The sequence below is a fragment of the Parendozoicomonas callyspongiae genome (genome assembly GCF_023502345.1).
GTDB classification, from domain to species: Bacteria; Pseudomonadota; Gammaproteobacteria; order Pseudomonadales; family Endozoicomonadaceae; genus Sansalvadorimonas; species Sansalvadorimonas callyspongiae.
On sequence record NZ_JAMFLX010000016.1, the window covers coordinates 57,672 to 115,342 of the forward strand.

The window sequence follows — 57,671 nt, forward strand, 5'->3', positions numbered from 1 at the left end:
TAGCTTGATAAAAACCGAGGAAGACGCGCCCAGTATCGGTCTTTTGCTTTGTAAAGACCGAAACAAGGTTGTTGCTGAGTATGCTCTGAGGGATAACACAAAACCTATAGGTATTGCAGAATACCAGTTGGCACAAAGCCTGCCGGATGAGCTGGAGGGCAGCCTGCCCAGTATTGAGCAGCTTGAGAAAGAAGCTCTTTCCCTTCCTGCCGATGATGAGATGTAGCGTAGTTACGGACTCCCAGTTGGTTAAAAATAGAGAAACTGACCTCTGCATGTGGCCCAGCCACCGCCACATTCAAGAATCCCGTTGCAGACCTCTGTGGCGGGATTTTTTGCGTTTCTAGCTCCTGAAAAGCCCTGTTACTGCAGGCTTTCTGCCATTTAGGAAACGTACCTTTACTGTTCCATAGCGTCCCCTATTTGCCCCTTCAAAATGCCGTTTTTGGCGGTGTCCTCTGTTTTTAGCGTAAATAGAGAGAGAAGGTACGCTTCCTGAAAAAGACATTGAAATTAATCTGTTGCACGGTGCACTCACTGGGAAAAATTGTTCAGGGTTCGTGAAAATTATGTGGTAGGCAGATTGGTGCTTGAAAGGTCAATTTCTCAAGTTTGAACAATGAATAGGTGAATTGAAACAGGAGTACCACACTTCAGAATCATGACTCAGCTGATTGCAAATGTTTGAGTAGTTACTTATGTTTTGCTGCAATTTCTTGCTATGAAGTGATGTGTATTCACCCATGTCTGACCTGCATGATGCGATATCATTAGAGACTGTTGATACGCTGAAAAAAAACTACTCCACTTTCTTTGGTGTCAAACCAAAGCAAATCCGTAAGGCGTGGCTGGTTAAAGAGCTGTTTGAAGGGTTGTCTGACCGTTCGTTCTTGAGAGCTTACCTGAAAAAGCTACCAGACCTGGAGCTTACCTTTGTTCGAGAATGTGTTTTCAACTATCACGGGCTGGTGGATAGATCTCGTTTTAAGGCTAAATATGGGAAGTTTCCAGAGAAGCCAAGCCGTTACAGTTTTGTTTCTTATCATGAGCTTGCCGAATGTTTTGAACCATTTTTTTATCCGTTTGATCGGTATGGCCCGGCGCATATACCAGGCGAGCTGATCTTTACACTAAAACAGCTTGTTAATGAACCTGAGCCTTACATATTGAGTCCCTGTACTCTGCCAGAGCCTCTGCCTGAACACAATGTACTCTTTGAGCGTGAGCGGTCAGTGATGAGTGAACTCCATTCGCTGCTGGTTCTGTTTCAGGGGAAACAGGTAAAGGTCAGTGAAAAAACCGGAGCACCCTCTTCAGCGACTTTGAAAAAGGTGTCAAAAGAGATTCATGAATATTATCAAGAACCCTGTGACCAGGCTGATGGTATGGAGTTCATAGCTACTTATGGGTGGCTTCGGTTACTGGGTAACAGCAAGTACAGCAAGCAGTCAAAGTCCACATTGGTACCTGCCAGAAAAATCGATAAGAGTTCAGCGGACACGATAAAAGATATGTGGGATCAATGGGTGTGCAACAGCACCCATGATGAGTTCCGCCGTATAAACAAAATTAAAGGGCAAAACGGAAAGGGGAAGCGCTTCTTCACTGATGTGAGAGAAAGAAGGCACGTTATCATCGAGTCCCTGAAAGAGTGCAAAGGAAAATCATGGGTTTCTTTTGACGACTTCTCCCGCTATATGTTTATTACCGGAGCATGTCTGGAGGTCACAACGGAACCAGAATATCTTTATATTTATGGTTCCGATTATGGGGAGTTCTATAGTGGCTCCTGGGATAAGCTTGAAGCACGCTATTTGCGTTGTTTTTTAGTGGAATATGCCGCTACGCTGGGTCTGATTGATGTGGTCATGGCACCGCCGAACTCTGATGACAGTTACTATGATGATTATGGGGATATGGAATGTCTAAGCCGCTATGATGGTTTGCGATACTTCCGACTGACATCTCTTGGTGAATACGCATTAGGGCTGACAGGCCACTATAAATCACAAGAATCCTCTCCGTCCAAGACACCAATGTCCATACACCGCCAGGGGCGTATTGTTTTTGATAAGAACCCAACCTCATGGGAACAGCGATTTCTGTCGCTCTATGCTGATCAGGGTAAAGGAAATGTCTGGAATTTATCCCGCAAGAAAATTATGGAAGCTCTTCAGGTCGGAGGCAGTGTTGATGAGTTGCAAACATTTTTACAGGATCGGGAAGATCAGCCATTCCTGCCTGAAGATTGTGAAAGCATCTTAAAACAGACAAAAGCAAATCTTGATGGAGTGAAAATCCAGAGTGAAGCACTGGTTATCTCCTGTAAAAACCAGGAGATAGTTGAGTTGATTATCAATGATAAAGTGCTTTCGAAATGGTGTCAGCGATTAGGTAATCTTCAGATTGTTCTTCCCAAGAGCAAGGAAAAGCAGTTGAGAGAGAACCTGAATGCTATGGGAATCGGGTGCCATTGAACCTCTCCGGGGGAAGTGCCCGATTTACCTTTTTATTCTGTAAATATTTAATGAGCCGGCAACCGGCAACCGGCAACCGGCAACCGGCAACCGGCAACCGTTTTGAGGGAACGTCAGCTTATCGTAAACTGCGGTCCGCTTCGACTTTTCACAATTACCATAACTCTCTTCCCTCCGTATTATTGCGCCCTCTAAAAATGGTTCAAAGCATCATCGCTGTTTCTGCAATAGTGTGTTGTTTCTCGTGGATTGGTTTTTACTGGTATTCAATGAATGCCAGTGATGACATGTCTATGCAAGAAATGACAGAGCAGGCGGGCGGTAGCGTATCTTTTGACTAAAAAGGTATCGTGTTTACGATGCCTACCCCTATCTCAGAATTCTTATGCTCCAACGCACACCTCTTCAAATCCAGAAAGCCGTCATTTATTCACTGCTTGTTCGGGAAATGAAAACCCGCTTCGGCTCGTACAGAATGGGCTATGCCTGGGCTTTATTGGAACCATTGTTCCAGATAATGGTTTTTATGGCAATGTATTCATTTAGAGACAGAGCCACCGTAGGAGGTCTGGTTCTGCCAGTTTTTCTTGCCACCGGCATTGCTCCGTTTCTCTACTTCAAAAAAGTTGTTACCCAGTCACTGGGCGCTGTAGCTGCCAACAGAAACCTGTTTATCTATCGTCAGGTTCGGGTGTTTGACCCGTTTTTGGTTCGGTTTCTTCTGGAGATGATGGTTAACTTTGTTGTTCTGCTGGTGTTTATCGTGGGAGCTTGGCATATAGGCTACGAAGTGAAGGTTGTGAATTCTCTGGCATTTCTAAATGCCTATATTTTACTCAGCCTGTTTTCGTTTGGTCTGAGCCTGATATTTGGCGTGGTGAATACCCTATACCCGGAAGTTGGCAAGTTTATCCCTGTTATCCTGCGACCATTGATGTTTATTTCGGGCACCTTTTTCTCCATTAATGATATGCCCCGGGGCATTCAGGATATTTTGGCCTGGAACCCACTGATCCATGCCTTTGAGCTGATGCGCTCTGCTTTTGCCGATGGCTATAACACCTCCCTCGTCAGTTTTGAATACCTTGGCATGTGCACAATGGTTGCCTTGTTTGTCGGCATGCTGATGTTTCGTGCCAACTGGAGAAGAATGTTAGCAGTATGATCTCCCTGCAAAATGTGACCAAATACTTTCCTACCAAGCATGGGCCGCACTATGTTTTGCAGGATGTAACGCTGGACTTGCCTATGGATAAGAATATTGGTGTATTCGGCGTAAACGGCAGTGGCAAATCAACACTGATGAATCTGCTGGCTGGTGTTGATCAACCTAATAAAGGCAAGATTACGGTAAAAGGTAATGTCTCCTGGCCTTTGGGGCTGTCCGGTTACCAGGGCAGCATGAGTGGCCGGGAGAATGCCGAGTTTATCTGCCGCATCTACGGAAAAAGCAAAAGACAGATCAGGGACAAAGTTGAGTTTGTTAAAGAGTTCTCGGAGCTTGGTAAATTCTTTGAGATGCCACTGAAATCCTATTCTTCCGGTATGCGCTCCAAGTTCTCTTTTGCCATCAGTATGGCGTTTGATTTTGACTACTACCTGATTGATGAGCTTACTGCCGTAGGCGATAAGCGCTTTAAAGATAAGTGCAACAAGATATTTGATGAGAAAAAGGGCAAAGCCAATTTTCTCTTTGTTTCCCACAATATGAATGAGCTGAAAAGGCAGTGCGATGTTGGGCTATTTATACGTGATGGCGGCATTCATATTTACGACAGTGTTGATGAAGCTATTTCAGCTTATAACGCCGCCTGACGATGTGCCCAGGCTGCTCAACTTCCTTCCTTTCAGATTAAGATAACGATTATTACCTCTCCTTGCTTATGGAAAATGTACCCGTTTCGCCAACACCCACTATGACAAGTAGCCGGACAAGTAGCCGGGCTCTATCCCAAATACTGAAAAAAATCCGACTAAACAGCTGGATCAAGATCGCCCAGAAATACCTGCTGGAGAAAGAAGCCGGACGTTGGTTTACCGCTATTGTGGTTCTGCCCCTGCTGCTTGCCACTTTCTATCTTGGGCCCATCGCTTCCGACAGGTATGTGTCCAATGCCACCTTTATGATTGAAAGAAGTGATGGTGCATCTTCTGTTGTTGATGGCCTTAACCTGTTTGGTATGACGCCCCAGTCTGGCAATGACCAGAAAATCCTTGAGAATTTTATCAAATCACCGGATATGCTCTCCTTTCTTGATCAAGAGATGCAACTGAGAAAGCATTATGTGGACAGGGGCGACTGGTTCTCCAGCCTCTCGGCCGGTGCCAGTTATGACCAGTTTCTGCAGTACTACCAGGAGCATATCAATATTCGCCTGAATGACAGCAATGGCTTGCTGGAACTGGAAGTGCAGGGCTTTACCCCGGAATTTGCCCAGCAGCTGACTCTGTTGATTCTTCAGCGCAGCGAAGCTTTTGTAAACGAAATCAGCCACAATATGGCGACAGAGCAGCAGGCTTTTGTCCAGAAAGAGGTGGGTCTGAATGAAGACAAGTTGCGTGATGCCACTTCCCGCGTGATCCGGTTTCAGAACAAGTACGGTATTCTCAGTGCTTCCGAGGAAGGAGCAGCCTTAACTGGTGTTCTGAATGAACTGCAGGCTGAGCTGGTGCGGAACCGAACGGAACTGCAGACATTGTCATCCTATCTGAATGGCAGCTCCTCCCAGATTGTGACTCTGAAGCAGCGTATCCGCGCGCTGGAGAAACAGCTTTCGGTAGAAAAGAAACGCCTGACTGATGATGGCCGTACCAGTTTGAATGATCTGGCTGCCCGCCAGCAGGAATTGCAGCTGGAACTGGACCTGGCTACCAAGGCTTATTCCTCAGCATTGATTGCCCTGGAAACTACCCGCACCGAAGCGAGCCGTAAACTCAAGCAGTTGGTAGTGATCAGCAGCCCTTATATTGCGGAAGAGGCCAAATACCCCAAGGTTTTTTACAACCTGGTTAATCTGCTCCTGATTTTGTTAATGGTGTTTGGCCTGGCCCGCATGGGGTATGCCACGGTCAAAGAGCACCGGGATTAAACCGTACACCAGCCAAAAGCATTCCTTGTTATTTATCATGGAAATGCCCACTGCATTTTCATTTTTTTGGGTGGGCATTTCCCGCTCATGGCTGTTTGGTGTTGGAAAGCCAGCACCAGCCACAAACATCAAAGAAATTATTCCATCATGCATTCATTTACTTTTACCAGGAAATGTGGCGTTGCCGCATACCTGTTTGCAACAGTTCTGTCTGCCAGCGCAGCGCAGCCCCAGTCCCTGCAGCTGAGCGAAGCGGTCAACCCGGCACTGGCACAAATTACCACATCCGAAACAACAGCCGGCCCGGAATTGGTTGTACAGGCCGATACCGCCAAAGTTTTTGGTCAGAACCTGTTTGATGGTGGTTTCCGCCAGGTTGCCTTCAAAGGCTTTAACCAGAATTACCGCATAGCCATAGGCGACAAGATTACCCTGCAAATGTGGGGTGCTTATGAGGTAACCGCAGAATTAACCGTAGATGCCCAGGGCAATATCTTTATCCCACAGGTGGGGCCGGTAACACTCCAGGGCGTAGCCAATAAAGACCTGAATCGGGTTGTGGCCGAGAAGGTGAGCAGTGTGTACCAGAGTAACGTAAATCTCTATGCCAGCCTGAATGCCACCCAGCCGGTGAAACTGTTTGTGACCGGGTTTGTTGCCCGCCCCGGCCTGTATGGTGGTTTTGCTTCAGATTCCGCCCTTGCCTTTCTGGCCAATGCTGGCGGTATCCGCGCGGAATCTGGCAGTTACCTGAATGTTGAACTGAAACGCAATGGCCAGACTCGTGCGATATTTAATCTTTACGATTTCCTGCTGCGGGGAGAGATTGAACAGGTTCAGCTGCAGGATGGCGACACTCTGGTTGTCGGCTCACGCCAGTCCACAGCCGGATTTGATGGTTTGGTGGAAAACCCTGTGCAGATTGAATTTGCTGATGGCCAGATACCCCTGAAGCAGGCGCTGAATATTGTAGGCCTGTTGCCGGAAGCCACCCATGTGCGCATAACCCGCAACCAGACCAGCAAACGCAATGTTGAGTATCTGCCACTGACAAATATTGACGACGTTGTGCTGGCAAGCGGTGATGAAATCACTGTGGTTTCTGACAAAATGCCCGGCACCATCAGTGTTGCGGTGGAAGGTGAGCATAATGGCCAGGCCATTTATGTACTCCCCTATGGCAGCACCATTGAAACTCTGGAACAAAAACTCAAGCTAAACAGCCGTTCCAATTACCAGGCATTGCAGTTGTTTAGAAAAGAAGTAGCTGAGCGCCAGAAAGAGGTGCTGGAAGTCACCCTTCAGCAGCTGGAACAGGTGACCCTTTCTGCCCGCAGTTCAACCGATGGTGAAGCCAAGCTGCGCAAGGCTGATGCCGATTCCATCCTGAAATTTATTGACCGTGCCCGTAAACTGAAACCCCGTGGCCAGGTACTGCTGGGGCAGAGCGAACAGAAAAATGATGTATTGCTAAAAGACGGCGACCGACTGGTAATACCCGGTGAAACCGTACTGGTACAGGTACATGGTGAAGTGATGTTCCCCAATGCCATGGTATACCGTAAAGATGCCCGACTGCTTGACTATATCGAAAGTGCCGGTGGCTTTAACCAGAAGGCCGATCAGTCCCGCCTGCTGGTGATGCATCAGGATGGCACTATTACCCGTATTGAAAAGAAAGATGGCTGGTTCTCTGGTGGATATGCCAAGGCCGGAATTCAGCCGGGTGATGAAATCATGGTAATGCCTCAGGTTGATATCAAGAGCTTCCAGTATACGCGGGATGTGATTGATACGATTTATAAGGTGGCGTTGAGTACGGCGGTTGTGGCTGGGCTTTAATCTTTTTGCAGGTCAAAGTGCCACAATTTTGTTTTAGAGACTTCTAAATTTTTCTATTAAAATAATTTTTGATAACTAGCAATGAATAAAAAAATACGCAAATTGGTAAATAATCCTAATCGCTTCTTTTTTGATTATTTTGCAAAAAGATTAGGGAATGATACAAAAAGTAAAAAAATAGAAACTGTTCCAGGAAGGGCTAAGAGTAATTACATTTTGCCTGCATCTTTTCAAATAGACAAAAAAATCCATCCATTGATCCAGGTTGCAAAAACGTTTGAATTGAAAACTGGGGCATGTTCAGGACATCCTGATCAGTCTCTATTGGTGAGTTCTTTACAACATCTGATAGTGCTTCAATATGTATGCTGGCTTGCACATGGTTTTGGATGTGAAGTAAGGCTATACACTTTAGGTGGGGCAGTAGACATAAGTATTAAAGGAAGTGATCTATTAAATATAAATAAAATTGAAGGGGTATTTTCAGAATTCTATAAAAAGTCAGACTATGTTGTCGAAATAGTCGGCGAATTTGAAAATAACTTTGCTGCTCATTTGTTTATCTATGATGAGCAAGATGAATTGTTTATAGTTAGATCAAATAAAGCATATGTAAAAAAATGCCTTAAGAATAAATTTGCCAACATTTATCCTGATGTAATTAATAATTTTGGTGGATATGAATTTGGCACGCCCTGGCCGGTTGATATTATTTACACTTGGGTTAACAAAGATGATGAAGGATGGGTTGAAAAGTGGAATTCAAATTTTCCAGAAAAACCTTTTGATCCTGATAGGTTTTCTTCAAAAGATGAATTGAAGTATTCATTGCGGGCTTTGTGTAAATTTCTCCCATGGTTTCACAATGTATATATTGTTTCAAACTGTGATAGACCAACATGGCTTAAAGACCACCCTGGAGTAAAGTGGGTTAACCATGAAGAGATTTTTCCATCAAGTGATATGCTGCCGACTTTTAACTCTCATGCCATTGAAGCATGCTTGCATCGGATAGATGGCTTGAACGAACGGTTTATATATTTCAATGATGATATGTTTGTTAATAGACCATGCTACTATCATGATTTTTATGATGAGATGGGAAGGACAATATGCCATTTTGAACCCTATGGTATGATTATTGATGGCAATCATTTTGATCAGGAAAAAGATTATCTATCACCATCAATTAATTCGCAAAATATTATAAAGGCGCACTGCCCTGAATATTTGGCAACAAAACTGCATAAGCACTCTCCTTATGCTCTGAGGAAGAGTGTTGTAAATGAAATTGAGAACTTATGCCCTGATGAGTTCCAGGCTACTCGTTCAGCCAGGCTAAGAACACCCAATGATCTAAATATAACTTCGTTTTTGTATCATCATTATGCCATTGCAAAAGGTAAGGCGGTTGCAGGAGATTTTCCTTACCTGATAGTCAGGCCAAAAAATTTTGAACAAATTAAGGGTAAAAAGGTTAGAAAATACCAGTATATCTGTTTTAATGATGGCGATGGCAGTGCTACAGATAAAGACTATACGAAAAATTATTATGAGGTTGTTAATAAGTTATATACAAATAAGGGGGATTTTGAAATTGAGCATAAATCCTGGAGCTCAGTGCAAATTTCAAAAACCATAATGGCTTATGTCAAAAGAGAACATCGTATACCACTGATTAGAAAAAAAATTGGCGATGCCAAGGTTTCTCTTGATGACGGTAGCTGGGGGCTGTGGGGGAATGCGAAGAAATCTTGGTTAACTTTTGATATGGATGCTGATTATCATATGGTTATTCAGGATGATTCTGTTGTATGTGATAATTTTTATGTACGACTGGCAGAAGTTTTTTCTCGTCAACCATTCAAATCTGTCACCTCTTTATTTTATCGGTATAAAAGCAGAAAGACACATTTTGAACTTAACGAAGCAGCGCGTTCAAACCGTGTAAACAAAGGTTTTTATTTTCCTAGACTACAATGGGCTACAGGGGTTGTTGTACCAAAAGAGCTTGTAGCTAATATGGTTAGGTTTGCTGATAAATTACCAGAAAAAAAATTCAAAAATATAGATGACCTTAGATTTTCGAAGTTTTTCACTGAGTGTGAAAAAATTGAGGTGTATTATCCATTACCATCACTTGTAGATCAGTCTATTGATTGTGGTTCAACGATCGGGAATGGCGATAACATTGGAAGGCAGGCAACTTGGTTTATTGATAAAGTTGGCAATGATTTAACAGATGTGTAAGCCGTAAATCTATCTCTGTAATCTAGCATTTGTATGAATATAAACCTATGTGAGTTGAATCTACTGTTACGTATTTTCATGAGTAATTGTGAATCCAAAATTTGGACTGTTTATGGATGGTAAAGGAGTAAAACTTTCGGTTATTATTCCCTTTAAAGAAAGGGGTAATAGTTCTATTGAACGGCTGTATTGGGCTGTTAATTGTTTTTTTGATTTCTCAAAGATAGAAATCATTATTTTCGATGTTGGTGCTAATTCGATTGGGTATCAGTTGAATTTTGGTTTTCGAAGAAGTATCAAATACTACCATCATCCTGTCGATGGTACGTTCTCTCCAGGATTAATCAGAAATTTTGCTGCTAAAAAAGCTACTGGAGATTTTTTGTTTTTTTTTGATGCTGATTTGGTCGCCTTACCTGGTTTTATCAAAATGGTTAAAGCTCGTGCATTAGAGCTTAAGTTTATTGGAGAAACAGCTTTTGATATGTTTCCATGTCTGTATCTTTCCAAAAAGGCAACAAGAGCAGCATATCAACATGGTTTTGCAACTCAAAACGATTATTTGCGATCTTTTCTACAAGGCGATCTGGCAACCATAGAAGGAATATCAGTATCTGGCAGCTGCCTGCTGGTGAATAGAACTTGGTTTAATCTCATTGGTGGTTTCTGTGAAGAATATATTGGGCATGGATGCGAAGATTTTGATCTTATTCATCGGTTAAGTGCTTACTACCAGATAACTCAGTTGCCTGAAGATTACATTGAAAATATTAAAACTCCTTTCCCAGCTGAGTACCAAGGTTTCAGGAAGTATTTTTGTTACTACTCGCTCCCTCATCTATTTGAAGGGGATTTTCTTCTACATCAGTGGCATCATCGCCCTCTTTCAAAAACATACCATAAACGATATTCTATAAATGCCAAGATTTTAGCTGATAGAATGTCTTCTCCTCTTCCCGATATTACTATTCCAGGCACAGGGCAGGTGTCAAAAGCGTTTTCTCTCAAGGGTGAGATTACAGATTATAATGACTGGCTAATGAGGTTGTTACAAAAGCACAGCCTGAGTCGTAATGATTGCATTGGCCTGTTTGAATACAAGGGTGGAACCTCCCCTAATCAGAGAAGTATATTTAGAAAAGCCAGAAAACTGTTGATTAATCCAAAAGGATTTTTCAAGGATATCAAATTTTTTAAATCAAGAGTTCAATAATCTTTAGATGGATATAAGAAAAGCTGTTTTCCCCGTAGCAGGCATGGGAACCCGTTTCCTCCCCGCAACCAAAGCAACTCCCAAAGAGATGCTTCCCGTAGTTGATAAACCCCTGATTCAATACGCTGTAGAAGAAGCCATTGAAGTCGGTATAAAAGATCTTATCTTTGTCACCTCTTATACCAAAGTTCCGGTTATTAACCACTTTGATAAAAACTTTGAGCTGGAATATCGGCTGCAAGAGGCTGGTAAAAAAGAGCTGTTGGATATTGTCAAAAATATTCTTCCTGAAGGCGTGAACTGTTTTTATGTTCGCCAGCCAGAAGCCCTGGGCCTTGGCCATGCCGTTCTCTGTGCAAAAGATATTGTTGGCAATGAACCTTTTACGGTTTTGCTGGCAGACGATATGATTTACTGCGAAAAAACTCCCTGCCTCAATACCATGGTGGATATTGCCACAGAGAACCAAAGCTCTGTTGTTGCCGTTGAGCAGGTGCCTATGGAACGGGTCAGCAGTTATGGAGTTATTGACCCGGTCAAAATTTCTGACCGCTTTTACAGGCTCCAGGGGGTTGTTGAAAAGCCTCCTGTCGAGAAGGCTCCATCCAATCTTTCTATTGTTGGCCGTTATGTTCTTCAGCCCAGGATTTTTGAATTGCTGGAAACCACACCCCGTGGAGCCGGTGGAGAAATTCAGCTGACGGATGCTATTGCTGCATTGCTGCAGGAACAAGCCGTTCATGCCTATGAGTTCGATGGTATCCGTTACGACTGTGGCAGCAAAATGGGGCATATGAAAGCCAATGTGGAATATGCCCTGCGTCATCCGGAATTAAATGGTCAGTTCCGGGAATATCTGAAGCAGTTGTCTTTTTAGAACGATGGATTTTTACGAAGGAGCCGCCGTGTCATTGTAACCACACGGCTTCCTTCAGTTTTAACAATGAACAAGCTATTGAACCCGGAAGATGCTCTGCAGATTCTTCGTTTTCAGTTTAACAAAATCACATTACTTGATGTTGAGCTGTTTCTTGAGGTTTATCACTCCGAAGGTATCTGTTTTACTGAGCTTTGTAACCGTCTTCGTTTGCGTAGATGTGTTACCAGTGAGCAACTCTCATCTTCATTGAATAAACTGCTGGGAAATAGTCATGCCGCTAACTGGCTGAGATTTTCCCTGATCAAACGAAAAAGTTACTGCCAAAAGACCTATATGCTGTCTGAGCAAGGAAAAGATTGGATAAAAATATTGAGCAAGCCTTGTGTTGTTAGAAAGTATGAAAGTACCAGTTCACAGCGAATACGGTGATAATGGTAGTTATCAACCCGCCAAAGGTAATCCAGTACTGGCGGTGCATAGAACCCATTTCCGTTCGAATATCTGCCATTTCTGTGCGTACATCGGCGAAACCCTTTACCATTTCGGTTTTTAGTTCGTAATAACGCTCATCGCTTTTCTGCTCCAGATGACGGCATTCATCCATCATTTGCTTCTGATGCTGGAGTAAAGCCTCCTGCATGATCAGAACATCCCTTTTGGTTGCTATATGGTCAGGGTCAAGCGCAGAGCTGACCCGGGCCGCGAGTTCTTCTTTTATACCAATTCGTTTCAGGTCGGCAAACAGCGTTTCTGACATTTCTTACTCCTGTGCAGCAGGATCACAATAGCACACCCATAACAGCCTGCTTATGTTCTATACATCATCTAGTGGTATCTCTTCAGCACCAGAACTTTCCACTCTATTGGGGGGGGATGTTCACCGGCTTTCCTGGTTCAGGAAAAAATCACTCCAGCAGGGCACTGTTATTGGCTGGGGCATGAAAGAGAATACTCGCAAGGTCCGCGAACTGGCCTGTAATGCCGGATTGCCATTTTGGCATCTGGAAGATGGTTTTATCAGTTATCTAGGACATCCCTCTCTTGGTGACCGTCGCTTCTCTCTGATCGTTGATAAAGCCGGCATCTACTACGATGGCACCCGTCCATCAGATCTGGAAAACCTGCTTAATAACAAATTATGGCTGAACTGGGATTTGCTCCAGCGCTCCCGTAACCTGCTGGATACTATCTGCAGACACCAGATCAGCAAGTACAACCATGAACCTGTCGGCAGCTATAAATTACCCGTATCTGATAAGCCAAGGGTGCTGGTTGTTGACCAGACTTTTGGTGACTGCTCTATCCAGTACGGCATGGCCAATGAAAGCAGTTTCCAGGCAATGCTGGATGCGGCTTTAACAGAAAATCCTGATGCTGAAGTCTGGGTCAAGGTTCACCCTGATGTGGTTCTGGGAAAGAAGAAAGGGTATCTGGGGAATAACCTGCCGAACGACAATCCTCGTATTCATGTGCTGGCAGACAAGGTAAATGCCCAGTCTCTGTTTCCCTGGTTCAGCAAGGTTTACGTGGTCACCTCCCAGCTTGGTTTCGAGGCACTCTGGCACCGTAAGGATGTGGTTTGCTTTGGTCTGCCGTTTTACAGTGGTTGGGGCCTGACTGATGACCGCGTTCCATGCCCTCGCAGAAAACAGAAGCATACTATAGAGAGCCTGTTTGCTGCGGCCTGCCTGCACTATACCCGCTATATTCATCCAGAAACCGGGCAGCGCTGTGAACTGGAAGGTGTGCTGGATCTGATTGTTTTGCAGCGTCGCTACCAGCAGCCTCAGGTGAATACCCTTTATGCCATTGGCTTCAGCCTTTGGAAGCGGGCATTTGTCAGCCGCTTTGCACAGGGGCTTGGCAGGGATATTCAGTTTGTAAGCAGCAAACGAGCTTTGCGAAAGCGCATTCAGCCGGGGGATGGTGTTCTGGTCTGGGGGATGAAGGGTTTTAATGCCCGTAGTCTGGTGTCGAGTAATGGGCTGTCTGAGAGTGAATCAAACAAGCTGACGGTCTGGCGAATGGAAGATGGTTTTATCCGTTCATGCGGTCTTGGGGCAGAGTTGCGCAGGCCCGGTTCTCTGGTGATTGACCAGCAGGGTATTTATTACGATGCCACCCGGCCCAGCGTCTTGGAGCAGGCGCTGAATACTCTTCAGCTGTCAGATCAAGAGAAAGAGCGTGGTCAGAAGTTGCAATCTTTGCTGCTTTCCCGGCGGATCAGTAAATATAATCTCGCCGGACAGCCACAGGATGTCTTTGCGGGGGCAAAGCCTAACCAGCGTAAAGTGTTGATTACCGGGCAGGTGGACAGTGATGCCTCTCTGAAATACGGCAGCCCGGAAACTTTCAGCAATATTGATCTGCTTAAAAAAGTATCCTCTTACCTTAAAGGGCAGAATGTTTATATCGTCTATAAACCCCACCCTGATGTTGTACAGGCCGGGCGGGCTGGCCATATTGCTGAAAGTGAAGCTCTGCAGTTTGTTAACAGGGTTGTGACTGGTGTTGATATTTTCGATTGCCTCGAGCAGTGCGATGAACTCCATGTGATGAGTTCCCAGGCCGGGTTTGAGGCACTTCTACAAAACAAAGCCGTGCACTGTTGGGGTATGCCGTTTTATGCGGGTTGGGGTTTGACCACAGACCATCTCTCCTGTGAAAGGCGAACTGCCTGCCGAACTCTGGAAGAACTTGTTTATATCGCTCTGTGCCATTATCCACGATATATCAACTGGAACACTTGCCGGTTTACCTCGCCGGAAAACCAGATATTGCAACTCAGCCGTGAGCGGCAGGAAAAACAAGCAGCCAGGAAGGCTGGTAAAGAGGACAGCCCGTTTACCAAATGGCTGTCCCGCAAAAAACGCAAAGCGACCTTTTTAATGGAAGCCCTCGCTCAATAATTGATAAATAAAACGTCTAGGAAGACTGGTGTGAAGCAAGTTGTCTCAACCGATCTGCTGTTTCTGCAGGGGCCTCTTGGGCCTTTCTTTCGGGAACTGGCCGGATATTTAAGCCAGCAAGGGTTCTGTACTCACCGAATCAACTTTAACGCCGGAGATCGGTTTTACAGTGGTGCTGATATTGTCCATGACTATGCCGGTACACCGGAAGGCTGGTCTCAGTATCTTAAACAATATATTCAGCGACATGATATCCGTGCCATTTTTCTGATGGGTGATTGTCGTCTCTATCATCGAATGGCAAAGCAGGTTTGTGAGTCGCTGGACGTACGGGTTCTGGTGTTTGAAGAAGGTTATCTGCGCCCTGATACCATCACTCTGGAAGAGGGCGGCGTCAATGCCTTGACCGGGCTGGATCTCTCTCTTGAGCATTTAAAGAATATTCTGCCCCACAAGTGTCAGTCACCGGTTTCTGTTGGCCCAACCATGCGGTCTCGCACTGTTTATGCATCGGCCTATTATTGGGCCGCGCTGCTGGGGGAACGTGATTTTCCCGGTTACCAGCATCACCGGGCATTTCATCCTGTGGTAGAAGGGGCTAAGTGGATTAAAGGCTCACTGCGTAAGAACAGAACCCGTTTTCGGGATAGTGTGCTGGAACGTGAGCTGCAAACAGAACTGAGTGGACGCTTCTATATGGTTGCATTGCAGGTTCATGATGACAGCCAGATGCGCTATCACTCGGATTATGACTCCGTTGAGGCGTTTATTACCGAAACCGTGCACTCCTTTGCCCGCCATGCCCCCAAAGATACTGTGCTGGTACTGAAGCATCATCCTATGGACAGGGGCTACACCCATTACGGTCTGCATATCAAGGCACTGGAACTTGAGCTGAATCTTGCCGGGCGCCTGGTCTACTGCCATGATCTGCGGCTTCCAGGTGTCTATAACCATTGCCGGGGCGTGGTGACGGTCAACAGTACAGTTGGGCCATCTGCCTTGCTGCACCATATTCCCGTGAAAGTGATGGGCAAGGCCATGTATGACCTGCCGGGCCTGACATCCCAGTGCAGCCTCGATAATTTCTGGAGCCAGCCTGAGCCAGTTGATTCTATGCTCTTCCGGCAGCTGCAAACGTATCTTTTTGATCAGACACAGATTAATGGCAGCTTTTTCAGCCACTATGACCTGACCTGTTGCAACGTTTTGGCCTTCTGCCAGCAGCGCTGGCCGGAGATATTTGCGTTACCGGCACAGGTTGAAACAATTGCTCCTGTAGCCGCAATGGAAACAGCCGCAGCTGCCTGATTCATGTCACCTTCTAACCTGACGATAATTATCCTAAGAAGTTGTTTAATGGATTGTCGCCAGGGAGAAGGTGATGAAAAAACTGACAGGATTTGTTTTTGCCCTTTCAATAGCTTTTATGTCCTTGACCGGGCAGGCCATGGAGTTAAGTGACCTGAAACCGGATGGAATAACGGTCACTCACGGCAAATATATTCCCAGCAAGGCAGATATCAGTACTACGCGGTTGAGCTTGCGCTGGAACTGGAATCGTAACCTCCTTGAAAGCAGCAGCTGGAAACTGGGCGGCTATTTTGATCTGGGCTACAGCCGCTGGCGCAGTCATCTTTCCGAGAAAGACCAGCCCAGCCCCAATGGAGCCGATAAAGCCTGGGCCGCCAGCTTTACTCCGGTCTTTCGTCTGGAGCCCGAATCTTCTGCCATGCTGGTGCCTTTTCTGGATGTTGGTGTGGGTGTCAGTTATCAGTCTGAAAAAGATCTGGAAAAGAAACTGAAGTCTCCTATTAACATGGGTGGTCATACACAGTTTGAAATCCGGACTGTCGTTGGTGCCAGGTTTGGCGATCAGAAACAGTTTGAATTCTCCTATGGTTGGTTTCATTACTCCAATGCCAATATTCACTCCCAGAATGAAGGACTGGATTTCCAGCTGCTAAGTTTTGGTTGGAACTGGTAATCTTTTTTCCTGATCATTTTCCTGTGTGGATGTACTGAGAGCCTGATGGTGTGACTGTCAGGCTCTTTTTTTATCTTTTGCCAATTCATAATTCCCGTGATCTTAAAATCTGCTGTTAAAGGTGGGCGCTGGCCTGTTCCTGTAAAAAAGAAATTCCCTCGTCTGGTCAGGGGAGCTGTTGGAAGTTGTCCCGGTTTGGGTCCTGCTATGGCTGAATATCAGTTCTGGCAATGGAAACTGAGTAGAAAAGAAACAATTTCAGCGGCTCTGGTTTTGCAGGCTTTGGAAGACTCTTTAACGTGCCATATTTCCCCGCAAGATCTGCAAATGCGGCTGGCGGCTGTCCAATTCGGTGATGATGACAGGGTGGAATATGACCTTCGTGATCAGTTTATCTGCTCCGGTAATATGAGTGACAAACTAAGCCCAATCAGTGAAAGCCGGTTGAACAGGGAGATTGATGAGCTGTTTGCCTGTGAAATGGACTGGCGGAAAACTCAAAGCTACCAGAATCTGCAGAAACGTCTGCAGGATTCAGGTGCTTTCCGGCATAACAATGTTTCTATCGCCGAGCCCGCTCATATTGATCAGTATTTTGAACGTTATGTGCGCCTGACCGACAGCATAGAACGGCATGGCTATCAGTCTCGCCGTGATTTGCGTACACAACACAGAAAGAGTGTCAGCCGCCGGTGGAGGCTTGAGCAGGGGGAAGAAGAGGTTGGTGTTGCGATTGGCCCCAGAGGAGAAATCTGGCGTTACCGGGGGGGGTATCACCGTACTGCCATTGCCAGAAACCTTGGCCTTGCATCCATGCCGGTGATGATCAAGCTGGTTCATGAAGAGTGTCTTCGGTCTTGTTTGGCTGGCAACCTTGAAATGGGTATTGAAGACGCTTGTTCCTTGCTTGCGAGTAGAGTGGAAGCAGATTGATAAGTTTCTCTTTTTCTGATGATGGTATCGGTTATGATAACTTACTGGCCAACCGATCATCCTGAGTTCATGAATGACAATAGATACTGCATTTTTTAAGCGCTGTATACAGACCCTTGAAATAGCCCATACGCGTGTCAGGCAATGTGAAGAAGACAGTATTGAATACGATATGTATCGGTCTGCCTGCGTAAAAGAGTTTGAGATCATATTGGAGCAGGCCGGTAAACTGCTCAGGAAATGTCTGGTTGACTTCGTTCACAGCCCCAAAGCCATAAGCCGTCTTGTGTTTAAAGAAGTATTCCGGATGGGCGCGCAGCATGATCTGATATCGCTTGAGGAAGCTGAAAGATGGCTGATTTACCGTGACAACAGAAATAATACGGCCCATGACTACGGGAAGAAGTTTGCCGAGCAAACCTTGCAGTTGATCCCTGAATTTATAGGTGATGCCAAACGGATGGAAGAATCGGTACGTGAGCATGCAAAAAGGGTCGCGGATGATTGATCTCAGGGACAAGGATCGTGAAGAGATTTGCCGGATCGCTGTGCAGGTTTTTGCTCCGGGGACAGAAATCTGGGCCTATGGCAGCCGGGTAAAAGGGACGAATCACGATACCAGTGATCTTGATCTTGTTGTCCATTTCCCTTCAGGGCAAAGTAAGGATCAGGACTTGTCACAATTGTCAGCTTTTCTGGAAAGACTCCGAGATTCCAATATCCCCATCGTTGTGCAGGCACTGGCCTGGCACTGCATTCCTGATAGTTTCAGAGATACGATCAAGGCCTGCTATCAGGTGCTGTGGGCTGCCAGAGGTGAAAAGTATCGGTAATTTCGATTACCGATACTTTGGAAGAACCGAGTGAAATCGCCACGGATCAGTTCAGACAGCACTTTTTGTATTTTTTTCCGCTTCCACAGGGGCAAGGATCATTTCTTCCTGCCTTTGGGCCTTTGATCAACGGTTCTTGAGCGGGCTCCCAATACTCCTCTTCGGAGTCATCAATGGAAGCATCGTCCATAGTTTTGCATATCAACTGAATTCGCTCAGTTCCAGAAGATTTCGTAGAGGTTTGCTGTAAGAGTGCATCAAAGGTTCCATGAGTAAAAGGAGCCATCAAACAAGGCGGGCCTGAAGGTTTGTCAGCCTTCGGGTGGATCTCAGGGTGCGTGCAGCCATACCTACAGCTTTCGGTTGTCCGATAATCACCACCAGCTGCTTGCCCCGGGTGACTCCAGTATATAAGAGGTTGCGTTCCAGCAGCGTATAATGCTGCATGGCCATGGGAATCACAACACAGGGATACTCCGAACCCTGACTTTTATGGATGGTTGTGGCGTAGGCAAGAGAAACCTCATCCAGTTCGCTGACTTGGTACATAACATCCTTGCCATCGAAGGTTATCAGCAACTCCCCTTCTTCAATATCAACGCTCTGAACCCGCCCGATATCTCCGTTGAACACCTCTTTGTCATAGTTATTCACGGTCTGAATGACCTTGTCGCCGGGAGCAAATGTCCAGCCATAGCGGGTAATTCGTGGATGGGCATCAGCATTCAGGGCCTCCTGTAATGCAACGTTGAGGCTGCGGGCACCCAGCCCTCCACGGTTCATCGGAGCCAGAACCTGAATATCCTGAACCGGGTCAAAGCCGAAACTGGCTGGTAGCCGCTTGGTGACAACGGCCATTACCTTACTGAAAATTTCCTCAGGCTCTTCTCCGGTGAGATAGTAAAAATCTGTTTCCTCTCCTCTCTTCGTCTGTTTGGGTGCCTGCCCCCGGTTGATGGCATGGGCTCCGGTAATAATCCGGGATGAAGCAGCCTGGCGGAAAATTTCCGTAAGCCTCGCAACCGGTACGCTTCCGGAATCGATCAGATCACTCAGTACTGAACCCGGCCCTACAGAAGGCAACTGGTCCACATCGCCAACAAGAAGAACGGCGCTTTTATCGGGAACAGCTCTTAAAAGCTGGTTCATCAGCACAATATCGACCATGGAAGACTCATCCACCACAAGAAGATCGGTTTCCAGCGGGTTGTCGGCATTTCTCTTGAAATCAAAGGCACTGGGATCAAAATCAAGCAAACGATGAATGGTTGTGGCTTCCTGCCCAGTCGATTCAGAAAGACGCTTGGCAGCACGACCAGTAGGCGCACAGAGCGTAACCTGGGCTTTTTTGGCCTGAATGATTTTCAGAATACTGTTAACGACCGTTGTTTTTCCCACACCCGGACCACCGGTAATGATGCAGAACTTGTTACGCACGGCTTGCTCAACGGCCTTTTTCTGGGAGTCCGACAGGGAAATTTGGTTCTTCTTCTCAACCCAGGGAATCGCTTTCTTCAAATCAAGCCCTGACCAGCCGGAATGCCCCTGCAACAGCCGAACCACATGGTTGGCGACACCTTGTTCAGCACGAAACAGTGGAGTCAGGAACAAGCAGGGCTCTCCATCAATATTTTCTGGTGTCAGCCGTTCTTCGTTTATCTCAATCTGAATAGCCTGTTTGATGGTCTCTTCGGGAATTTCTAAAAGCTTGACCGCTGAATCCACCAGCCCCTGGAAAGCCTGAGCACAATGGCCATCGCCGGAGTGTTCCTGCAATACATGACGCACACCGGCCTGTGCACGAATCAGTGATGTGCGGTCAATACCCAGTTGCTGGGCCAGCTGGTCAGCGGTTTTAAAACCAATGCCATGAATATCCAGTGCCAGCCGGTAAGGATTCTCCTGCACCTTGGCCACAGATTGATCGCCATAGGTTTTGTAGATGCGGACAGCCCTGGCTGTGCCCACGCCATGAGACTGCAGGAACACCATAATATCCCGGATGACCTTCTGCTCAGACCAGGCAGAAGTGATTTTCTCCCGCCGCTTTTTGCCGATACCCTCCAGCTCCATCAGGCGCTCAGGATTTTCCTCAATAATCTCGAACACATGTTCACCGAAAGCTCTTACCAGACGTTTGGCGAAGTGTGGACCAATTCCCTTGACCATCCCGGAACCCAGATACTTCTCAATCCCTTCGAGCGTTGTGGGTGTTACGGTTTTGATTTGCTGAACCTTGAATTGCACACCATGACGATGGTCGTTAAACCAAATACCGGACGCTTCCACAAACTCGCCGGGGGTAATGGATGGTGTGCTGCCGGTCATGGTGACCAGCTCCCGCTGCCCTTTACATTTTACCCGGATAACAAAAAATCCCGACTCTTCACTGTGAAAAGTCACTCGTTCAACCGAGCCCTGCAGGTATACGACTGGCTGATGATCGGTGATAACTTGTTGAGTTGTAGCGAATGAAGGAGGCATTGTGATTCATCGGAGCATGTCTGGATAAAGACAACATGCAGAAAACAGACGACAAATGCCAGTTTCTACTGATTATTTTTGAGATATCTGCCTGTTGCTGAATGGAGGGAGTGGCTACAATCAGCCACCCTGATCATTTTGACAGGCAGAAAACAATGAGCAATGGATGAGGCAAGCGTTTCGTGCAACAGGAATCCCTGATTATTATTAGAGCCGGGAAATCGGCCCTGAGTCAGCTTCATGAAGGAAACAAAACACTGTCTCAGGATGATGTGATCTATATCTCCCAGATACCATCCCTAATGCCAGTACAACACCATGAATGATAAGCCCGATATTACCGACCACCTGTTAACCAGGCTTGCCGGAGAGGGAGCCTTTGAGAGAGGGGAAGACTACTATCACGGCAATACTGTCGGAGAACTCAGGCAAAAAGGGGACGCTATTCTGGCGGATGTGAAAGGCGGCGAAACCTGGCATGTTCAGCTGACTTACACCCAGAGAGGGCTGGAAGGTTTCTGTGACTGTCCCGCTTCAGAGAAAGTGGATTTTTGTAAACATTGCGTCGCTACAGCCATGGCCTTACGTGATCAACTTAAAGAGCCCGTCACAAAAAAGGCTGGGGCCAAGGCCGCAGATATCATACCGGCTTATCTAAATCGTCAGAGCAAAGACTATCTGGTGAAGAATCTGACTGAAGTGATTCTCGACGACAAACTCCTGCGCCAGGCATGGCTGATCCGAGCCGAAAGTGCGCTGGGCGGTCTCAACAAAGCCACCATAAAAAAACGTATCACCGCAGCCATTCCCTACAATCGCAACTACTACCGCTACGATCAGGTGCGTACTTACTTTGCCGGGGTTGAGCAGGCTCTTGAAGCCTTGAAGGAGCCGATCAGCGAACGTCCTGAAGAAGAGCAGCTGGAGCTGCTGGACTATGCCATTGAGCGTATTATCAAGGCACAGGAAACGGTGGATGATTCCGGTGGTTTTCGCTTTGATTCCGTGGCCATGATTCAGAGCATGTACCGCCAGGCTTTTCGGGGTATTCCCTGGACTAATGAGCATAAGGTCAATCATTTGATAGACCTTATGATTCAGGATGAATATTCCATGTATGGAGAAATACCGACAGATTATGATGACGTCATCAGCCCGGACTGCATGGCACTGTTTTTCCAGACGGTGCAAACACGCTGGGATGCTCTGCCAGATATGGAAACAGATGGCTGGAATATTGGCCGAGAATACTACCACCTGCAGCGAGTTCTGGAAGCAATAGCCAGTAAACAGAATGATTATGAAACGCTGATTACAATCAACCAGAAAGTCGCCCGTGGTGCTTATACCTATGTGAAAATGGCGGGCTGGAGCCTCAAACTCGAGAAATACGATCAGGCTCAGGGGTTCCTTGACCAGGCAAAAAAAGATCCTCACTATCGCCACTCTGGCGATGCCCACACTATCCGACAGCAGATTCTGCTTAACACTGGGCGAGTTGAGCTGGCTCTGGATGAGCAATGGGATCAGTTTAAAAGCAGCATGAGTCGTGAAGACTGGAAATCCCTGAAAAAACTCGCTGACCTGGCGAAGAGTGACAGGAACTGGTTCTCTGAAGCAACCGAGTGGTTGCAGTTGCTGCAACAGGAAGTGACCAATAATTATCGCTACCTTCCGGGAACATCGGCTGTTGATGCATTAATGGCGGTATATCTGGAAGAGCAGCAAGCGGACATGGCCTGGAACCTGATGAATACCGGGGAAGTCAGCACCGGCCATCTTTCCGAGCTGGCAGATCAGCTCAAAGGCGATGTGGGACGTTATACCGCCATTCAGGTCAGGCTGGCGAAAAATTATATCAATAAGACTAATAACAGCAGCTACAAAGAGGCTATCAAGTTACTGCGCTCACTGGATGGATACCTGAAACAGCTGTCGCACAATGAAGACATGCTTCCTATTTTACAAAAGATGCGCACTGACTTTCGGCAGAAGCGAAACTTTATCAAATGGCTGAATGAAGCGTTTCCAATTTAAGTCATCGTGCATAAATCTTGAGTGACTTACTTACTCACAGTGATTATGCTTTTCCGGGGTACGTGTAATGTATCCTCTGCCCCCAATGCATTTCTTCATGAACCACTCCTGACGCAAAGTACCGGTAACCGACAGTACCGGTACTATTTATTACGGAAATGTCCTCCCATTTCCATGCTTCTGGATGGAGATTTTGCTTAGAGGGCACTGGCATTAGCTGCAGTAAAACTGCAGTTATGGTGGTTAAAGGCCTTGCAATAAGGGAACCAGTCTGCATTTGCGCTTATAGGTGGTTATCAAGTTTTGCAGGTAAACCTGCCACTCGACTCTGGTACCCAGTGCCATATAAGTGTCTTTTACATGCTTCGGTGCAAACTCTTCAGTTGAATAAATCGTTGGATTAATTGTACGTCCAAGCTGTTGCTCGGCAGGTTCCAATAGCTCCATTATCTCACAGTAACTCAGCTCATCGCCGATGAGAAAAATGTCAACATCACTGTTGGCATGTTCTTCTCCTTTAGCTAAGGAGCCGTAGATGAAAGCCATATCAGCCTGGTTGAGAATAGGGAGAAGTGCTTGGCGAACAATGTTTGCTGCTCCGAATGTCTTTCTTGTGATTGAGCACAACTCTTCAAATATTGGGTTGTTCTTTGTCTGAAGATTACCCCTGCTGCTCAGTAATATGGTGAAAATCAATCGTCTCTTCTTTTTCACCGGCATGAATATCATCAAAAACGGCCTGATCCAGCTCTCCTTCGCTACGAGCCACAACACAGGTTACGGCGCAGTCGCCTGTGACATTGACTGATGTTCTGACCATATCCAGCAGCCTGTCCACTCCCATAATCAAAGCGATTCCTTCCAGCGGCAGGCCGACCTGCTGCAACACCATTGCCAGCATAATTAAACCAACACCAGGAACCCCAGCTGTGCCGATTGAAGCCAGTGTCGCCGTTACAATAACGGATAAATAATCCATTACCGTCAGATCAATTGAAAATGCCTGTGAGATAAATACAGTGGCCACGCCCTGCATCATGGCCGTGCCATCCATATTAATAGTGGCACCCAGAGGAATAGTGAACGAGGAAACACGGTTACTGACTCCGCACTTTCTGTTAACGGTTTCCAGGGTGACAGGAATCGTGGCACTGCTGGAGGATGTACTGAACGCAAACAGCAGGGCATCTTCCATCTTGCGAAGAAAGACGACGGGGTTAAGGCGAGCGAAAAATTTGATCAAGATAAAGTAAGTGATAAAGACATGAAGTATCAGAACAGTGACCAGAAGGAAGAAATACTTCACAAGATTAAGAATGGCAGAAAATTCAATGGTGCTGAACAGGCGGGCCATCAGGGCAAATACGCCATATGGAGCCAGGTTCATTAGCAGTGTCACCAGCTTCATAATCACTTCATTCATGCTGACAAATATATCTGCAACAAGCTTTCCTTTAGCGCCTGAAGCTGCAATTGAAATCCCGAACAGCAATGCAAAAACAATAATCTGTAACGCATTGCCCTTGGCCATAGAGGCAATCGGATTGCTGGGGAATAGGTTGATCAGAACGCTTTTTAGCGGAGGGGCTTCCTGTGCAGTAAAACCATGTGCACTTTCCAGATTAGCTCCTACGCCGGGCTCAACAATTATGGCTGCTCCAATTGCCATACTGATGGCAACGCAGGTGGTTATCAGATAAAGGGCAATGGTCTTGATGCCCAGACGGCCTAGAGTGGAAGCGTCGTTTAATGTACAGGTACCACAAACAAGGGAGACAAAAATCAGTGGAACAACCAGCATTTTCAGAGAAATAATAAAAATCTGGCCAATGATCTGGAACAGCCCTTCGGTGAGGTAGGTTTCGATAAACGAGCTCTCAGGGAATATCGATCGGATCAGCAGGCCTGTCACAATACCCACAACCATTCCGCTAACGACTTTGGATGTCAGAGACATTTGACTCCATCCCATGACCATTTCCTCAAAAAAGAAGAGCGGTCGAAGTATAGGGTAACCGATGGACAGGTATTGCCTTGATCAGATTATCTTTACTTGAATGCAGAAAAACATGACTAAACTCTGCCGGTCTTTTGCTTCAAGTGAAGTCCATAACAATGCGTCCCAGCCTCGTTCTTCTTTTCAGCCTGCTGTTATGTATTCAAAATGCCAAAGCGGCGCGTATTACCATGATGTGTGGCAGTTTCGGTAAAGAGTCTTCATTGTGCAGAGATGGAGTTAAGCAGTGGGGAGGAGGGTGCCCGTGGGATTTTCCAAAGTGGCAATGCGGTGTTTATGAGAAACTGGCCTTATGCCTGGGCTCTTGCTGAGGGTAAGGACTCCCCAGTGCAGGGTAATGTTAGTGTTACTGTGATGCCCAGGGGAGGCGGGCATGGAACCTCGGCCCCAACCCTTGGCGGCTGGCAGTTGGGAGTATCGAAATACTCCCATAGTAAGCAGGCAGCTGCAGAGCTGGTTATGTGGCTGACAAGCGAACAGGAACAGAAAAGAAGAGCCATTGAAGGATCACTGCCGCCAACAATTGTCAGTCTCTATGATGATCCGGATATTCTAAGAGCCAACCCATTTATCGGGCAGCTGAAATCTTCTTTTGATGATGCAATTGCCCGCCCCTCAACGGTAGCTGGCGAAAACTACAACAAAGTGTCCAGTGCGGTGTTCAACTCTGTTCACAATATCCTGAGTGGTGGTCTCTCACCTGAGGAATCGCTGATCAAGCTTGAGAAAAAGCTGAAAGGAATCAAGCTGAAGGACACGAATTGATATGCCTAATGATTTTTGCTCTCAGGAAAATGAGCCTGATCAATAAAGGGTAGGTTGTTCGTTTTTTATAAATTGGATGCTATGTACTTACCCCTATGGCCGGAGGATGGTGAAGACATAAAAGAACCAAGAATTAAGAATACAAAACTGTTTGCGCTCTGGGTCTGCATAAAGAAAAGGCTCTGGAGTTGGCAGACACTAAACCAGTCCGAGGGGGACTACAGCCAATGGTATTGCGTAAGACTCTGCTATGCACAGCTATGGCAGCTCTGGGTTTTTCCGCTTTCGTATCAGCCGCTGAAATCACTATTACCTGCGGTAATGTTGGTAAAGAGCAGCAAATCTGTAAGGAGAGTGTGGCTGAGTGGGAAAAGAAAACCGGCCACTCCGTGAATATTGTTACCCCTCCCACATCTGCAACTGAGCAGCTGGCTCTCTACCAGCAGATTCTTGGCTCAGGCTCTTCCGATATTGATGCGTTCCAGATTGATGTTATCTGGCCGGGTATTCTGGGTAATCACCTGATTGATCTGAAGCCTTTTACCAATGGGGCAGAGAAAGAGCACTTCCAGGCTATCGTTGAAAACAACACTTTCAAGGGCAAACTTGTTGCCATGCCCTGGTTTACTGATGCCGGCCTGTTGTTCTATCGCAAGGATCTGCTGGACAAGTATGGATATGAAGTCCCGGAAACCTGGGAAGAGCTGTCGGAAATTGCAAACAAGGTTCAGGATGCCGAACGTTCTGCCGGTAACAAGAAAATGTGGGGCTTTGTTTTCCAGGCCAAGGCTTATGAAGGCCTGACCTGTGACGCTCTTGAGTGGATCGACAGCTACGGCGGCGGTGATGTTGTTAATGCCAATGGTGATATCACCGTTAATAATGACAACACCGTGAAGGCTCTGGAAATGGCGGCCAGCTGGGTTGGCAATATCACCCCGCAAGGTGTTCTCAACTACATGGAAGAAGATGCCCGCGGTGTCTTCCAGAGCGGTAACGCAGTCTTTATGCGTAACTGGCCCTATGCCTGGTCACTGAGTCAGAACGATGATTCTCCCATCAGAGGTAAGGTCGGTGTTGTTGCCCTGCCTAAAGGTGGTGAGGGTGGCAAGCAGACCGGTACTCTGGGCGGCTGGCAGATGGCTGTTTCCAAATACTCCGAGAATCCGGAAGTGACAGCCGATCTGGTTATGTGGCTGACCAGCAAGGAAGAGCAGAAACGGCGTGCGATTGTGGGTTCCTACAACCCAACCATTGCTGATCTGTATGACGATCCGGATGTCAACAAGGCCAGTCCGTTTATGGGGCAGCTGAAGGCAACCTTTACCAATGCTGTTGCCCGTCCTTCCCGTGCCACTGGTGCCAACTACAACAAGGTTTCCACTGCTATCTTCAATGCCACTTACGAAGTGCTGAGCGGTGAACAAACTGCAGAGGCCTCGGTTGCGCAGCTTGAAAAGGATCTGAAGCGAATCAAGCGCAGAAGCTGGTAGTCCACACCCCTCTGCTTCTGCACTTGTCTTTGCTGCGGTGGCAACGCCGCAGCATTTTATTTGCTTTCAGCTTTTCGACGTCTGAATGAGCGACATTCATTGAACAAGTGACAAAGGGTATCGCCGATGACCTTTGCTGTACTTCAACGTTCTGGATCACCGGGAAAGACTCATCACTCTGACCTGACCATGGAAAAAATCAGGTCGGCCTGGCTGTTTCTTTTACCGATGATTATCACACTAGCGGCAGTGGCTGGCTGGCCGCTGATTCGCACTATCTGGCTAGGTTTCACCAACGCCAACCTTACTGATCTGACAGTTACCGAATTTATTGGTTTTGAAAACTACCTCTCTTTTTATGAGGGTGAGGCCTATGGCCTGCTGGTTGATCCGGACTGGTGGAACGCGGTCTGGAACACGGTCTGGTTCACCCTGGTCTCAGTCTCTCTGGAAACTGTTTTCGGTATGGGAGTGGCACTGATTCTCCATGCCAACTTCAAGGGAAGAGGTATTGTCCGCACAGCTGTTCTGATTCCGTGGGCTATTCCCACCATCGTTTCAGCACAGATGTGGGGATGGATGCTTCACGACCAGTTCGGTGTGGTCAATGAGATCCTGCTGACACTCGGAATTATCAATAACCCGATTGCCTGGACCGCTGACCCGGATATTGCCATGTGGGCAGTAATCATGGTGGATGTCTGGAAGACAACACCGTTTATGGCGCTGCTGATTCTGGCTGGTTTGCAGATGCTGCCGGAAGATATTTATGAGGCGGCCCATGTGGACGGTATTCATCCGGTAAAGGTGTTCTTTAATGTGACCCTGCCGCTGATAAAACCGGCATTGTTAGTGGCGGTGATTTTCCGGGCTCTGGATGCCCTGCGGATTTTTGACCTGATCTATGTTCTGACATCCAGTTCCACATCCACTATGTCCATGTCGGTTTATGCCCGGCAGCAGCTGGTGGACTTCCAGGAAATGGGGTACGGCTCAGCCGCCACAACCCTGTTGTTCCTGATTATTGCAGCGCTGACAGTAATAACTATTACTGCCGGAAAGCTCAAACTGGGTGAGGAGGCATAGTGATGAACAAGACTATAAAGAGTGTTCTCTTCTATGCCCTGGTGCTGGCGGTGATACTGATTTCTGTGTTTCCGTTCTATTACGCCGTGGTGACATCTTTTCGCAGTGGTACGGCGCTGTTCAGTACCTCGCTCTGGCCTTTCCCTGTAGATCTGAAGAACTACTTTGTGATCTTCCAGGAGCAGCCGTTCGGTACCAATATTATTAACTCAATCATCGTGGCGACTTCGGTTGTGGTGTTCTCCCTGGCCATTGCTGTTACGGCTTCCTATGCCCTGGCCCGGATTCATTTTCGTGGAAGGGGCTTGCTGTTGATGACCGTGTTGTCGGTCTCCATGTTCCCGCAGGTGGCGATTCTATCCGGGATGTTTGAGCTGATCCGCTCTCTTGGGGTTTATAACTCACTGCCCGGTCTGATTATCCCCAATACTGTACTGACACTGCCGTTTACCGTCTGGGTACTGACAACCTTTATGAAAGAGCTGCCCAAGGAGCTGGAAGAGGCCGCTATTGTTGATGGTGCATCGCCACTGACAATTGTGGTGCGGGTGTTTATGCCGTTGATGTGGCCGGCCCTGGTCACAACAGGTCTGCTGGCCTTTATCAGTGCCTGGAATGAATTCCTGTTTGCACTCACCTTCACCCTGTCCAATGAAGTGCGCACGGTTCCAGTTGCTATAGCTCTGATGTCCGGGGGTTCAGAGCATGAACTGCCATGGGGCAATATTATGGCGGCATCCGTGGTTGTCACCACGCCTATTGTCGCTCTGGTTCTGATTTTCCAACGCAAGATTGTGGCCGGTCTGACGGCCGGTGCTGTAAAAGGATAACTCTTATAATGAACTCTGATTCAGGGCTGAATAAACAAGAAAGTCTGCGTGGTAACCTGGTGTCTGATCCTGACTGGTGGCGTGGTGCTGTTATCTACCAGATTTATCCCCGCTCATTTGCCGACAGTAATGGTGATGGAATTGGTGACCTGAAAGGTATTACCGGCAAACTGTCTTATATTGCCGAGCTGGGGGCTGATGCCATCTGGATATCGCCATTCTGTAAATCACCGATGGATGACTTTGGTTACGATGTTTCCGACTACAAGGATGTTGATCCAATATTCGGAAACCTGGCTGATTTTCAGGAACTGGTAATAGCTGCCCATAAGTTTGGACTGCGGGTTATGACCGACCTGGTGATATCCCATACTTCGGGTCAGCATAAATGGTTCCAGGAAAGTCGGCAGAATAAAACCAATTCAAAGGCCGACTGGTATGTCTGGGCTGATCCCAAGCCAGACGGCTCCATGCCCAATAACTGGCTTTCCATTTTTGGTGGCAGTGCCTGGCAGTGGGAACCCCGCCGGGAACAGTATTATCTGCATAATTTCCTGCGCTCACAGCCTGATCTGAACTTCCATAATCCCGATGTTCAGGATGCCGTGCTGGATGCCGCCCGATTCTGGCTGGACCTGGGTGTGGATGGTTTCCGGCTGGACACCGTGAATTTCTATTTCCATGATCAGCAGCTGCGTAATAACCCTCCGCTGGAAGATCGCACCCAGCTGACCACCATGGAAAGCTGCAATCCATATGGCTATCAGAATCACCTTTACGACAAGACTCGCCCTGAAAACCTGCACTTTCTGAAGCGGCTGCGCAGTCTTCTGGATGAGTATCCGGATACCACCATGGTAGGGGAAGTTGGTGCAGATCAGGATACCGGTCGGGTGTTGCGGGAATATACTTCTGGTGATTCACGTCTGCATATGGCTTACAGCTTTGAACTGCTGTCTGGTCAGCCAACACCAGCCCATATTCGTGACAGTGTGGAGATACTGGAAACTTCAATCGGTGAAGGCTGGCTCTCTTATGCTATGTCCAATCATGATGTTGTACGCGCCGGTACCCGGGCTGGGGAAGATGTTGACTCTCACCAGGCTGCTCCAGTTTTCATTGCTGTAACAAGCTGCCTGCGTGGCAGCCCCTGTATTTATCAGGGTGAAGAGCTTGGCTTTACTGAAGCGGATGTGGCTTTTGAAGATTTGCAGGATCCTTATGGCATAGAGTTCTGGCCCGAGTTCAAGGGGCGTGATGGCTGCCGGACTCCAATAGCCTGGGAAGAGTCTGAGCATGGCGGTTTTTCAGCTGGCAAACCCTGGTTGCCGGTCGCGAAAGAGCATATCGAGTACTGTGTTGAACGACAGCGGGTTGATAGTGATCTGCCTTTGCAAAAAGTGAAAAACTTTCTGAACTGGAGAAAGGGGCAGAACACTCTTAAGAAAGGCTCAATCAAGTTTGTTGAGTCCGGATCTGAGCAGTTACTGTCCTTTGTCCGTACTAATGAAAATGAAAAGCTTCTCTGCGTGTTTAACCTGTCGGATAGCCAGCAGGAGGTTGCTCTTGATGATTACAGCTGTGATGAGCTGCTAAGTGGTCACGGCTTTAAGGCCACAGTTGCGGCTGAGAAGCTGATACTTCCCGCCTGGCAGGCAGCCTGGCTTCGTCTTGTCTAAAAGGAATCTGGTATGGCTGAGCTGATTCTAAAAAATGTCGTTAAGGACTTCGGCAAGACCCGAGTGATTCATGGTGTTGATCTGCATATCCATGATCAGGAGCTGGTGGTTTTTGTCGGGCCGTCCGGTTGCGGTAAATCGACACTGCTGCGTCTGATTGCCGGGCTGGAAGATATCTCCGACGGCGAGCTGTTTATTGATGGTGAACTGGTCAACAGCCGTTCTCCCAAGCAGCGTGGGATTGCCATGGTTTTCCAGTCCTATGCGCTTTATCCCCATATGACGGTTTACCAGAATATGGCGTTTGGACTTGAGCTGTCGAAGTTCTCGAAAGCTGAGATTAAAAACAAGGTTCTGGAAGCGGCGCGGATTCTGGAGCTGAGTGAGCTGCTTGACCGTCTCCCCAAACAGCTTTCCGGCGGTCAGCGGCAGAGGGTTGCCATTGGCCGTGCGATTGTACGCGACCCAAGGGTGTTCCTGTTTGATGAGCCTCTCTCCAATCTGGATGCGGCACTTCGGGTACAGATGCGCATTGAGTTTGCCAAGCTGCACCGTGAAATGAATGCCACCATGATTTACGTGACTCACGATCAGGTGGAAGCTATGACCCTGGCGTCCAGGATTGTGGTTCTCTCTGCTGGTCGGGTCGAGCAGGTGGGTTCGCCTCTGGAGTTATATCATCATCCCCGCAATTTGTTTGTGGCTGAGTTTATTGGTTCTCCCAAGATGAATATTCTTCCGGCTGAGGTAGTGAATATCACCGATCAGTCGATTGAGGTATCTCTGGAAGAAGGAACATGGCTGAAAGCGACGGTCGACAGCGATTCTTTAACTGTTGGAGATAGAGTCTCGTTCGGTGTCCGTCCGGAACATATGTGGATCTCAGAAATCGGGGACCTGAAGGGTACTGTTGAAGTCATAGAACAACTGGGTGAAAACCATTATCTCCATGTTCGTCTGGCAGATAATCGTTTGATCACGGTGCAGGGGCATGGAGATGCCACCCTTAAGCATGGAGAACGTTGCTGTATCGCTATTCCTCCTGAGTGTGCTCATATCTTTAATGGTGATGGCCTTGCCCTGCAAAGGCTGCAGACAGGAGCTGATGAGCAACCGATTATTGTGGAAAGAGTCGTTGAAATGGAACCTGCCTGAGCAGGGTGATCAAATGAAACATCAGGGCGCTGGATATATATCCGGCGCTTTTTTTGTGAATTCAGAATAGCTGACAATTCTGTTATTCAACCGTCTGGTCAGGAACATCGTTGACTCTGCTGCAGTCAAGAAAAGATCAGGCATTAACTTTCAGGCAGTAGAGGCATAACCCGTGGAGTCAGCGAGTCCAGTATCTTCCCCTGGTGCGGCAAGGTTCAATCTACCTGATATTGCGCCTGAAAGTTCCTGGCAGCCGATGATCTCACGCCAAAAGTCCAGGTATGAGCATACACCTCTCTCTGACTTTGTGATTCAGACAACAGATAACCTCAGCCTGACCACTATGGATGAGGTGGCGGGGCAAGAAGTCGGAGATGATGGAACACTTGAGGATCAAGCACTCCCGTTAGAAAGGTCTCTCTCTCCATCTTTCGCCAAAACAACCGAGAAGACGTCAAGCACCTCTCCCAAAAAACAAGGTCCTAACCTCCGCAAGCTATGTGTGAAGGCTATGGTATCGGCCCTGCTTGGGATGGAAAGTACACACGAAACCTTTGTGTTTATCAGCTACCAGCGTTTGAAAGATCTTTCGACGGAGCTGGATAGTCTGAAAAACCAATTGGCCAAGCTCAACAAGGCTCTAAAAAAACTAAAAAGAGGTGCTGATGGCTTTGCTTCTTTGACCCAGGAAAAGGAGCAGCTGGAAAACACAATCAAGCAGCTTAAAAAAGACAGAGATAAAGCTAAGAAGGATTATAAAAAAGATCGCAGTGATTTCTCGCGGTTGGTTTCGGCCTTTCAGCACATGGCTAATACGCCGGATGTTACTCTCAATGTTAAAACTGCAGGGATTATCCTTAAACAGGAGGATGGTGAGGATATTGAGATTACCAACCTTCACCTGACGATCAAGTCTCTTCAGCTCGCTGAAAAAGAAGATAAAAGTGGGCAATATATCGAAGCTGCATTTTGTGGGAGTGTCTCCTTCTCAGTCAGGGTTCCACTTTATGACGGGCATGCCCTTGCCCTGAGTATCAAGATGAAGGGTGTACATTTGGCCGTTCACTCGGGCGCGGCCAAGCTTTTGAGTTTATACAGCAAGGCAGGAAATATTTTTTCCCTGATTGTAAAAGGCGTGCGCTTTGCTCTATCGGATGAAAACCTGTTGCCAACTCAGGTGAATTTATCCTGTGATGATTTAACGGTGGAACTGAAGGAAGGTGGGGAAGAAGCCATTGCCCGCCTTCTACAGAAAACGCTTAATACTCCGGATTCTCTGATTGATGATCTTTTTGTGTTATGCCCGTTTCCCCTGAATATTCATATTGGGCAGCTCAAGGTTGATGACCTCTGTTCTCTGGGCCTGGAAGGGAGTGCCAAGCATTTAAAGGCTTCTCTTGCTGCCTGTCCTGAGGGTAGGGAGGTGCAGAGTTTTCCCAGAACATTATCGATTCGGGCAGAGCAGGGTTCTATTACTGCAGCCACTCCCGTTGGAACATTAAATACAACTCTCAATCTGGTTGTTCCAGAAACAGTCAGGGATCAGGAATTACAACCCAAGCAAATTCTTCCTGAAGATGTATGCAGCTCTGTTTCTGAGCTGGTACGAAAAGGAACAGTGACCCTTGTAAAACCGGTGTTTGAGGTTTCCCGTGAACTGAAAAGGGTTGCAGGCTCCTCTGATGAAGAATGGACTCTGGCAGATAATGACAAAGCCGATATCAATATTGGCAGCCTTAAGCTGAATGTAACTGGAGATCTGGAAGCTCAGGTGAAAGTGGGGCCGGTTGAGATAAAGGGAGGTATTGAAGAGGGTAGTGCAAGCTTTTCTGCCAAGGCTGACTGGATCAGTCCGGATATAACAATGCACCCTGTAAAGCTGCCGTTGAAGTCAAATGTGCATGTTTCTGGAGGCATGACCGGAGAGCTCACTGGAATCCAGACTTCACTTCAGCAAGCAACAGGCCAATGGCATCTCAAAGGTGCACTGGGTTCTGCGAATCTGGATGTTAAAGAGAAAGCTCCCTTGGGAGTTACACTGATCGGGTCTGACCGAAACCACGATTTTTGTGTTCAGTTGGATAACCCGAGCTATATGAATGTCAGGGGAGCAGCTGTTGAGATCAGCTCAACCCCACAATCGAGACTGTCAAAACTGAATTTGGAGTCTCTCTATTTACGCCCTGTGGGGATTGCGTCTGTCCCACAGTTGCTGAATTCAACAGAGGAATTTGGCGTAAAGCTGGATACACAATGTCGTGAGCTGAGACTGACAGAACAGAGCTTACGTTCTGGTAATCAGAAGCTCAGGCTGGCTGACCTGAAGTCGTTCGGTGCATCGCTTGAAGACTGTGATGTGATAGTTGGTTCTGTTGATGATACCGGGCTTGAACTGGGTGCTACCGGTACAGGTAAAGTCTACACAGCAGACTGTGTTATTCAGGGAGACAGGCTTCTGGCGGCTGTCTCCAAACTGTCAAACAGCTGGACCGCCTGGTTCATTTTATCTGGTATTAATCTCGAGCTTACTTTGGAAATTCCTGTATTGGAACATGGTATTAATATCAGGGACTTAAGACTGGTAAGAATTCATGCCGTGCCCGGCCGCAGATGCAATCTCGGTGTGTGCCGTGCTTCAATCGAGTGCCTTCTGCAAAGTGCTCAATGCTTTTTAGGTTATCGTTTAACCAGTGCCGGACAGTTGGCAATTACATTCTGTGGATGTCCTGTGAAATATGTAGATCTGCCTAAAGGACTGGTCTGCGGGGCAGCCTTAAAAGCACCTTCCTTTCTGGCTGAGCAGACCGGTGTGGTTGTGAAGGGATCTGTGCCAGAAACGTGGTTTGATAGATGTTTCGACAACGCGACCCCAGGATCGCTTCATGAGGTGCTGGACTGTATCGAGGAAATGCTTCATCCGGTCACGGTTGTCAATCGAGTGCCTCTGCTGGCAAGGCTTCCCGTAGATGTATTTATCAATAAGGGAGATAAAAAAGTACTTGAAAGGCTGCGCAATATTCTGGGACGAGAAAGCGGCCATCTGCTGGAAAGGGCTTTAGAACTGACGGTTTCTCAGAAACTGGCTACGCCAGACTGGTTAACAGAAAAGGTAAAGCAGCAGGCAGGGACAACAGAAATAAATTCCGGTATCGCCGGACGCTATTTACTCTGCGCTGGCGATAAAGAAAGCGCCTTTTGTCTGCTACTGAAAGATAAAGGCTGGTGCGAAGAGGTCTGCCAGCTTCTGGTGGAGTTACAGCAGGAGGAGGCAAGAAAGTTCATCTCGCAAGGCTTTTACCAGGAGGGGAGGGCATGGGGTCAGAAAACGGTAGCTCTTGTTGAGAGGTATTACCGTGAGGATAAGGCTTGGGCCCATCAGCTCATTGAGGGTTTGATCAACGATCCAGAACTGGTATGCCCCGAAGCCGTTCTGCTGAAATGCAGTCACAGACTGTCTGGTGCTTCCGGATTTAAAGATATTGATCATGCCTTGAGGGAACTTGAGGGATTGTTCTCTGTGCTGGTCGATGATCTGGCAAAAGAACGGGAACATTCCATATCTTCCGGCGAACTGGGGGATGATGAAAAGCAGCAGCTTTATGATGAAGCCTTAAAGCGAATCTTTAACCTTATCAGGCAGAGGCAGAGAAATATTGGGTGTGTTTTCGTGCATCCAAAAGATAAAGATCAAAAAGATGCAAATTTGAAACTGATCAGGAAAATTGCTACTAAATCTGAGCTAAAAGAGAATGAAATGTACAAGGCAGCCATCTGCAGCCTGTTTGGTCTGGAGGGTTTTGCCCGTGATGAAAGCACGGCATTAGAACTTCTACAATCCGGGCTGCTGAAAGATTATCCACCGGTACAGCTTTTGCTGAAAATGTTAGGGGAAACGGATACCAGGTTCGATAAGTTGATCTGTAATCAAGTCCAAAGCCAATCATTTGATGAAAGGCACGCATCATTATTACTCTCTTCAACAGAGGGGCTTAGAAAGAGAAAATCGAAAACCTGCAAAGTCGATTAATTATTGGTGCAGAATATAACTACACCAATAATTAACAAGAATCTATCAATTCTTTCCAAGCCATGCAGCTCCACGAATTCCGGAAGAATCACCAAAACGGGCTTTTAATATATTGATATCAATGTCGGGAGTAATGGTATAAAGAGGAATAACCTTAATAACATCTTCATAGATGCAATTAATATTTGACATACCTCCCCCGATAACAATTGTATCAGGATCAAGAATATTAATAATACCTGCCAGTGCTCGTGCAAGTTGATCAATATAAAGGTGATAAGTCCGGGCGGCGTATTTATCGCCCTGCTTAACCAGATCCATAATCTCAGGTGCTTTCAGCTGGGTCTGGGCAATATTGTTATATTGACGGGCAAAACCAGTGCCGGAGATAAACTGCTCAAGACAGTGAAAGCGTCCGCAGAAACAGCGTGGCGTGTCTCCATCTTTTTCCAGAGAGTGACAGGGAAGTGGATTGTGCCCCCACTCTCCGGCATTGGCATTTAAACCGGTGATGATCTTTTTATCGACAATAATTCCGCCGCCGCAGCCGGTGCCAAGAATAACCCCGAATACCACTGAACCACTGGCTCCTGCACCATCTTTAGCTTCCGAGAGGGCGAAGCAATTGGCATCGTTGGCAATCTGAACGGTTCGCTGCAGCTTCTCTGAGAGGTCTTTCTGCAGAGGTTTACCGTTAAGAAAGGTGCTGTTGGCATTTTTTACCAGACCGTTCTTGGGGTTAACCACGCCTGGAATCCCCAGACCCACTGTGCAGGCTCCATTAACAGCCTGCTCTGCTTCAGATGTCAGTTCAATAATACAGTCAATAAAGGACTGGTAATTATGGACAGTTGAGATACGTTTACTGAAGTGAGTCTCACCATGCTTATCAATGACAATGATTTCAGTTTTTGTTCCCCCAACATCAAAACCAATATGCATGTGGCTTCCTTTCAAGGTTAATTAATTTGTATAGAGTCTAAGCCTTTGTAAGTTTAAAAAACTATACGCCAGTTAATATGTCTTCTGCGTGATATGGGTCACAATGATACAGAATTGAAAGTGTTACGAATTAAATTTGGTGAAATTTGATCACAACCGCTCTCATTCCTCGAGTCCGGCAGTTAACAAAATCTGATGTTTAATCGAAATTAATTAATTTTGTGTAGAGATTGGTCCGGATGCCAACTGAGTTTTTTCATCAGCAACGTCTTCAGCGCCTGGTCGATGAGCTGGAGGAGTTTCGTTATCGCGATCGTAGATCGCTGGGTTTATTTCGTTGCTACGAAGATAACGGGGAAGTTGGAAATAAACATCCTGACCTGGAAGCGGCAACAGGAACCATGGCTGTTGGTGACCGCTGGGTTGGAAGAGATAAATATCTGTGGTTAACCCAGACAATTTCCCTGCCCGGTGAGTGGCGGGAACGTAAGGTTGTTGGGTTATTTGATTTTGGCAGAACCGGCGAGGGTACCAATTCCGGTTTTGAAGCCATGCTGTACCTGAATGGTCATCCCTGGCAGGGGGTAGACAGTAATCACAAGGAAGTTGTGTTTACACCCAAAAGAACAGGGCTGGAACTCAAGCTGGAATTTCGACTCTGGTCTGGTCTTGAAGGAGGCGGTGCACCCAAAGTGCAGCGCCATGAATTGCTGCAGGCGGAGGTGGCCTGCCTTGAGCCCAGTTGCGATGATCTCTATTTCACTGCCAGAACTGCCCTTCATACTATTGACCATCTGCCTGAGCATTCGGTTGAGAAAAGCCGACTGCTGAATGTATTGATCCAGACCTTTAACCAGGTTGATTTTTCTGACCCTGAGAGTGAAGAGTTTTTTGATTCAGTTGCTGAAGCGGGAGGTTATCTTGAGCAGCAATTGAAAAAGATGAAGCAGAAACATCCGGTGTCTGTGACCTGTGTTGGCCATACACATATCGATATTGCCTGGCTCTGGCGACTGAGACACACCAGGGAGAAAGCGGCACGCTCCTTCGCCACAGTTAACCGCCTGATGACACTGTATAAAGATTACACTTTTTTGCAGAGTCAGCCCCAGCTTTATGAATACATCAAGAAAGATTATCCGGTCATATACCGGCGTATTCAAAAGTGGGTCAAGGAAGGACGCTGGGAAGCGGGCGGTGCCATGTGGGTTGAGGCGGACTGTAATGTCTCTTCCGGCGAATCTCTTGTACGTCAGCTGATGTATGGAATCCGCTTCTTTGAACAGGAGTTCGGTGTCAGGAATAACTATCTCTGGCTGCCGGATGTTTTTGGTTACAGCTGGGCCCTGCCACAGATTCTGAAACAGTGTGGGCTGGAGACTTTTTTCACCACCAAGATCAGCTGGAATGAATATAACAAACTGCCACATGACACCTTCATCTGGCGTGGAATAGACGGCAGTGAAGTAACAACTCACTTCATAACCACACCAACAGATGAAGGCCCGAATCGCAGTTATTACACCTATAACGGCCTGCTTGAGCCTCATACTGTTAATGGCATCTGGGAAAACTATGCCGACAAGGGTATCAACCAGAATCTTCTGCTGGCTTATGGTTACGGAGATGGCGGTGGTGGAGTCAACCGCCATATGCTGGAGATGCGCCGCCGTCTGGAAAAAATGCCGGGTCAGGTAGAAGTGCGCTCCGGGCGGGTTGATAACTTTGCCAATAAGCTGAATGAAACCATCCGCAGTGATCATGGCGGGTATCTGCACACCTGGGATGGTGAACTGTATCTTGAGTACCATCGTGGGACTTATACCAGCCAGGCCTATAACAAACGGATGAACCGTTTCCTGGAGCTTAAGTACAGGGAATCCGAGTTTCTGTGTGCTCTGGCAGCTGTGCAGGATCACAGCTGGGAGAGCTATCCAGAAGACTTCCTATATGAAGGCTGGAAGATTATTTTGCGCAACCAGTTCCACGATATTATCCCCGGCTCCAGTATTCGGGAGGTTTATCAGGACTGTAGAGAGGAGTATCAGCAGGCAGATCTTCTGGCTGACCAGTGTCAGCAGGATGCCTTAGGTGCTCTGGTTTCTCCCCGAAATAACGTGTACTCCATTTTCAACAGTGCGGGCTGGAAGCGCGATAGTATCGTAAGCCTGCCTGTTTCAGACTTTCGTGGTTCTGTCTGCAATCGCAGTGGAGAGTTCCTGCCGATTCAGGCTGAGGAGGATCATCTCTTGGTTCAGGTGGAACACGCTCCGTCCCTTGGGGCTGCCCAGCTCTATCTGAAAAGCGATATGTATTGGGAGAACTCACCATTTGATATCACTGACCGGACCATCCAGACCCCGTTCTATGTGTTGAACTGGAATGAGCAGGGGCAGGTAAACCGGCTCTATGATCTGGAGGCGGAAAGAGAAGTTCTGGCGGATGGTGAGCTGGCGAATGTGTTCCAGGTTTTTGAGGATAAACCCCGCCAGTACGATGCCTGGGAAATGGAAGCTTCTTTTGAACAGAAGCAGGAGACGGTATCTGAACTCGTTATTGCTGAGGTTATCAGCCGTGGCGGTTTGCAGATATCTGTCCAGTTCCAGTGGCGATATCGCAATAGCGTCATTACCCAGGTAATGACACTCTACCGCAGTTCGCGCCGAATCGATTTCAAGACAGATGTCGACTGGCAGGAGCGGGAGAAACTGGTGAAAGTCTCCTTCCCCGTTGCCATTCGGGCCAGTGATGCCACATATGATATTCAGTTTGGTAATGTGAAGCGGCCAACCCATAAGAATACCAGCTGGGATCAGGCCCGATTTGAAGTGGTTGGCCACCAGTGGGCAGACCTGTCAGAGCAGGGTTATGGTGTTGCACTGCTGAACAACAGCAAGTATGGCTACGATATTCATAATCATGTGATGCGCCTGACGCTGCTCAAGTCGTCAAACTACCCTGATCCGCTGGCGGATTGTGGAAGCCATGAGTTCACCTACGCGCTGATGCCCCATGTGGGAAGCTGGCAGGAGGTGGGTGTCGTTCAGGAAGCCTGGGATCTGAACAACCCTCTGCAGGCCCAGGCTGGTGAGTCCTGGCTGGCAGGAAAATCACTTCTGCGTTGTGATAACACCAATATCTTTATTGAGGCGGTGAAGAAAGCAGAAGACAGTGATCACCTGATTGTCCGTCTTTATGAATATGCTGGCAGTCGTGGCCGGTTTACCCTTGAATCAGACCTGCGGATCGAATCCTGGCAGCCCTGCAATCTCCTTGAGCAAGAGGTTGGAGATGAGCATTACTGCCCTGAAATCTCGGATGAGATTACACCTTATCAGCTAAAGACATATCGGGTTGCCATAGCAAGATAGCAAGGCTGTTTTTTTCATCAGCAACCAGTGGGTTTTTCTCTTTCGCTTAATAAAAATGCCCTGGTTTTTGATGAATATTTGCTGGTTTTTCGTAAATTTTTAGGTTTTCAGGTGAAAAAAACAAAAAAAATTTTGGGTTATTTTGAGAGAGCAGAAATCTGCAAAAAACTATCGACATATAAAAAAGATAGTTGCGGCTTTATGTTGCTAAATTTCGCCAAATAGTCATCAAATGTTTTCATAATCCTCTATTTGCTGTTTATCTGTCGTTTTTTGTCTGATGTTGTGATGGTGTTGGTTTTTCATCGTTGAAAGTGTCATTTTGGAAGCGGCAGGTGGCTGCAAACCTGCCATCCGGGTTAACTTTTTCCCTGTTTGGTGCTTTAATTGGCCCCGCAGTTTTATGCAGCTTACTGTTCCATTCGACAGACTTTTGCCGAGGTTTTAAGAAAAAACTACACCCTCGGTTTCGCGCTGAGAAGCCTTTCCGATATGCGGGAAGAGTTGTTCTCTGTTAACTTGATCCGGTTATTTCGTTTGATGATTTTGTGCAGTACTGACGACTGAACCGCTGAGTCTTTGGCGTCCGGTTCTCATCTGCCAAGCATCGCATATCCTCTAAATATCCTGCATTTTGCAGATATCTTCCGCGAAGTAATCACGTGCCAGAAAAGGAGATTCCTTTGGAAACACTCAGTTTTCTGACAGGCAATTTCAACCAGATATTATCACTGGCCTGGGTGCATACCCTGCTGGTCAGTGTTGCCGTTGGTCTGGCAATTCTGACAGGCGTACCTATCGGTATCGCTATCACCCAGAGTCAGCGTGCGGCAGATGCCGTGTTGTATATCGCATCGGTGATTATCACTATCCCATCAATTGCCCTGTTTGGTTTGATGATTCCTGTTCTGTCAATGATTGGCCAGGGCATAGGTTATATGCCTGCTATCATCGCAGTTCTGCTCTACTCGCAGCTTCCGATCATTCGCAATACCTACACTGCCATCAACAATGTTGATCCTGCTTTGCGGGAAGCTGCCAGAGGTGTTGGCATGACAGCCATGCAACGTTTGAAGATGGTTGAAATTCCCCTGGCGATTCCTGTCATCATGGCCGGTGTCCGCACTGCTGTTGTAATGAATATCGGTGTGATGGCTATCGCTGCTTATATTGGTGCCGGAGGTCTTGGCACCCTGATCCAGAGAGGTATATCCCAGTCTGATCCAAGGCAACTGATCATCGGTGCTGTCAGTGTCAGCCTGTTGGCCATAGTGGCTGACTTTTCCCTGCTTTGGCTGCAAAAGCGCTTAACCCCGAAAGGCCTGGCGGCTGCTGTCTGACCGCTGTGATCCAAACAAGGAGTGAAGTATGATTACCCTGGACAAACTGACCAAGATTTTTGATACCCCCAATGGATCAATCACGGCTGCCGACCATATCTCCATGGAAGTGCCAACCGGTGAGATCTGTGTTCTGCTCGGGCCTTCCGGCTGCGGCAAAACGACCACTCTCAAAATGGTGAACCGGATCATTCCTGCCACATCAGGCCGGGTTCTGATTCATGGTGAAGATACTTCGCAGATGAACACTGTCGATCTGCGACGCAATATCGGCTATGTCATCCAGCAGATCGGCCTTTTCCCGAATATGACTATCGAGGACAACATCTCGGTTGTTCCCAAACTGTTGGGCTGGAGTGCTGAAAAGTACAAGAAGCGTGCGTTAGAACTGTTGGATCTGGTTGCCCTTGATCCAGCTATTTTCCTGAAGCGTTATCCCAGTGAACTTTCCGGTGGTCAGCAGCAGCGGGTTGGCGTGATCCGTGCCCTGGCGGCAGACCCGAAAGTCATGCTGATGGATGAGCCGTTTGGAGCGATTGACCCGATCAACCGGGAAGTGATTCAGGACGAGTTCCTGAAAATGCAGAAAGAGCTGCAGAAAACCATTCTGTTCGTCAGTCATGATATTGATGAAGCGGTCAAGATGGGCGACAAGATTGCTATCTTCCGTGAAGGCAAGCTTGAGCAGTACGCAGCCCCTGATGACCTGCTGGCTCATCCCGCCAATGACTTTATTGCCGGTTTTGTTGGTAATGACCGGACCTTGAAACGTCTGCAGCTGGTGACGGCCGGTGAGGTTATGCAACAGAACCCTTCTATGGTCACTCTGGATCAGCCTCTTGATGAAGCCTTGCAACTGATGGAATCCCGTGATCTGGAAGCAGTGACAGTCGTTAACCGCGAGCAGAAACCAATCGGTATGGTCAGACGCGAGATTGCGCAGGTTCATCGTGGCTCCTGCCGGGATCATCATGATGGCTTGCCCACGGTTATTTACCAGGATGATGACCTGCGTTCCGTGGTGTCTCGTCTTTACCGGGTCGATGCCAGCTGGCTGCCGGTTGTTGATGGTGAAGGCTATCTGCAGGGAGTTATTACCCAGCGGGGTATTACCCACCATGTTGGTGCAACCTATCGAACCCAGGCGTAACCGGGGCGGGAGATAACAATGGATAAAACCGCCTTGAATCGGTACTTCAGAAACATCTTCCTGTTTCTGATTTTCTGTTTTGGTGTCTGGGCTGAAAGAACCGGCTATATCGAAGAAATGGCTTACTACCAGGAAGATGTGATCTACCTGGCAGGTGAGCATTTATATCTGACTCTGGTCTCAGGTGGTCTTGCGGTACTAACTGGCGTACCCCTGGGAATCTATCTGTCACGGCCAAAAATGGCGCAGAGGGCTGAAGCTTCAATGCAACTGCTGAATATCGGCGGCACTATTCCTACTCTGGCGCTGCTGGCACTGGCAATGAGTGTATTGGGGATTGGCAACAATGCAGCCATTTTCGGTTTATGGGTGGCAACCCTGCTGCCAATCGTGCGCAACACATTTACCGGCTTACGCTCTGTTCCGGCTCATATGAAAGAAGCCGCCAGAGGGATGGGCATGACTCCGGGGCAGATGCTGCGCCAGGTTGAACTGCCCAACTCCCTGTTTGTCATTATGGCCGGTATTCGTACGGCTCTGGCCATCAATATCGGTACAGCGCCCCTGGCGTTTTTGATAGGTGGAACCAGTCTTGGTGAACTGATCTTTACCGGCATAGCGGTAGATGACCAGGCCATGATGCTGGCGGGTGCCATCACGACGGCACTGCTAGCTGTTGTTATAGATTTTGCCCTTGGTCTTCTGACCATGGCTTTTGTCAGCAGAGGGGTTAACCCACTGCGTCAGCGAACGGCGTAAATCATCACAGCTTAAACTGCTGCGGATGGATTTCGCAGCAGCCATTCTGAAGGAATATACGACCAGTTGTTCTGTGAGAAATATTTCACAGATGGATCGGAGAATAATCAATGTCCATGAAAACCAAACTACTTGGCCTGATGGCGGCACTGATAACCAGCTTTACCCTGTCTGTACAGGCAGTCGAGCTGGTTGTTGGCGGAAAAGGCTACACCGAGCAGTTGCTGCTGGCTTCCATGACCGAACAGTTTTTGAAAGCGAACGGTTATGATGTCGACAAACGTGATGGAATGGGTTCCACGGTTCTGCGCAAGGCGCAGCTGAATGACCAGGTTGACCTGTACTGGGAGTACACCGGCACTTCCTTGCGGACATACAACAAAATTAAAGACAAGATGACCGCCAGGGAAGCTTACAACAAGGTTAAGGAGCTTGATGGCAAGCTGGGAATTATCTGGCTCAATCCGTCTAAAGCCAACAACACCTATGCGCTGGCTGTCCGTGCAGATGACCCGAAGATGGCAAATATCAACACTCTGAGCGATCTGGCTGAAGCCGTGAATGACGGTGAAGATTTCAAGTTTGCTGCTAATATTGAGTTCCCTGTTCGTCCTGATGGCCTCAAGCCTCTGCAGAAAACCTATGACTTCAAGTTCAAGCGTTCCAATGTCAAGAAGATGGACCCGGGTCTGGCCTACCAGGCACTGAAACTGAAAGAAGTGGATATTGCCCTGGTCTTCGGAACAGATGGTCGTATTGGCGCGTTCGGCTTCAAGGTATTGGGAGATGATAAAGGCTTCTTCCCCGATTACTCCATTGTTCCGGTTATTCGCCAGGGTACCCTACAGAAGCATCCTAAGGTGGGAGAGCTGTTGAACACGATGTCTTCCAAGCTGGATGACAAAACCATGTCGGGCCTGAATGCCAAGGTTGATGTGGACAGGCAGTCTATTGAAAAAGTCGCCAAAGACTTCCTGAAGAAGGAAGGTCTGATTAAATAAGGGCGGCACAGAAGCTTGTTCCCATGCCGGGAGGTATGGGAACAAGAAAGCTGTCATGGGTTGACGAGGTTAGCGAAACTGAACCATCTCAGCTGCAATCTCTTCAACCGGAAATCCCATCTCCATCATGCCGACCTGCTCGTCGTATACTTCTGGATCTACAACTTCCTTCACGGCTTCGGCACTGGCGGTTTTTACGCATTCTTCAATGGCAGGACCAGGTGCGCCGTCGCGATCGCCCAGAATGACAACTTTCTTGTCTTTCAACATGGCAATGGCTCTATAGCGAGTCAATAAGGCAACAGAAGTAATACTCCGGTTCACGAGTTTTGAATGGAAAGCAGTTCGTTAACGGTGGTTCTGGTAGACGCAAATCTCTTGAAAAGCTGATTCCTTAACTACTTTCAATCTAAACAATAAGTTGAAAAATCCTGCATGTGTTGACATCTACTGATCTGATTACTTTTCTCTGAAGTCAATAGGACTCAAGCAATAGGCGTCCCTCATAGCTCCAGGCCAGCAGATGACTGATTTTCTGCCCCTGACTCATCTTGATTATCTGGATATTGGTCGCTCCCAGCTGCTTTAGCAGTTTCTCTAAAGGCCGCAGGTTCTCTTTTTTGGAAACCAGAGAGGTAAAGATGCCTACTTGCTCTGCGAAGTCCCTGCTTTCGCGAGCCATCTGTTTTAAAAAGCGAATCTCGCCACCTTTACACCAAAGTTCTGCTTTTTGACCACCAAAATTTCGTTTGTCTTTCAGGTTATTACTCTGGCTCTTTCCGCCTTTAAGATTATTCCATTTACGCAGGCTTCCAGCCTGAGCTTCAGCCATTGAAGCGTGGAAGGGCGGGTTGCAAAGAGTCACATCAAATCGGTCATTGGCTTTGATAATGCCATGGAAAATATGATTCTGATTACGTTGCTGGACAATCCTGATCTGGTTCTTCAGGCAGGTGTTGCCCTCAACAATAAGGCGGGCCGCCTTGACCGAGACAGGATCAATATCTGTAGCAGTAAAAGACCAGTCATAAATCTGACTGCCGATAATAGGGTAGATACAGTTGGCACCGGTACCGATATCCAGAGCCTTTATGCTTTTCCCTTCGGGAATGATGCCCTGGTTTCTGTCAGCTAAAAGGTCAGCAAGGTAGTGAATATAATCGGCACGGCCTGGAATAGGTGGGCAGAGATAACCTGCCGGGATCTGCCAGAAACTGACGTTGTAAAAGTGGGCAAGCAGAGCTTTGTTCAGACATAAGACGGCACTGCTGTCACTGAAATCAATGGTCAGCTGTCCGGCAGGATTTGAGGTGAGAAAGTCAGTCAGTTCAGGGCAGGAACCGGACAAGGCTTTCATATCATATCGGCCGCTGTGTGGGTTCCTGGGATGAAGTGAACCTTTATGAGTTTGTCTTTTTGAACGAGTGCGTGAGTCAGCCAAAACAGAATCAGATCATGGGCGTATAAAAGAGTGCGGGATTGTAAACCTGTAAAGAGGGTTCGGCGATATCCAATGTAAATTTTTTATGAATCGATGACAGAACTATTTACCTGAACTCTTTGTCGTTTATATTAATTATTATCTAACTATAAACAGCCATGAGCGGGAAATAGCTTTTTTGTCACCCCAGGGGGATGAAAAAGCTATTTCAATGGTAAAACAAAGGAATTGCCGGGAGGCAAAAATGATCAGCTATGATCAGCTGAGTCATGGAGTGAGGGAACTGCAACCCTCCGCGACACTGCGCATCAATGAAGATTCTAATCGTTTAATTCGCCAGGGGCGGGACATTATCAAACTTGGTCTGGGCCAGTCTCCTTTTCCTGTTCCTGATATTGTTGCTGATACCATGCGACAGTATGCAGGTGAAAAGGATTATCTTCCCGTTCGGGGATTGCAGAAACTTCGGAAAACAGTCGCAAGTTATTATCAAAAACGTGATGGTGTCCCCCGAACAGCAGATTCCGTTCTGGTAGGCCCGGGTTCCAAGGAGCTGCTGTTTAATCTTCAGATGGCCTGCAATGTTGAACTGATACTTCCTGCTCCCTGTTGGGTTTCCTATGCTCCACAGGCTTTCCTGCTTGGGCGCAATGTCCGTCATCTTGAAACCCGACCGGAAAATCAGTGGCGGGTTCTTCCGAAGCAGCTTGATCAGCTGGAAAAGAAAGACACTGACAGTGTTCAGGTTTTAATCCTCAATTATCCGTCTAACCCAACCGGCTGCAGTTATGAACCTGAGCATATGAAGGCTCTGGCAGAAGCTGCCCGCCGCAATGATATTTTGATTATTGCGGATGAGATCTATGGTGAAACCCGCTTTGATGGCGTTCATCACTCGATAGCGACTTATTATCCGGAAGGGGTAGTCATCAGCAGTGGCCTTAGTAAATGGTGTGGTGCTGGTGGATGGCGTCTGGGTGTAATGGTTTTTCCTGCTGAGCTTGCTGTTCTGCAGGATAAAATGGCCGTTATTGCCAGTGAGACATTTACCTCGGTCAGTGCGCCAACCCAGTATGCAGCCTGCACAGCGTTTGAATATCCTACGGCGGTGGAAAAATACCTTAAGCAATCGCGGCGGGTTCTGAAGGTTGTAGCGGATTATATGCATGAGAATCTGACACGCTCAGGACTGGAAATGGTGCCTGCTGTTGGCGGTTTTTATCTGTTGGTCAGTTTTGAGAGTTTTCGGGATAAACTGGCGACAAGGGGGATAACCACCTCTGATCAGGTTTGTGAACAGCTGTTGTCTAAAGCCGGAGTGGCCATTCTTCCCGGTAGTGATTTTGGTTTGAAGAGCAACAGACTCTTTGCCCGGCTGGCCTATGTTGATTTTGATGGTCAGCAGTCTCTGGCAGTGGCAGAAAAACAGAAGGGTACTCAGCTGCGAAATGCTTTTGTTGAAAGTAACTGTCCGAGATTGGTGCAGGCTTGCAGAAGGATTGATGCCTGGTTGAGGTCGCTTGGTTAAAAAACTATTTACCCAAGTTGTGCTTATCTGTTATTTCTTTAAAAAATCAGGATAGTGATATTTTATTTCTTTTTGACTCAGGCAATTCAGGTGCTGGCGAAGGACTTCTTGGGTGCAGGGAATATCGATCCAGTTGGTAGAGGCGGCTGATTTCTTGTAGTTTTTGCAGCACTGGAAGTAATTTTGGCATTTTCAGAATGTCCCTCTCAGTCATGCTTGTTTGGGTAGCAGGGTTGACCGATTTTTCTTTTAGACAGGCTTCAAGAGCTGAGCGTTCGAAAACGTTTCCAGTCTCATCAAAGCATGGATCATCAATTTCATCTATCTTTTTGAGGGTGACGAGGCAGATGAAAGTGTTATAGAGTTCTAAGACAAGGCCTGTTGCACGTCGTTGCAGGTCAGAATCTGGGAAAAGGCCAGACTCCGATTGCCACGAAAATGGTGCTTGGAGGTAAAGGTTTGGATTATTGCTGATGTCGGGTTTGTCAGCTCTGAACTGAAGCCAAAAAGTTTGCTGAAAACTGTCAAATTGCAAACCGAAGCGACCAGCAGGGAACGTATCAAGATATTTCTCCATCAAGGAAAAATCTTGAAGAGTCCACAGACCATTTTCAGGTTCACACTCTTTCGATTGCGTCAGATGGCGAAACGGAGTGGCAATTGAAAATTGAGTGATTTGGTGAAAACAGTTTCTTAATTCCTCTAAATTTTTATGATGGGTTTGTTCTGTACAAATATACAAAATATTAACAGCCTTATCGCTATGTAAAGCCTGGTTCATTTTGACGATGTCCAACCAGGAGGGCGTCCTGTTATCTTTCTTTTCAGGGATCAGCCAAAGTTCCTGCGATGCTGGAAACAGGAGTGCCAGTAAACCGCTATAGTTACCATTTGGTGGCAGGCACAAGCGAAAGCTCTCAGAAAAACCTGAAGGTATACGGTTTTGGCTGTCCATTAGTAACAATGTCCTTTTACCTGATGCACCTGGTTTCCATAGGGCTTCGTCAAAGGTTCCTGTGTATTTACCATTTTGTGGCAAAATGACACCAAGCCCGTTGTCGGAAATGTCCATGCAATCTGGTGCTGCATTCGTCTCGGTCAAGTCATGGGAGTTGGTCAATGCAGCATAAAGTTCTACTCTATCAGCCTGCTCATCAGTAAGTTTATGGGCAAACACGCGAGGGCGGTAAAAACGGCTGTGAGAGCCAGCCCAGAGGAGAAAATTATACGTAGGATTGAGAATCGAGGGGAGGAATTCTGCAGCATCCTTGTTATCGATTAAAACCTCATGTCTCACAGCGTGAACATATGCACCTAACCTCGCCCACCTATCGAGTTCTTTATTTGTTCTTAAAGATTGCATATCAGGATCTGAATAATACTCCTTAAACCACTTGTCTACATCTTCTTTTGATTTTAAAGCCAGATAATTACGGAAGCGGAGTTCAATAGACTTGGCAATCAATTTTTTCATAAGCCGTACCAGACGAAAATCCAGCTTTATCTTTTTGAATGTTTCATTAGCCCCTCTTTCAACGATTATATTTCCTTCCTTCAGAGCCGTTGTGCTGGCGATATGGTAGGTATCGAGCAATTGTTGTTGGGTTGGATTTGAATTCAGGGTGTTTTCAATGACAATACAGGTTCTTTGTACCCATTCAGGAGTTGATGAAGCTGGTTTGGCTGGCATTTTTTCCAAAGAAGTTTCGCCCAGGGCTTGGATGGTTCTAAGATCCCAGACAAGTGGTGAGTGTGGTTCAGTGTTGGCCTTTCCCTTGTCTGTGAGATCAGTACCTGTGGGTTTTAAATGCTCAGGAGCAGAGATCATTATACCGTCCTTGATATCAAATCGAATAACTGGTGTCTTGTGTTCGACCTGTGTTCCTTTATCAGGTTCCAGCTTGCAGCATAGTAAGCTGCGAGTAATGTGGTGATTGGCTAACTTGATTGTTAGCCTGGCTCCATCTTTTGCTAGATTAGTTTTGGCCAATTACCGCTTTTAATCGTTCACCCAGAACCTTTCGTAACTGTTTGACTCTGTCGGGATCACTGATGGGATTACCCGAGCTGTCGGTGATAAAGAACACATCCTCAACCTTTTCACCCAGGGTGGTGATTTTTGCCTTCTGGATCTGGATATCCTGTTCCATAAAGACATGACCCATATGGCCGAGCAGGCCCGGACGGTCGGTGGCATTAACCTCCACCACTGTTCTCTTGTTGACCGGGTCATTACTGAGGATAACTTCGGGACGTGCTGCAAAGTGCTTGAGCTGGCGGGAGACACGGCCCCCGGCAAAACTCGGAGCTGGCAGGCTCTTCTGGTTCAGCATGATTTCAATATGCCTGCAGATACGTTCTATCCGGACAGTGTCGTTCCCCAGAGGTTTACCGGTTCCGGCATCCAGTACAATAAATGTATCAAGTGCAAAACCGCTGGAAGTTGTAATAATGCGGGCATCATGAATAGTCAGGTGAAGCTGTCCCAAAGCGATAGTACAGGCAGCAAACAGGTGGGATGCATCCTGGCTGTAAATAAATACCGCTGTTCCGCCTTCATAGCGCCGCTCGGTGGTTTCCTGCACTAAAACAAGAGGGCTTCTTCGCTGGTTTTTCAGAATGCCCTCGGTCTGCCAGGCCACCTCCCTGGCATTGTGCCGCAGGAAGTACTCGTCTCCGAGTTCTGACCAGAGATTGTCGATATCCTGTTCTGGAATTCCCTGGCCAATAAGTGTGCTGCGGGCAAAGCTTTGGGTGTCGTCTATTCGCTCCTGTTTGTCGATAGGGTTTTCCAGCCCGCGATGAAGGGCGCGGCGGGTTTCCCTGAACAGCTCCCGCAACAGGCTGGCACGCCAGCTGTTCCAGAGTTTGGGGTTGGTGGCATTGATATCGGCCACAGTCAGGCAGTAAAGGTAATCCAGTCGCCTCGAATCACCTACCAGGCGGGCAAAGTTATTAATGGTCTCCGGGTCGGACAGGTCCTGACGCTGTGCCGTAACAGACATGGTGAGATGATGGCGCACCAGCCACTCCACAAGTGAAGTGTCGGCGGCAGACATCCCGTGTTGCTGGCAGAATTCCTGGGCATCTTCTGCGCCAAGAATAGAGTGATCACCGCCACGTCCTTTGCCGATATCGTGATAGAGACCAGCAATATAGAGCAGTTCCGGCTTGGGAATACGTTGTTTGGCCCGGCAGGCAACGGGGAACAGTTCTTCACTGTCGCGATAATTAAAACGCCGCAGGAATTTGATCAGCAGCAGGGTATGGGCATCAACGGTATAGTTATGGAACAGATCATGCTGCATCTGTCCAATAATATGACCAAACTCCGGCAGATACCGGCCAAGAATTCCGTAGCGCACCATACGTCGAAGGCTGGCTGTTAACGCGTAGGGAGCTGTCATCAACTGCAGGAACAGTTTGTGATTCTCTTTGTCCTTGCGGAAGTTTTCATCTATCAGGTGTCGTGCATCCCGCAGGGCACGAATGGTTTCTGCCGTTGGGCCGAGAATAAACGGGTTGCGCGACATCAGCACAAACAGTTCCATCATGGCTGATGGGTGGCGGGTGAAGGTGTCGATTGCCGTGGTTTCGATATATTCGTTACGAACCTGGAAATGCTCGTTCAGCGGGATAATGGCGTGATCCTTGCCATCATCGAGAATATTATCATCAAAGTTTTGCAGCAGAAGATCGTTAAGCACCCCCTGGATCATGACGGCCCGAAAGTACTTCTGCATAAACTGTTCAACCGCCAGGGCTCCGCCTTCTATATCCTTGTAACCGAACTGCTTGGCCAGCTGGCGCTGATAATCAAACAGCAGACGGTCTTCCGGTCGGCCTGCAAGCTGGTGCAGGGCCCAGCGTACCTGCCACATAAAATCCCGCGCCCGCACCATCATATGGAACTCACGGTCATTCAAAAAGCCGATGCGCACCAATTCACTGGGGCGGTCAGTCCCATAATGACGCCGGGATATCCAGCCGATCATATGCAGGTCGCGAAGTCCGCCCGGTGAGCTTTTCAGGTTGGGTTCCAGATCATACTCGGTCTGGTTGAATTTACGGTGCCGTGCTTGCTGCTCATAGAACTTGGCCTGCAGGTATTCTTTGCTGGGCCACATATTGTCCTGGGATATGGCCTCCTGCAGGGCGACAGGCATCTCTTCCGGGCCGGAGAGTAATCGTGACTCGACCAGTGTTGTGAAAATGGTCAGATCCTCCCGGCCTTTGTCGGCACATTCGCTGATCGAGCGAACACTGGAGCCAACTTTCAGATTGATATCCCAGAGCAGGGTAAGAAAGCTTTCGATACATTCCCGGTGGGGTTCGGGGTCTTCATCCTTCAGAAGAATCAGGATATCGATATCTGAATGGGGGTGAAGTTCACCACGGCCATAGCCCCCAACCGCCAGCAGAGCGATATCACCACAGTTGTGGCTGGCAAGGTGTTTCCAGGCCAGTGTCAGCACCTGGTCAATCAACCAGGCCCGTCCTGTGACAAGGGATTGTATTGACACTCCTTCATCAAACCAGTGCTCCATCAGTCTTTCAGCCTGTTCCAGGCACTTTCTGTAAGCAAGGAAAGGCTTGGAGGTAATCGTCAGCTCTGCCCTGAACTGACTGCGATTAAACAGTTGTGCTTTTTGTTGTTCGTTGAGTTGGCTGGTCATTCTTTCGTGAGTAAATCTTGCGTTGTCCGGTTGCTGGGAGTGTCACTCAATTGGGTTGAGTAAGCAATTGCAGAGGTGGATATGTTGTTTTTGTGCACGTAACTGGTTATCAATATCTAAGGATCGTCAATAGTGTGCATGAAATCCCTATGATATGATCCAGCCCGCTTATCGGGGTGTCCGAATGATTTCCGTGAGTTTTCCGGAAACCGGGCTGAGAGTTGACCCGTTGAACCTGATCCAGTTCATGCTGGCGTAGGGAATGAGCCGATTATTCGGGTTTTTCCAAGCTGATGTACTGGCAGTCCTGTAACTGGCTGGAGAAATCCTTTAATGAAAAAGCTGTTATCTGCCCTGCTGCTGACTCCTCTATTAAGTCTGAATGCCCAGGCTGCTGATCTGACTGTCTATACCTACGATTCATTTGTTTCCGACTGGGGCCCAGGGCCACAGCTGGAAAAATCCTTTGAGAAACAGTGCAACTGCGATATTGAATTTATTGCCCAGGAAGATGGCGTCAGTATTGCCAACCGCCTGCGTATCGAACGTTCCAACACCAAGGCTGATGTTATTGTTGGTATTGATGATGCACTGATGGAAGTTGTGCGCCGGGAAAATCTGGTTCAGCCCCATGGGCTGGCTCTGAAGGGTTTGAAGCCGGAGCTGAAGTGGAAAGATACTGAGTTTGTTCCCATTGATTATGGATATTTCTCCTTCATCTACGACAGTGACAAGATCAAGAAACCAGCCAGGTCCCTGAAAGAGTTGATTAACTCCAGTGCTTCAGTGATCTACCAGGATCCCCGGACAAGTACTCCCGGTCAGGGTTTAATGCTGTGGGTGAAACGCATTTATGGTGATCAGTCTCCTGAAGCCTGGAAAAAACTGGCCGAGCATACAGTTACCGTGACCAAAGGCTGGTGGGAAGCTTACAGCATGTTTCTGGAAGGTGGTTCCGATTATGTGCTGAGTTATAACACTTCTCCCGCCTATCATATGGTTTCTGAAGATAAGGAAAACTATAAAGCCGCCAAATTTGCTGAAGGTCATGTTGCCCAGATTGAAGTGGCCGCAATCACCACTCACAGCAAGAACAAGAAACTGGCTCAGAAGTTCCTGAACTTTATGGTTTCCCCTGAAGCGCAAAAGATTCTTCCAGTCACAAACTGGATGTCTCCGGTCATTGAAAATGTCGAACTGCCTGCTGCATTTGGAACTCTGATTCAGCCTGAGCGTATTGGTTTCACATCAGTGGAGGTGGCGGATAACCGCAAGCAGTGGTTGAAGGAATGGCGTCGAGCAGCTGCCAAGTAAAATCTACATGCAATTGATTGTTCGATTCTCAGGCTGGCTGGCTTTGCTTGGTGTCAGCCTGGTTACACTGCTGTCTTTTTACGGGCTGATCGGTTTTTCTGATCAGGGGCCGGACTGGCAGCTGTTCAGTGACAGCTATTTCTATAGCATTCTTTCTTTCTCCATCCAACAGGCTTTTTTGAGCGCGCTGTTTTCAGTGTTGCTGGCCTGGCCTGTTGCCAGAGCAATTTACTACCAGCCGAATCTTCCTGGAGTAAAGGCTTTTCTCAGTCTTTGCCTGCTTTGTTTCGTGATGCCGACTCTGGTGCTGATTACCGGGCTGGTGGCGCTATTGGGCGGCAATGGGCTGGTCACACCAGCTTTTGAACTGTTACTTGGGGAAGGCTGGGATATTTATGGATTGGGAGGAATCCTGCTGGCCCATACTTATCTGAATATGCCTTTTGCTATCCGGATTTTTTATCAGCAGCTGAATGCGATTCCTGATAGCAGCTGGCAGCTGGCGTCACAGCTGAAACTCACTCCCTGGCAGAGATTTCGTATTGTTGAGTGGTCCAGTCTGTCCGGGCAGGCCCTGACACTGTTCGGTTTTATTTTCGTGTTGTGCTTTAACAGCTTTGCCATTGTTCTGGCGCTGGGGGGCGGGCCGCAGTCGACCACTCTTGAGGTGGCAATTTACCAGGCGCTGAAATATGACTTCAATATTCCGGAAGCCTTGATGCTTGCCTGGGCTCAGCTCCTTATCGCTGGCGGTTTCTTTATGCTGGTGTCCCGGCTGGGGAAAGCCAACTGGTTGTCGGTGGATACAGCTTCACGGCTGTGGACCCCTAACGCCAAAGGGTACCGGGGCAGAATGATGCAGCTGACTTATCTGGTTGCCTGGGTTTGCCTTGTTCTTCCTATGGTGGCACTTCTTGTCGGTGTGACGGACACCGATCAATCTCTGAAGCTGGCAGAGCTGCTTGTTCCTACAGTCACCAGTCTGGGTTTGGGGCTGTTCTCGGCAACTCTGGGTGTAGTCATGGCCTGGGTGATGTTAAACCCGGCCAGGGAACTGAATCGGCGAGGAGCAACGCGACAGCAGCTGGTTGTAGAGTGGATTGCTTCCCACGGGCTTGTGGCACCGGCCATGGTGGTCTCGGTGGGTCTGTTTATCTTCTTGCTTCAGCATATAGATATTGATCGTTGGGGTATGCCGGTTGTGGCTCTGCTGAATACATTTGTTGTGATTCCTTTTGCGATCCAGAAGCTGAAACCGCGGCTGCTGCAGTTTGATGCCCAGTACTACGACTTGTGTCGTTCATTAAAGGTGAGCGGATTTGCACTTTGGAAAATTCAGTGGCCCTTTGTCAGGCCGGTATTCCTGACCACCTTTGCCCTGCTGTTTGTTCTTGCTATTGGCGATGTGGCGATCTTTTCCATCTTTGGTAACCAGTCATGGCAGACACTGCCCTGGCTGATTTATGGTTATGCGGGCAGCTACCGAATTGCCGAGGCCAGTATTGCATCTCTGTTGCTGCTGGGTATTTGTAGTTTGATTTTATGGGGTTTTGAAAAAGCCCAGATGGAACAGAAAAATGTTTGAAGTCAGAAAGCTGGAAATTGAACGGGACGGAAAGACCCTGAAGTATGACTTCAAACTCAAGACTGGACATGTTCTGGCCATCCAGGGATTGAGTGGTGTTGGTAAATCAACCTTGCTGTCTGCTGTTGCAGGATTCGTGAACAGCATAAGCGGGCAGATTCTTTGGGAGGGGCAGACCTTGAATGGTCTGTCAATCGATAAGCGGCCGGTCAGTTACCTGTTTCAGCAAAATAATTTGTTTGAACACCTTTCTGTCATGACAAACATGACCCTGGGTTTTGGAGAGAGGCCGGTAAACAGCGATCTGCTTGATCAGATCACCGATGCCGCCCATGAACTGCAGGTCAGTGACCAGTTACAGAAAATGCCGGGGGCTTTATCCGGTGGTCAGAGACAGCGCATCGCTATTATTCGCACCATGTTGCGTCCAGAGCCTTTGGTTTTGCTTGATGAGCCATTTGCAGAGCTGGATCCGCAGACCCGCCTGCTTGCTACAGGATGGGTGCGAAAAGTTGCCAAAAAATATAAGAAAACAGTTCTGATGGTGACCCATCAGTCGGAAGATGTGGAACAGGTGGCAGATAGTGTTCTGATGCTAAAACAGAGCTAATGGCATGGTTTGCGCACTGGGTGCTGCGCAAACCATGGCTGTACGGCTTAGTTAAGCCAGCGGCGAAGTTTCGCCTTTACGCAGGGTCAGGATTTCATGGCCGTCTTTTGTCACCAGAATTGTGTGCTCCCACTGTGCAGATGGGCGGCGATCTTTTGTGACAGCGGTCCAGCCATCACCTTTCAGCTTGGTCTGCTTTTTACCGGCATTAATCATTGGCTCAATGGTAAATGTCATGCCTTCCTGCAGTTCAATGCCTGTTCCTGCCAGCCCGTAGTGCATGACCTGGGGTTCTTCATGGAAACCCTGGCCAATGCCATGGCCACAGTATTCTTCAACGACAGAGTAATGGTTTTTGTGAGCGTGAGCTGAGATAGCAGCGCCGATATCCCCCAGCCGTGCTCCCGGACGAACCTGCTCAATTCCGAGATACATACACTCACGGGTGATCTTGGCGAGGCGCTCAAGATGCTCCGGTGCTTCACCAATAATAAACATCTGACTGGTATCACCGTGATAGCCATCCTTGATGACAGTGATATCAATATTCAGGGCATCACCTTTTTTTAGGACCTTCTTATCACTGGGAATACCGTGACAGACAACGTCGTTCAGAGAGGTGCAGATGGACTTCGGGAATCCGGGACGGCCCGGCGCCGCACCATAATTGAGTGGTGCCGGAATGGCTTTCTGTTCGTTGACGATGTAATCGTGACAGATGCGGTCCAGTTCCCCAGTGCTGACACCTTCTTTTACGTGGGGAGCGATCATTTCCAGTACCTCGGCAGCGAGGCGACCGGCGATGCGCATTTTTTCAATTTGTTCCGGTGTCTTGATAATGACAGACATGTCGCAATGATAATCCCTGAAATAGCCCAAAATCGGGGCAGGTAATCCATTCTAGCAAATGCCGGGGTACGCTTAACACCCACATTCTATAGGGGATATATGGGGGGATATTGAGTATATTGGGAGCGAAACCGAATTGGTTCTGATATGATGGCGCTCCCCGCCCTATGGAGGGACGGGAATGATTGAACCTGACGGGATGATTTCCGGGATATGTCACAACATAAGATTTCCCTGGCTCCGGTGCCGATGCGTCTGGTAGGGCCGGTTCGAATCATTGGCGAAACTGTCGATGACAGCGTGATGTTACCGCTGGCAACCTATGAGACACCGCTCTGGCCGTCAGTTGGGCGTGGAGCCCGTGTTGCCACCCTGGCTGGTGGTATTCGTGCCACAGTTATTGATGAGCGCATGACTCGCTCAATCCTGCTGGAGGCGCCTGATGCCACCAAGGCTCTGGCAGCCTGGCACAGTCTCTCCTCCCGCAAGGACGAGATGAATATGGTGGTTCGCGAGTGCAGTCGCTTTGCTAATTTGATTGACCTGCACCATCAGATCATTGGTAATCTGCTGTATGTTCGCCTGGAGTTCACTACTGGCGACGCCTCCGGTCATAATATGGTGACCCTGGCAGCTGAAAAGCTGCAGGACTGGTTACTGGGCGAATATCCTGAGCTGAAGTACACCTCAATTTCTGCCAATTACTGCACCGATAAGAAAGCGACTGCAGTTAATGGCATTCTTGGTCGTGGCAAGAATGTGGTCTGTGAACTGACCATTCCCCGCGCTCTGTGTGAGCGTCGCCTGAAAACAACACCTGAAGCTGTTGTTGATCTGAACATCAAAAAGAATCTGCTTGGTACCATGCTGGCTGGTGGTATTCGCAGTGCCAATGCCCATTTTGCCAATATGCTTCTGGCTTTTTATCTGGCAACCGGACAGGATGCTGCCAATATTGTCGAAGGTTCGCAGGGTATCGTGCACTGTGAAGTGCGTGATGGCGATCTTTACTTCTCTGTGAATCTGCCCAACCTGATTGTCGGAAGTGTCGGCAACGGTAAAGGTCTGGACTTCGTGGAGGAGAATCTCAAGCTTCTGGGTTGTCGTGAAGAGCGGGAA

Annotated in this window: 45 protein-coding genes, 1 pseudogene and 1 riboswitch (2 of these 47 cut by a window edge); of the genes and pseudogenes, 34 read left to right on the forward strand and 12 right to left on the reverse strand. The window is 47.7% G+C overall.

All coding sequences use genetic code 11. The features are described from left to right. From M3P05_RS12590 to M3P05_RS12635, 10 genes are all read left to right on the forward strand, one after another. Positions 1–226 carry the final stretch of a PDDEXK nuclease domain-containing protein gene (locus M3P05_RS12590; protein ID WP_249700047.1) on the forward strand. It extends 818 nt beyond the left edge of the window, so only the last 226 of its 1,044 coding nucleotides appear in the window; its start codon lies beyond the left edge, outside the window; it ends in the stop codon at positions 224–226. Positions 227–743: 517 nt separating this feature from the next. Next, positions 744–2,477: a hypothetical protein gene (locus M3P05_RS12595; protein ID WP_249700048.1), complete on the forward strand. Its 1,734-nt coding sequence runs from the start codon at positions 744–746 to the stop codon at positions 2,475–2,477. A gap of 385 nt (positions 2,478–2,862) precedes the next feature. Next, entirely contained in the window at positions 2,863–3,642 is a 780-nt protein-coding gene (locus tag M3P05_RS12600; RefSeq protein WP_249700050.1) for an ABC transporter permease, read from the forward strand. Next, entirely contained in the window at positions 3,639–4,292 is a 654-nt protein-coding gene (locus tag M3P05_RS12605) for an ABC transporter ATP-binding protein (RefSeq protein ID WP_249700051.1), read from the forward strand. The genes M3P05_RS12600 and M3P05_RS12605 overlap by 4 nt, the downstream gene beginning before the upstream one ends. A 101-nt stretch (positions 4,293–4,393) precedes the next feature. Then, positions 4,394–5,566: a hypothetical protein gene (locus tag M3P05_RS12610; RefSeq protein WP_249700052.1), complete on the forward strand. Its 1,173-nt coding sequence runs from the start codon at positions 4,394–4,396 to the stop codon at positions 5,564–5,566. A gap of 147 nt (positions 5,567–5,713) precedes the next feature. Next, positions 5,714–7,408 (forward strand): polysaccharide biosynthesis/export family protein, encoded by a 1,695-nt coding sequence (locus M3P05_RS12615; RefSeq protein ID WP_249700053.1) that lies wholly within the window; start codon positions 5,714–5,716, stop codon positions 7,406–7,408. 81 nt (positions 7,409–7,489) lie between these two features. Next, positions 7,490–9,658, forward strand: a complete 2,169-nt coding sequence (locus M3P05_RS12620; RefSeq protein WP_249700054.1) for a stealth conserved region 3 domain-containing protein — start codon at positions 7,490–7,492, stop codon at positions 9,656–9,658. Between the two features lie 88 nt (positions 9,659–9,746). Then, positions 9,747–10,871 carry a glycosyltransferase gene (locus M3P05_RS12625; RefSeq protein ID WP_249700055.1) on the forward strand — a complete coding sequence of 375 codons (1,125 nt, stop codon included), beginning with the start codon at positions 9,747–9,749 and terminating at the stop codon, positions 10,869–10,871. A 7-nt stretch (positions 10,872–10,878) separates the two neighbouring features. Beyond that, the gene (gene galU, locus M3P05_RS12630) at positions 10,879–11,748 is read left to right on the forward strand and encodes a UTP--glucose-1-phosphate uridylyltransferase GalU (RefSeq protein WP_249700056.1); all 870 of its coding nucleotides are present in this window, start codon (positions 10,879–10,881) and stop codon (positions 11,746–11,748) included. 66 nt (positions 11,749–11,814) lie between these two features. Further along, on the forward strand, positions 11,815–12,180 hold the full coding sequence (locus tag M3P05_RS12635) for a hypothetical protein (protein ID WP_249700057.1): 366 nt from the start codon (positions 11,815–11,817) through the stop codon (positions 12,178–12,180). Here M3P05_RS12635 and M3P05_RS12640 read toward each other — a convergent pair. Next, positions 12,140–12,508, reverse strand: a complete 369-nt coding sequence (locus M3P05_RS12640) for a hypothetical protein (RefSeq protein ID WP_249700058.1) — start codon at positions 12,506–12,508, stop codon at positions 12,140–12,142. The genes M3P05_RS12635 and M3P05_RS12640 overlap by 41 nt on opposite strands. 52 nt (positions 12,509–12,560) lie before the next feature. Between M3P05_RS12640 and M3P05_RS12645 the strand changes: the two genes are divergently transcribed. The 6 genes from M3P05_RS12645 (at position 12,561) to M3P05_RS12670 (ending at position 18,413) form a co-directional block, all read left to right on the forward strand. Continuing rightward, entirely contained in the window at positions 12,561–14,660 is a 2,100-nt protein-coding gene (locus tag M3P05_RS12645) for a capsular polysaccharide biosynthesis protein (protein WP_249700060.1), read from the forward strand. 30 nt (positions 14,661–14,690) lie between these two features. Beyond that, positions 14,691–15,971 carry a capsule biosynthesis protein gene (locus M3P05_RS12650; protein ID WP_249700061.1) on the forward strand — a complete coding sequence of 427 codons (1,281 nt, stop codon included), beginning with the start codon at positions 14,691–14,693 and terminating at the stop codon, positions 15,969–15,971. Positions 15,972–16,044: 73 nt separating this feature from the next. Then, positions 16,045–16,647, forward strand: coding sequence for an acyloxyacyl hydrolase (locus M3P05_RS12655; RefSeq protein WP_249700062.1), 603 nt, complete (start codon positions 16,045–16,047; stop codon positions 16,645–16,647). A gap of 96 nt (positions 16,648–16,743) precedes the next feature. Further along, positions 16,744–17,580, forward strand: coding sequence for a hypothetical protein (locus M3P05_RS12660; protein WP_249700063.1), 837 nt, complete (start codon positions 16,744–16,746; stop codon positions 17,578–17,580). Between the two features lie 73 nt (positions 17,581–17,653). Next, a complete protein-coding gene (locus M3P05_RS12665; protein WP_249700064.1) occupies positions 17,654–18,088 on the forward strand; it encodes a nucleotidyltransferase substrate binding protein in 435 nt (144 codons plus the stop codon). Further along, complete coding sequence (locus tag M3P05_RS12670) at positions 18,081–18,413, forward strand: nucleotidyltransferase family protein (protein ID WP_249700065.1); 333 nt, start codon at positions 18,081–18,083, stop codon at positions 18,411–18,413. Before M3P05_RS12665 ends, M3P05_RS12670 begins: the two co-directional genes overlap by 8 nt. 46 nt (positions 18,414–18,459) lie before the next feature. Here M3P05_RS12670 and M3P05_RS21140 read toward each other — a convergent pair whose 3' ends face one another. Continuing rightward, the gene (locus M3P05_RS21140; protein WP_332842011.1) at positions 18,460–18,699 is read right to left on the reverse strand and encodes an SEC-C metal-binding domain-containing protein; all 240 of its coding nucleotides are present in this window, start codon (positions 18,697–18,699) and stop codon (positions 18,460–18,462) included. Further along, positions 18,699–20,897, reverse strand: coding sequence for an SF1B family DNA helicase RecD2 (recD2, locus tag M3P05_RS12680; RefSeq protein ID WP_249700066.1), 2,199 nt, complete (start codon positions 20,895–20,897; stop codon positions 18,699–18,701). The genes M3P05_RS21140 and recD2 overlap by 1 nt, the downstream gene beginning before the upstream one ends. Before the next feature lie 318 nt (positions 20,898–21,215). Here recD2 and M3P05_RS12685 point away from each other — a divergent pair, with 318 nt between their 5' ends. Beyond that, positions 21,216–22,934, forward strand: coding sequence for an SWIM zinc finger family protein (locus tag M3P05_RS12685; RefSeq protein ID WP_249700067.1), 1,719 nt, complete (start codon positions 21,216–21,218; stop codon positions 22,932–22,934). Positions 22,935–23,177: 243 nt separating this feature from the next. Here M3P05_RS12685 and M3P05_RS12690 read toward each other — a convergent pair whose 3' ends face one another. Further along, a complete protein-coding gene (locus tag M3P05_RS12690) occupies positions 23,178–23,480 on the reverse strand; it encodes a nucleotidyltransferase domain-containing protein (protein WP_249700068.1) in 303 nt (100 codons plus the stop codon). A 115-nt stretch (positions 23,481–23,595) separates the two neighbouring features. Further along, positions 23,596–24,891 carry a dicarboxylate/amino acid:cation symporter gene (locus M3P05_RS12695; protein WP_249700069.1) on the reverse strand — a complete coding sequence of 432 codons (1,296 nt, stop codon included), beginning with the start codon at positions 24,889–24,891 and terminating at the stop codon, positions 23,596–23,598. A 273-nt stretch (positions 24,892–25,164) separates the two neighbouring features. Between M3P05_RS12695 and M3P05_RS12700 the strand changes: the two genes are divergently transcribed. From M3P05_RS12700 to M3P05_RS12730, 7 genes are all read left to right on the forward strand, one after another. Next, positions 25,165–25,716 (forward strand): extracellular solute-binding protein, encoded by a 552-nt coding sequence (locus M3P05_RS12700; protein ID WP_249700070.1) that lies wholly within the window; start codon positions 25,165–25,167, stop codon positions 25,714–25,716. Positions 25,717–25,949: 233 nt separating this feature from the next. Continuing rightward, complete coding sequence (locus M3P05_RS12705) at positions 25,950–27,209, forward strand: ABC transporter substrate-binding protein (protein ID WP_249700099.1); 1,260 nt, start codon at positions 25,950–25,952, stop codon at positions 27,207–27,209. 189 nt (positions 27,210–27,398) lie between these two features. Continuing rightward, the gene (locus M3P05_RS12710) at positions 27,399–28,295 is read left to right on the forward strand and encodes a carbohydrate ABC transporter permease (protein ID WP_249700100.1); all 897 of its coding nucleotides are present in this window, start codon (positions 27,399–27,401) and stop codon (positions 28,293–28,295) included. 2 nt (positions 28,296–28,297) lie between these two features. Then, a complete protein-coding gene (locus M3P05_RS12715) occupies positions 28,298–29,125 on the forward strand; it encodes a carbohydrate ABC transporter permease (RefSeq protein WP_249700071.1) in 828 nt (275 codons plus the stop codon). An 8-nt stretch (positions 29,126–29,133) separates the two neighbouring features. Then, complete coding sequence (locus M3P05_RS12720) at positions 29,134–30,804, forward strand: alpha-glucosidase family protein (RefSeq protein ID WP_249700072.1); 1,671 nt, start codon at positions 29,134–29,136, stop codon at positions 30,802–30,804. A 12-nt stretch (positions 30,805–30,816) separates the two neighbouring features. Then, positions 30,817–31,959 (forward strand): ABC transporter ATP-binding protein, encoded by a 1,143-nt coding sequence (locus M3P05_RS12725; protein ID WP_249700073.1) that lies wholly within the window; start codon positions 30,817–30,819, stop codon positions 31,957–31,959. A gap of 172 nt (positions 31,960–32,131) precedes the next feature. Then, positions 32,132–35,986: a hypothetical protein gene (locus M3P05_RS12730; protein WP_249700074.1), complete on the forward strand. Its 3,855-nt coding sequence runs from the start codon at positions 32,132–32,134 to the stop codon at positions 35,984–35,986. A 45-nt stretch (positions 35,987–36,031) separates the two neighbouring features. Here M3P05_RS12730 and M3P05_RS12735 read toward each other — a convergent pair whose 3' ends face one another. Further along, complete coding sequence (locus M3P05_RS12735; RefSeq protein ID WP_249700075.1) at positions 36,032–36,928, reverse strand: ROK family protein; 897 nt, start codon at positions 36,926–36,928, stop codon at positions 36,032–36,034. 239 nt (positions 36,929–37,167) lie between these two features. Between M3P05_RS12735 and M3P05_RS12740 the strand changes: the two genes are divergently transcribed. The 5 genes from M3P05_RS12740 (at position 37,168) to M3P05_RS12760 (ending at position 44,549) form a co-directional block, all read left to right on the forward strand. After that, positions 37,168–40,299, forward strand: coding sequence for an alpha-mannosidase (locus tag M3P05_RS12740; RefSeq protein WP_249700076.1), 3,132 nt, complete (start codon positions 37,168–37,170; stop codon positions 40,297–40,299). 683 nt (positions 40,300–40,982) lie between these two features. Beyond that, entirely contained in the window at positions 40,983–41,639 is a 657-nt protein-coding gene (locus M3P05_RS12745; protein ID WP_249700078.1) for an ABC transporter permease, read from the forward strand. 28 nt (positions 41,640–41,667) lie between these two features. Continuing rightward, positions 41,668–42,789, forward strand: a complete 1,122-nt coding sequence (locus tag M3P05_RS12750; RefSeq protein WP_249700079.1) for an ABC transporter ATP-binding protein — start codon at positions 41,668–41,670, stop codon at positions 42,787–42,789. A gap of 18 nt (positions 42,790–42,807) precedes the next feature. Then, positions 42,808–43,548, forward strand: coding sequence for an ABC transporter permease (locus tag M3P05_RS12755; protein WP_249700080.1), 741 nt, complete (start codon positions 42,808–42,810; stop codon positions 43,546–43,548). Positions 43,549–43,658: 110 nt separating this feature from the next. After that, positions 43,659–44,549: a glycine betaine ABC transporter substrate-binding protein gene (locus tag M3P05_RS12760; RefSeq protein ID WP_332842012.1), complete on the forward strand. Its 891-nt coding sequence runs from the start codon at positions 43,659–43,661 to the stop codon at positions 44,547–44,549. Positions 44,550–44,618: 69 nt separating this feature from the next. Here M3P05_RS12760 and M3P05_RS21240 read toward each other — a convergent pair whose 3' ends face one another. The 3 genes and pseudogenes from M3P05_RS21240 to rlmF all read right to left on the reverse strand — a co-directional run bounded on the left by M3P05_RS21240 (position 44,619) and on the right by rlmF (position 45,990). After that, positions 44,619–44,723 (reverse strand): hypothetical protein, encoded by a 105-nt coding sequence (locus M3P05_RS21240; protein WP_408635911.1) that lies wholly within the window; start codon positions 44,721–44,723, stop codon positions 44,619–44,621. Beyond that, a pseudogene (locus M3P05_RS21245) lies at positions 44,721–44,819 on the reverse strand (glycine/sarcosine/betaine reductase complex selenoprotein A); the annotation flags it as partial. The pseudogene M3P05_RS21245 and the gene M3P05_RS21240, both read right to left, overlap by 3 nt. A 205-nt stretch (positions 44,820–45,024) precedes the next feature. Then, positions 45,025–45,990 carry a 23S rRNA (adenine(1618)-N(6))-methyltransferase RlmF gene (gene rlmF, locus M3P05_RS12770; protein ID WP_283777791.1) on the reverse strand — a complete coding sequence of 322 codons (966 nt, stop codon included), beginning with the start codon at positions 45,988–45,990 and terminating at the stop codon, positions 45,025–45,027. Positions 45,991–46,234: 244 nt separating this feature from the next. Here rlmF and M3P05_RS12775 point away from each other — a divergent pair, with 244 nt between their 5' ends. Then, positions 46,235–47,518, forward strand: coding sequence for a pyridoxal phosphate-dependent aminotransferase (locus M3P05_RS12775; protein WP_249700082.1), 1,284 nt, complete (start codon positions 46,235–46,237; stop codon positions 47,516–47,518). A 46-nt stretch (positions 47,519–47,564) separates the two neighbouring features. On the opposite strand, the gene M3P05_RS12780 is transcribed toward M3P05_RS12775, so the two are convergent. Together M3P05_RS12780 and glnD are read right to left on the reverse strand one after the other, a co-directional pair. Then, complete coding sequence (locus M3P05_RS12780) at positions 47,565–49,346, reverse strand: RING finger protein (protein WP_249700083.1); 1,782 nt, start codon at positions 49,344–49,346, stop codon at positions 47,565–47,567. 148 nt (positions 49,347–49,494) lie between these two features. Next, positions 49,495–52,194, reverse strand: a complete 2,700-nt coding sequence (gene glnD / locus M3P05_RS12785; RefSeq protein ID WP_249700084.1) for a [protein-PII] uridylyltransferase — start codon at positions 52,192–52,194, stop codon at positions 49,495–49,497. A gap of 162 nt (positions 52,195–52,356) precedes the next feature. Continuing rightward, positions 52,357–52,473: riboswitch (TPP riboswitch) on the forward strand. 54 nt (positions 52,474–52,527) lie between these two features. On the opposite strand from glnD, the gene thiB reads away from it, so the two are divergent. The 3 genes from thiB to M3P05_RS12800 are packed head-to-tail and all read left to right on the forward strand — an operon-like array spanning position 52,528 to position 55,703. Further along, entirely contained in the window at positions 52,528–53,508 is a 981-nt protein-coding gene (gene thiB / locus M3P05_RS12790) for a thiamine ABC transporter substrate binding subunit (RefSeq protein WP_249700086.1), read from the forward strand. Between the two features lie 7 nt (positions 53,509–53,515). Beyond that, a complete protein-coding gene (locus M3P05_RS12795) occupies positions 53,516–55,093 on the forward strand; it encodes an ABC transporter permease subunit (RefSeq protein ID WP_249700088.1) in 1,578 nt (525 codons plus the stop codon). Beyond that, on the forward strand, positions 55,086–55,703 hold the full coding sequence (locus tag M3P05_RS12800; RefSeq protein WP_249700089.1) for an ATP-binding cassette domain-containing protein: 618 nt from the start codon (positions 55,086–55,088) through the stop codon (positions 55,701–55,703). Before M3P05_RS12795 ends, M3P05_RS12800 begins: the two co-directional genes overlap by 8 nt. A 51-nt stretch (positions 55,704–55,754) precedes the next feature. Here M3P05_RS12800 and map read toward each other — a convergent pair whose 3' ends face one another. Beyond that, complete coding sequence (map, locus tag M3P05_RS12805; protein ID WP_283777792.1) at positions 55,755–56,582, reverse strand: type I methionyl aminopeptidase; 828 nt, start codon at positions 56,580–56,582, stop codon at positions 55,755–55,757. Positions 56,583–56,765: 183 nt separating this feature from the next. Between map and M3P05_RS12810 the strand changes: the two genes are divergently transcribed. Further along, positions 56,766–57,671: the 5' portion of a hydroxymethylglutaryl-CoA reductase gene (locus tag M3P05_RS12810; protein WP_249700091.1), read on the forward strand. The gene runs 129 nt beyond the window's last position; only the first 906 of its 1,035 coding nucleotides appear in the window; the start codon lies at positions 56,766–56,768; its stop codon lies off the right edge, out of view.

Excerpts from the sequence above, each read along its gene's own strand:
- M3P05_RS12710 (WP_249700100.1), top strand. The coding sequence starts at position 27,399 with ATGGAAAAAATCAGGTCGGCCTGGCTGTTTCTTTTACCGATGATTATC.
- M3P05_RS12665 (WP_249700064.1), top strand. The coding sequence starts at position 17,654 with ATGACAATAGATACTGCATTTTTTAAGCGCTGTATACAGACCCTTGAA.
- thiB (WP_249700086.1), top strand. The coding sequence starts at position 52,528 with ATGAAAAAGCTGTTATCTGCCCTGCTGCTGACTCCTCTATTAAGTCTG.
- M3P05_RS12780 (WP_249700083.1), bottom strand. The coding sequence starts at position 49,346 with ATGATCTCTGCTCCTGAGCATTTAAAACCCACAGGTACTGATCTCACA.
- M3P05_RS12725 (WP_249700073.1), top strand. The coding sequence starts at position 30,817 with ATGGCTGAGCTGATTCTAAAAAATGTCGTTAAGGACTTCGGCAAGACC.
- M3P05_RS12610 (WP_249700052.1), top strand. The coding sequence starts at position 4,394 with ATGACAAGTAGCCGGACAAGTAGCCGGGCTCTATCCCAAATACTGAAA.
- M3P05_RS12670 (WP_249700065.1), top strand. The coding sequence starts at position 18,081 with ATGATTGATCTCAGGGACAAGGATCGTGAAGAGATTTGCCGGATCGCT.
- glnD (WP_249700084.1), bottom strand. The coding sequence starts at position 52,194 with ATGACCAGCCAACTCAACGAACAACAAAAAGCACAACTGTTTAATCGC.
- M3P05_RS12700 (WP_249700070.1), top strand. The coding sequence starts at position 25,165 with ATGGAGTTAAGCAGTGGGGAGGAGGGTGCCCGTGGGATTTTCCAAAGT.
- M3P05_RS12595 (WP_249700048.1), top strand. The coding sequence starts at position 744 with ATGTCTGACCTGCATGATGCGATATCATTAGAGACTGTTGATACGCTG.
- M3P05_RS12800 (WP_249700089.1), top strand. The coding sequence starts at position 55,086 with ATGTTTGAAGTCAGAAAGCTGGAAATTGAACGGGACGGAAAGACCCTG.
- M3P05_RS12720 (WP_249700072.1), top strand. The coding sequence starts at position 29,134 with ATGAACTCTGATTCAGGGCTGAATAAACAAGAAAGTCTGCGTGGTAAC.
- M3P05_RS12685 (WP_249700067.1), top strand. The coding sequence starts at position 21,216 with ATGAATGATAAGCCCGATATTACCGACCACCTGTTAACCAGGCTTGCC.
- M3P05_RS12640 (WP_249700058.1), bottom strand. The coding sequence starts at position 12,508 with ATGTCAGAAACGCTGTTTGCCGACCTGAAACGAATTGGTATAAAAGAA.
- recD2 (WP_249700066.1), bottom strand. The coding sequence starts at position 20,897 with ATGCCTCCTTCATTCGCTACAACTCAACAAGTTATCACCGATCATCAG.
- M3P05_RS12605 (WP_249700051.1), top strand. The coding sequence starts at position 3,639 with ATGATCTCCCTGCAAAATGTGACCAAATACTTTCCTACCAAGCATGGG.
- M3P05_RS12735 (WP_249700075.1), bottom strand. The coding sequence starts at position 36,928 with ATGCATATTGGTTTTGATGTTGGGGGAACAAAAACTGAAATCATTGTC.
- M3P05_RS21140 (WP_332842011.1), bottom strand. The coding sequence starts at position 18,699 with ATGGCTCCTTTTACTCATGGAACCTTTGATGCACTCTTACAGCAAACC.
- M3P05_RS12655 (WP_249700062.1), top strand. The coding sequence starts at position 16,045 with ATGAAAAAACTGACAGGATTTGTTTTTGCCCTTTCAATAGCTTTTATG.
- M3P05_RS12635 (WP_249700057.1), top strand. The coding sequence starts at position 11,815 with ATGAACAAGCTATTGAACCCGGAAGATGCTCTGCAGATTCTTCGTTTT.
- galU (WP_249700056.1), top strand. The coding sequence starts at position 10,879 with ATGGATATAAGAAAAGCTGTTTTCCCCGTAGCAGGCATGGGAACCCGT.
- M3P05_RS12760 (WP_332842012.1), top strand. The coding sequence starts at position 43,659 with ATGTCCATGAAAACCAAACTACTTGGCCTGATGGCGGCACTGATAACC.
- M3P05_RS12755 (WP_249700080.1), top strand. The coding sequence starts at position 42,808 with ATGGATAAAACCGCCTTGAATCGGTACTTCAGAAACATCTTCCTGTTT.
- M3P05_RS12715 (WP_249700071.1), top strand. The coding sequence starts at position 28,298 with ATGAACAAGACTATAAAGAGTGTTCTCTTCTATGCCCTGGTGCTGGCG.
- M3P05_RS12795 (WP_249700088.1), top strand. The coding sequence starts at position 53,516 with ATGCAATTGATTGTTCGATTCTCAGGCTGGCTGGCTTTGCTTGGTGTC.
- M3P05_RS12615 (WP_249700053.1), top strand. The coding sequence starts at position 5,714 with ATGCATTCATTTACTTTTACCAGGAAATGTGGCGTTGCCGCATACCTG.
- M3P05_RS12695 (WP_249700069.1), bottom strand. The coding sequence starts at position 24,891 with ATGTCTCTGACATCCAAAGTCGTTAGCGGAATGGTTGTGGGTATTGTG.
- M3P05_RS12740 (WP_249700076.1), top strand. The coding sequence starts at position 37,168 with ATGCCAACTGAGTTTTTTCATCAGCAACGTCTTCAGCGCCTGGTCGAT.
- M3P05_RS12775 (WP_249700082.1), top strand. The coding sequence starts at position 46,235 with ATGATCAGCTATGATCAGCTGAGTCATGGAGTGAGGGAACTGCAACCC.
- M3P05_RS12620 (WP_249700054.1), top strand. The coding sequence starts at position 7,490 with ATGAATAAAAAAATACGCAAATTGGTAAATAATCCTAATCGCTTCTTT.
- M3P05_RS12600 (WP_249700050.1), top strand. The coding sequence starts at position 2,863 with ATGCTCCAACGCACACCTCTTCAAATCCAGAAAGCCGTCATTTATTCA.
- M3P05_RS12690 (WP_249700068.1), bottom strand. The coding sequence starts at position 23,480 with ATGGCTTTCATCTACGGCTCCTTAGCTAAAGGAGAAGAACATGCCAAC.
- M3P05_RS12645 (WP_249700060.1), top strand. The coding sequence starts at position 12,561 with ATGTTCTATACATCATCTAGTGGTATCTCTTCAGCACCAGAACTTTCC.
- M3P05_RS12750 (WP_249700079.1), top strand. The coding sequence starts at position 41,668 with ATGATTACCCTGGACAAACTGACCAAGATTTTTGATACCCCCAATGGA.